This window comes from Leptospira fainei serovar Hurstbridge str. BUT 6 (assembly GCF_000306235.2).
Taxonomy (GTDB): domain Bacteria; phylum Spirochaetota; class Leptospiria; order Leptospirales; family Leptospiraceae; genus Leptospira_B; species Leptospira_B fainei.
This window is the reverse complement of sequence record NZ_AKWZ02000002.1, coordinates 1-57,671: the sequence shown is the minus strand read 5'-3', so window position 1 is coordinate 57,671 and position 57,671 is coordinate 1. Positions and strand designations below refer to the sequence as shown.

Annotated in this window: 38 protein-coding genes (1 of these 38 running past the window's edge); 19 read left to right on the top strand and 19 right to left on the bottom strand. The window is 42.0% G+C overall.

Going from position 1 to position 57,671, the window contains the following annotated elements; all coding sequences use genetic code 11:
• The 4 genes from LEP1GSC058_RS01670 to LEP1GSC058_RS01655 form a co-directional block, all read right to left on the bottom strand.
• Positions 1-2,133, bottom strand: partial view of a HAMP domain-containing protein gene (locus LEP1GSC058_RS01670; protein WP_016548274.1) — the start only. 2,853 nt of this gene lie to the left of the window's left edge; the window shows 2,133 of its 4,986 coding nt (coding positions 1-2,133); it begins with the start codon at positions 2,131-2,133; its stop codon lies beyond the left edge, outside the window.
• A 225-nt stretch (positions 2,134-2,358) separates the two neighbouring features.
• The gene (locus LEP1GSC058_RS01665; RefSeq protein WP_016548267.1) at positions 2,359-2,991 is read right to left on the bottom strand and encodes a response regulator; all 633 of its coding nucleotides are present in this window, start codon (positions 2,989-2,991) and stop codon (positions 2,359-2,361) included.
• Positions 2,988-4,724 carry a GAF domain-containing sensor histidine kinase gene (locus LEP1GSC058_RS01660; RefSeq protein ID WP_016548061.1) on the bottom strand — a complete coding sequence of 579 codons (1,737 nt, stop codon included), beginning with the start codon at positions 4,722-4,724 and terminating at the stop codon, positions 2,988-2,990. The genes LEP1GSC058_RS01665 and LEP1GSC058_RS01660 overlap by 4 nt, the downstream gene beginning before the upstream one ends.
• A gap of 82 nt (positions 4,725-4,806) precedes the next feature.
• Positions 4,807-5,139, bottom strand: a complete 333-nt coding sequence (locus LEP1GSC058_RS01655; RefSeq protein ID WP_016548129.1) for an SRPBCC family protein — start codon at positions 5,137-5,139, stop codon at positions 4,807-4,809.
• A gap of 292 nt (positions 5,140-5,431) precedes the next feature.
• Here LEP1GSC058_RS01655 and LEP1GSC058_RS01650 point away from each other — a divergent pair, with 292 nt between their 5' ends.
• The 4 genes from LEP1GSC058_RS01650 to LEP1GSC058_RS20115 all read left to right on the top strand — a co-directional run bounded on the left by LEP1GSC058_RS01650 (position 5,432) and on the right by LEP1GSC058_RS20115 (position 10,151).
• A complete protein-coding gene (locus tag LEP1GSC058_RS01650; protein ID WP_232224590.1) occupies positions 5,432-6,610 on the top strand; it encodes a YncE family protein in 1,179 nt (392 codons plus the stop codon).
• Between the two features lie 234 nt (positions 6,611-6,844).
• Positions 6,845-9,145, top strand: a complete 2,301-nt coding sequence (locus LEP1GSC058_RS01645) for a sensor histidine kinase (RefSeq protein ID WP_016547909.1) — start codon at positions 6,845-6,847, stop codon at positions 9,143-9,145.
• A gap of 92 nt (positions 9,146-9,237) precedes the next feature.
• Positions 9,238-9,873, top strand: coding sequence for a response regulator transcription factor (locus LEP1GSC058_RS01640; RefSeq protein WP_016548106.1), 636 nt, complete (start codon positions 9,238-9,240; stop codon positions 9,871-9,873).
• Positions 9,874-10,010: 137 nt separating this feature from the next.
• A complete protein-coding gene (locus LEP1GSC058_RS20115) occupies positions 10,011-10,151 on the top strand; it encodes a hypothetical protein (protein WP_016548051.1) in 141 nt (46 codons plus the stop codon).
• Between the two features lie 26 nt (positions 10,152-10,177).
• On the opposite strand, the gene LEP1GSC058_RS01635 is transcribed toward LEP1GSC058_RS20115, so the two are convergent.
• The 5 genes from LEP1GSC058_RS01635 to LEP1GSC058_RS01610 all read right to left on the bottom strand — a co-directional run bounded on the left by LEP1GSC058_RS01635 (position 10,178) and on the right by LEP1GSC058_RS01610 (position 15,647).
• Positions 10,178-11,011 (bottom strand): patatin-like phospholipase family protein, encoded by an 834-nt coding sequence (locus tag LEP1GSC058_RS01635; RefSeq protein WP_016548205.1) that lies wholly within the window; start codon positions 11,009-11,011, stop codon positions 10,178-10,180.
• 196 nt (positions 11,012-11,207) lie between these two features.
• A complete protein-coding gene (locus tag LEP1GSC058_RS01630) occupies positions 11,208-11,861 on the bottom strand; it encodes a hypothetical protein (RefSeq protein ID WP_016548166.1) in 654 nt (217 codons plus the stop codon).
• A 726-nt stretch (positions 11,862-12,587) separates the two neighbouring features.
• Entirely contained in the window at positions 12,588-13,352 is a 765-nt protein-coding gene (locus LEP1GSC058_RS01620) for an ABC transporter permease (RefSeq protein WP_016547905.1), read from the bottom strand.
• 6 nt (positions 13,353-13,358) lie between these two features.
• Entirely contained in the window at positions 13,359-14,159 is an 801-nt protein-coding gene (locus LEP1GSC058_RS01615) for an ABC transporter ATP-binding protein (RefSeq protein ID WP_016548076.1), read from the bottom strand.
• Positions 14,160-14,540: 381 nt separating this feature from the next.
• Positions 14,541-15,647 (bottom strand): AraC family transcriptional regulator, encoded by a 1,107-nt coding sequence (locus tag LEP1GSC058_RS01610; protein ID WP_016548148.1) that lies wholly within the window; start codon positions 15,645-15,647, stop codon positions 14,541-14,543.
• 233 nt (positions 15,648-15,880) lie between these two features.
• Here LEP1GSC058_RS01610 and LEP1GSC058_RS01600 point away from each other — a divergent pair, with 233 nt between their 5' ends.
• The gene (locus LEP1GSC058_RS01600) at positions 15,881-17,620 is read left to right on the top strand and encodes a C45 family peptidase (RefSeq protein WP_232224589.1); all 1,740 of its coding nucleotides are present in this window, start codon (positions 15,881-15,883) and stop codon (positions 17,618-17,620) included.
• A gap of 209 nt (positions 17,621-17,829) precedes the next feature.
• Complete coding sequence (locus LEP1GSC058_RS01595) at positions 17,830-18,684, top strand: SDR family NAD(P)-dependent oxidoreductase (RefSeq protein WP_016547835.1); 855 nt, start codon at positions 17,830-17,832, stop codon at positions 18,682-18,684.
• A 228-nt stretch (positions 18,685-18,912) separates the two neighbouring features.
• Here the strand turns inward: LEP1GSC058_RS01595 and LEP1GSC058_RS01590 are convergent, their stop codons facing one another.
• The 3 genes from LEP1GSC058_RS01590 to LEP1GSC058_RS01580 all read right to left on the bottom strand — a co-directional run bounded on the left by LEP1GSC058_RS01590 (position 18,913) and on the right by LEP1GSC058_RS01580 (position 22,454).
• Complete coding sequence (locus LEP1GSC058_RS01590) at positions 18,913-19,905, bottom strand: class I SAM-dependent methyltransferase (RefSeq protein ID WP_198014371.1); 993 nt, start codon at positions 19,903-19,905, stop codon at positions 18,913-18,915.
• Positions 19,906-20,399: 494 nt separating this feature from the next.
• A complete protein-coding gene (locus tag LEP1GSC058_RS01585; protein ID WP_016547964.1) occupies positions 20,400-21,770 on the bottom strand; it encodes a sensor histidine kinase in 1,371 nt (456 codons plus the stop codon).
• 3 nt (positions 21,771-21,773) lie between these two features.
• Positions 21,774-22,454, bottom strand: coding sequence for a response regulator transcription factor (locus LEP1GSC058_RS01580; protein ID WP_016547785.1), 681 nt, complete (start codon positions 22,452-22,454; stop codon positions 21,774-21,776).
• Between the two features lie 387 nt (positions 22,455-22,841).
• On the opposite strand from LEP1GSC058_RS01580, the gene LEP1GSC058_RS01575 reads away from it, so the two are divergent.
• Genes LEP1GSC058_RS01575 through LEP1GSC058_RS01560 form a run of 4 tightly spaced genes read left to right on the top strand, consistent with a single transcriptional unit; the run spans position 22,842 to position 29,621 of the window.
• Positions 22,842-24,077 carry a hypothetical protein gene (locus LEP1GSC058_RS01575; RefSeq protein WP_016547829.1) on the top strand — a complete coding sequence of 412 codons (1,236 nt, stop codon included), beginning with the start codon at positions 22,842-22,844 and terminating at the stop codon, positions 24,075-24,077.
• A gap of 12 nt (positions 24,078-24,089) precedes the next feature.
• On the top strand, positions 24,090-25,373 hold the full coding sequence (locus LEP1GSC058_RS01570) for a TolC family protein (RefSeq protein WP_016548113.1): 1,284 nt from the start codon (positions 24,090-24,092) through the stop codon (positions 25,371-25,373).
• Positions 25,370-26,491, top strand: coding sequence for an efflux RND transporter periplasmic adaptor subunit (locus LEP1GSC058_RS01565; RefSeq protein ID WP_016548210.1), 1,122 nt, complete (start codon positions 25,370-25,372; stop codon positions 26,489-26,491). Before LEP1GSC058_RS01570 ends, LEP1GSC058_RS01565 begins: the two co-directional genes overlap by 4 nt.
• A gap of 49 nt (positions 26,492-26,540) precedes the next feature.
• Entirely contained in the window at positions 26,541-29,621 is a 3,081-nt protein-coding gene (locus LEP1GSC058_RS01560) for an efflux RND transporter permease subunit (protein ID WP_016547982.1), read from the top strand.
• A gap of 188 nt (positions 29,622-29,809) precedes the next feature.
• Here the strand turns inward: LEP1GSC058_RS01560 and LEP1GSC058_RS01555 are convergent, their stop codons facing one another.
• The gene (locus LEP1GSC058_RS01555; protein ID WP_016548043.1) at positions 29,810-35,746 is read right to left on the bottom strand and encodes a trifunctional serine/threonine-protein kinase/ATP-binding protein/SpoIIE family protein phosphatase; all 5,937 of its coding nucleotides are present in this window, start codon (positions 35,744-35,746) and stop codon (positions 29,810-29,812) included.
• Between the two features lie 476 nt (positions 35,747-36,222).
• Entirely contained in the window at positions 36,223-36,756 is a 534-nt protein-coding gene (locus tag LEP1GSC058_RS20250) for a helix-turn-helix transcriptional regulator (protein ID WP_039947902.1), read from the bottom strand.
• A 271-nt stretch (positions 36,757-37,027) separates the two neighbouring features.
• Between LEP1GSC058_RS20250 and LEP1GSC058_RS01545 the strand changes: the two genes are divergently transcribed.
• The 5 genes from LEP1GSC058_RS01545 to LEP1GSC058_RS01525 all read left to right on the top strand — a co-directional run bounded on the left by LEP1GSC058_RS01545 (position 37,028) and on the right by LEP1GSC058_RS01525 (position 42,944).
• Positions 37,028-37,978, top strand: coding sequence for a spermine/spermidine synthase domain-containing protein (locus LEP1GSC058_RS01545; RefSeq protein WP_016547891.1), 951 nt, complete (start codon positions 37,028-37,030; stop codon positions 37,976-37,978).
• Positions 37,979-38,096: 118 nt separating this feature from the next.
• Positions 38,097-38,810, top strand: coding sequence for a hypothetical protein (locus tag LEP1GSC058_RS01540; RefSeq protein ID WP_016548063.1), 714 nt, complete (start codon positions 38,097-38,099; stop codon positions 38,808-38,810).
• A gap of 767 nt (positions 38,811-39,577) precedes the next feature.
• Positions 39,578-40,252, top strand: coding sequence for a hypothetical protein (locus tag LEP1GSC058_RS01535; RefSeq protein ID WP_016548187.1), 675 nt, complete (start codon positions 39,578-39,580; stop codon positions 40,250-40,252).
• A gap of 13 nt (positions 40,253-40,265) precedes the next feature.
• The gene (locus LEP1GSC058_RS01530) at positions 40,266-41,450 is read left to right on the top strand and encodes a hypothetical protein (protein WP_016548121.1); all 1,185 of its coding nucleotides are present in this window, start codon (positions 40,266-40,268) and stop codon (positions 41,448-41,450) included.
• Positions 41,451-41,705: 255 nt separating this feature from the next.
• Positions 41,706-42,944 carry an acyltransferase family protein gene (locus tag LEP1GSC058_RS01525; RefSeq protein ID WP_016547837.1) on the top strand — a complete coding sequence of 413 codons (1,239 nt, stop codon included), beginning with the start codon at positions 41,706-41,708 and terminating at the stop codon, positions 42,942-42,944.
• A 278-nt stretch (positions 42,945-43,222) separates the two neighbouring features.
• On the opposite strand, the gene LEP1GSC058_RS01520 is transcribed toward LEP1GSC058_RS01525, so the two are convergent.
• Both LEP1GSC058_RS01520 and LEP1GSC058_RS01515 read right to left on the bottom strand, forming a co-directional pair.
• Positions 43,223-43,546: a phasin-related domain-containing protein gene (locus tag LEP1GSC058_RS01520; RefSeq protein WP_039947900.1), complete on the bottom strand. Its 324-nt coding sequence runs from the start codon at positions 43,544-43,546 to the stop codon at positions 43,223-43,225.
• A gap of 615 nt (positions 43,547-44,161) precedes the next feature.
• Complete coding sequence (locus LEP1GSC058_RS01515; RefSeq protein WP_156860630.1) at positions 44,162-44,614, bottom strand: TIGR04388 family protein; 453 nt, start codon at positions 44,612-44,614, stop codon at positions 44,162-44,164.
• A 381-nt stretch (positions 44,615-44,995) separates the two neighbouring features.
• Between LEP1GSC058_RS01515 and LEP1GSC058_RS20245 the strand changes: the two genes are divergently transcribed.
• The 4 genes from LEP1GSC058_RS20245 to LEP1GSC058_RS01495 all read left to right on the top strand — a co-directional run bounded on the left by LEP1GSC058_RS20245 (position 44,996) and on the right by LEP1GSC058_RS01495 (position 47,273).
• Positions 44,996-45,154, top strand: a complete 159-nt coding sequence (locus LEP1GSC058_RS20245) for a hypothetical protein (RefSeq protein WP_016548216.1) — start codon at positions 44,996-44,998, stop codon at positions 45,152-45,154.
• Positions 45,151-45,360 carry a hypothetical protein gene (locus tag LEP1GSC058_RS01510; protein ID WP_016548275.1) on the top strand — a complete coding sequence of 70 codons (210 nt, stop codon included), beginning with the start codon at positions 45,151-45,153 and terminating at the stop codon, positions 45,358-45,360. Before LEP1GSC058_RS20245 ends, LEP1GSC058_RS01510 begins: the two co-directional genes overlap by 4 nt.
• Positions 45,350-45,679 carry a type II toxin-antitoxin system RelE/ParE family toxin gene (locus tag LEP1GSC058_RS01505; protein ID WP_016548184.1) on the top strand — a complete coding sequence of 110 codons (330 nt, stop codon included), beginning with the start codon at positions 45,350-45,352 and terminating at the stop codon, positions 45,677-45,679. The genes LEP1GSC058_RS01510 and LEP1GSC058_RS01505 overlap by 11 nt, the downstream gene beginning before the upstream one ends.
• A 532-nt stretch (positions 45,680-46,211) precedes the next feature.
• Positions 46,212-47,273: an integrase core domain-containing protein gene (locus tag LEP1GSC058_RS01495; protein WP_016548047.1), complete on the top strand. Its 1,062-nt coding sequence runs from the start codon at positions 46,212-46,214 to the stop codon at positions 47,271-47,273.
• Positions 47,274-47,508: 235 nt separating this feature from the next.
• On the opposite strand, the gene LEP1GSC058_RS01490 is transcribed toward LEP1GSC058_RS01495, so the two are convergent.
• From LEP1GSC058_RS01490 to LEP1GSC058_RS01480, 3 genes are all read right to left on the bottom strand, one after another.
• Positions 47,509-48,030 (bottom strand): hypothetical protein, encoded by a 522-nt coding sequence (locus LEP1GSC058_RS01490; RefSeq protein ID WP_016548149.1) that lies wholly within the window; start codon positions 48,028-48,030, stop codon positions 47,509-47,511.
• The gene (locus tag LEP1GSC058_RS01485; RefSeq protein ID WP_232224588.1) at positions 48,014-56,668 is read right to left on the bottom strand and encodes a TIGR04388 family protein; all 8,655 of its coding nucleotides are present in this window, start codon (positions 56,666-56,668) and stop codon (positions 48,014-48,016) included. The genes LEP1GSC058_RS01490 and LEP1GSC058_RS01485 overlap by 17 nt, the downstream gene beginning before the upstream one ends.
• Positions 56,669-57,118: 450 nt before the next feature.
• Positions 57,119-57,671: low molecular weight phosphatase family protein (locus LEP1GSC058_RS01480; protein ID WP_039947894.1), on the bottom strand; the 553-nt coding region annotated here is incomplete at its 5' end.

Sequence of the window (57,671 nt, the reverse complement as noted above, 5' to 3'; positions counted from 1 at the left end):
AGTAGTTTCTCTGAGATTTCGAATCATCTCGTTAATATTATCCGAAAGAGCTGCAACTTCTCCAGCGGCCTTCACCATCACTGTTCGGGATAAGTCGCCTTTCGTCACACCTGTGGCGACCTCGGCGATAGCTCGAACCTGTGTGGTAAGGTTACTTGCCAATTGATTCACGTTGTCCGTTAGATCTCTCCATAATCCCGCCGCTCCCGGAACACTTGCTTGGCCACCTAATTTACCTTCGATTCCCACTTCTCTTGCGACTGTCGTGACCTGATCTCCGAATAAACCTAAAGTATCGATCATATCGTTGATCGTATCGGAGAGTTCGGCAATTTCTCCCTTCGCTTCTAAATATAATTTTTTCTTTAAGTCTCCGTTAGCTACTGAGGTAACCACCTTGGCGATACCTCGGACTTGGGTCGTAAGATTATTCGCCATAAAATTCACGCTATCCGTGAGGTCCTTCCAGGTTCCGGCAACTCCTCGAACATCCGCTTGTCCTCCGAGCTTTCCTTCCGTTCCCACTTCTCTTGCCACCCGGGTCACCTCGGAGGCAAACGAATTCAATTGGTCCACCATCGTGTTGATGGTGTCTTTAAGTTCTAGAATCTCACCCTTTACATCCACTGTGATCTTCTTGGAAAGATCTCCTCGAGCCACTGCAGTCGTAACTTCCGCAATATTCCTTACTTGTCCGGTTAGGTTGGAAGCCATGGAGTTCACACTGTCGGTGAGGTCCTTCCAAGTTCCGGCGACTCCTCGAACGTCAGCCTGTCCTCCAAGCTTTCCTTCCGTTCCCACTTCTCGTGCCACCCGGGTCACCTCGGATGCAAACGAATTCAATTGGTCCACCATCGTGTTGATGGTGTCTTTGAGTTCTAGAATCTCACCCTTTACATCCACGGTGATCTTCTTGGATAAGTCACCGGTTGCCACTGCAGTCGTAACTTCCGCAATATTCCTTACTTGTCCGGTAAGGTTAGAAGCCATGGAGTTCACACTGTCGGTGAGGTCCTTCCAGGTTCCGGCGACTCCTCGAACGTCCGCTTGTCCTCCAAGCTTTCCTTCCGTTCCCACTTCTCGTGCCACCCGGGTCACCTCGGAGGCGAATGAGTTCAATTGATCCACCATCGTGTTGATGGTATCTTTAAGTTCTAGAATCTCACCCTTTACATCCACTGTGATCTTCTTAGAAAGATCTCCTCGAGCCACTGCAGTTGTAACTTCTGCAATATTCCTTACCTGTCCGGTAAGGTTGGAAGCCATGGAGTTCACGCTATCCGTGAGGTCCTTCCAAGTTCCGGCAACTCCTCGAACGTCAGCTTGTCCTCCAAGCTTTCCTTCCGTTCCCACTTCTCTTGCCACCCGGGTCACCTCGGATGCGAACGAATTCAATTGATCCACCATCGTGTTGATCGTGTTTTTGAGTTCTAGAATCTCACCTTTTACATCCACGGTGATCTTCTTGGATAAGTCACCTGTTGCAACTGCCTTGGTTACTTCAGCGATATCTCGAACTTGTCCGGTTAGATTGGAAGCCATGGAGTTCACACTATCGGTTAGGTCCTTCCAGGTTCCGGCTACTCCTCGAACATCCGCCTGCCCTCCAAGCTTTCCTTCCGTTCCCACTTCCCGAGCCACCCTGGTCACCTCGGATGCGAATGAATTCAATTGATCCACCATCGTGTTTACGATTTTAGCGGTGCGTAGAAATTCTCCTTTTAACGGGCGTCCTTCGATTTCTAAGGACATATTGCGGGAAAGGTCGCCGCCGGCGACCGCTCCGATTACGCGCATTACTTCAGTATTCGGTTGTACTAAATTGCCTATGAGAGAGTTAACGGAATTCATGCAGGCCGCCCAGGAACCGCCTGTAGCTACGGCGCTGATACGATGTGAAATTTTTCCTTCCTGGCCGACCTCGTTACTGATTCGCTCGAATTCCTTTACCATCCGATCATTTTGATCTATAATTTCATTAAGAATGTCTGATACTTTACCTGCGATACCGATTTGATCCAGAGGCATTCGTCGTGAAAGATCGCCCCTTTTTAAAGCCGACAAAACTTCTAATAATTGTTTTAAGTCGAGAGTGTCTCTAACGGGAATTTCAGTCGTTTTCGTGGAAACCATAGCCTTCACCCCGGTGCTAAAGATGCGAAAAATATTTCAGAAAGTAATAATTATGCAACGGAAATGGAAGAGTAACAACAAAAATTGATATTTAAATTCATCGTATTATTATAGTTAAACGGCGATAGTATTTGTCGCTAAAAATGTGACAACGTAAATGGAGTCTATATGACCCGATTTTCGAATCAAATCAGCATGGAATTTGAACGATTTTGAGAGGATTACCTATTCAAGTAGCTGCTGATCGAAAGCGTAGCGAACTAATTCCTGCGTAGATTTTAAATTCATTTTATATAAAATTCGAGATCGATATGTGTTGATTGTATTTACACTCAAACCTAAATCCTGCGAGATACTTCGAACGTTTCTACCTTTTGCCAATAGTAGAAGAATCTGAAATTCGCGCTCTGAAAGAATCTCGTGGGATAAGCGATCTGCAGGGTTGGATAGTTCTCTGACTAGTACCTCCGCGGCTTCCGGACTTACATAACGTTGGCCGGACGCAATTCTTCGAATTGCGTTGATTAATTCGTCTCCGGCGCTGCCTTTCGTTATATAGCCGGCCGCCCCGGATTTCAAGGCCCGAACTGCAAATCGCTCTTCGGGATACATGCTTAAGACTAGAATTTGCATATCCGGACAGGACTTATGAACGTATTTAACAGTCTCTAAACCGTTCATAAGCGGCATATTCAGGTCGAGTATAAGTATATCGGCGGAACGATCGGTGAGAAACTCAAGGACCTGCTTTCCGTTTTCGGCTTCGTATACTACGTTAATATCCTGTTCTCCGACCAGAATTTTTTTAAGGCCTTCTCTTATTAGTACGTGATCGTCAGCGAGTATTGTATCAATCATAACGGTACCGTATTCGATGTTTCTTCTCGGGGAATTCTTACTGCCACTTTAGTGCCTCTGGAATTATTATTTTCGATCGATAACTCTCCGCCTAAAATCGCGGCTCTTTCTCTCATTCCAATCAAACCTAAGGATTTAGAATTTGAAATCTCATCGGAAGGAATTCCGACCCCATTATCACTGACGGATAATAGTAAGTTAGATCCGTCTTCGCTTAAAGAAACGTCTACAATAGTTGCCTGAGAATGCCTGATCACATTGGTAAGCGTTTCTTGGAATATTCTGAAGATAGCCGTCGCACTCTCCGCACCGATGCTCAGCGGGGCATCAACATTAATGGAGATATTACAGATAATTCCCGATCGTTTTTGAAAGTCCTTCGCATACCATTCCAGTCCTTCCAATAAACCGAGATCGTCCAAGATTAAGGGTCGAAGTTCTGTGGCGATTCGTTGCACGGATTGAATGGCAGAATCCGCAATTTTGCTCATAGAATTTATTTCATTTATCAATTTTTCTTCGTCATGTACGATCTCCTTCTTCTTTTTACGCAATAAGGAAAGATCGATTTTCAAGACTGTTAAAAGTTGTCCTAACTCATCGTGAATTTCACGGGCGATCCGAACCCTTTCCTCCTCCCTTACTCGTTGCAAACGGGCTGCCAACGCCCGTAATTCTTCCCTAGAATTACGTAGGTAACTCTCCGCGTACGTTCTCTCAAACACTCGTCCGATTTGGGAACCGATATGCCTTAAGGCTTCCAAGAAGGAAGGCTCCGGGGCTTCCGGACCGGAAAAAAATTCCAAAACACCTACGATCGTTTCTCGAACAAATAGCGGGATAGAACAACAGAAGGAAATGCCCGCCTTTTGCGCCAATTCATACTGTAACACCGTGAATTCGGCTCGAATATCCTCCATCCATATCAGCTTTCTTTCTCGCATGACTCTCATTGCTACGCTCGACGCAGTAGAATGAACTTGCTTTTCCAATTCTAACTTCAATGTTTTGAGCGCTGTTTCTTCCTCTACATACCAGATCGATGCTAACTCAAGCAATTCCGTCTCGGAGGACCACAAATAGACTCGACCTAACTTCCAGCCTGATATAAGGCAAATTCTATCTAAAGCAAATTGAAGAAGCGATTCGACACCATCCGCTTCGTTTGCCGCGGTCGAGATTTGTTGAAGAAGGTTTAAAATAGATATCTTCCAGAGAAGTTGCTCCCTATTTTCCGAATCCGATTTTTCAGCTTCGTCTTCCGATGCTAAGGATAGAGTTCGGGAAATAATCGGGCCTAGCGGAAGATCCCGTTCCTGAAACGATTGACCGTAAGGCAATATCGCTCGCTTAGATAAAAAATTATTTTTGTAAATAGGTGAAGTAGCATCTTCAAAAATCGCAAAATAGAAATCGCAATCCGAAGAACTCTGCCAAATAGAAACGAGTCTGGAGGATAAATTCGTTTCCGCATTTTTTGAACGTATAACGGCAAGAAAAGTTAATGCCAAGAAATCATTCTGCCCGCTCCACCCCGGCAGAATTTGAACAAGAGTCTTGAATTCTGTCCCTTCTCCAAGATTTTGGAATATTCTTTCTGCCGATTTATTCCATTTAAGAATATTCCAAGAGCGATCTAAAAGCAATAGTGGGGCTTCGATGCTGTTTTCAAAAAGATTCCACTCTTCTAAAATTAAGCTTCGATCATATTCTATATTTAACTGGTTCGGCACGGCATTGATTATCTCTTTTAAATAGGATCTTTCAATTCGTTTTTCCCGCCAGACTATGCGTCATTGAAAAAAAGGTAATATTTTAAAAAGCATGGTGCATAAACTCAACCGGTTCTTTCCAGTTTGCATGGGTAAAAATTACGAAAGTTTGGTTTTCCTTATATTCGAACCGAAACTTAACTTCGGTGTCCAGCCATTTCCCCGGTCCTTGAATGCATTTCCATTTTACGGATTCGTAAGGTTGCAACTCGATTACTTTCATATTGGCAAATCCGAAGAGAATCGTAGAATTTGACTCTGCATCTCCCTTCGTATCTGTCACCCACCAGCGACGTAATCCATTTATGCTAGTAATGCCTTCGAAGACCTTTTGAATGGGAGAATCGATTCCTACTCGATGAAGAATGTCCGGCATGGTTTTGCCTTCCTGAATGAAAACGAATCCGCGAATCTAAAGGGCAATCGAGGTCAAATGAAATGCATAGTTCCTTTCGGTTGGATATGTTAGGTAAATAAAATCGATAACACTGAATATATTCTTGCCTGATCCGATCGGTTGCCGTACTTCTTGAGCGTTCGATTTTTGTCTTCTGGGGAGTTTTGTGAGGAGTTTTCTGGATATATCAATACGCTTAACAATTGTATTTATAGGACTATTCGCCTGGGAAATTTCTTCCCAATCTTTAAAAAAGCTCGAAAGCTACAAAGTGCAAAATCGAGCGGATTCCTTTTTGAAATTGGATGCAAATCGCTATGTTCTAGTAGGACAGAAAAATGAAAATTGGGAATCGTTAGAGAAACATACGGTGACGTTCCTTATATTCGATATGCTGGAAAGAAAAATCATGGATATGTCTCCGCCGATCGCTGAATTTGCGGCAAACAATTCGGATATTTTTATAGAATCTGCACCTATTAGAACTTTTTCCAATGGCAGATCGTTCGTTCAATTCAATACGAATCTCGCTTTTTTCGATGGAAAGAAAGGCGGCCTGCTTCTTAAAAATAGGAGCAAACCGGGACAATCGAAAACGATTGAAAGAACGATTTACTTGGATTGGGACGTAAGTTCGAATAAAATAAACTGGAGTAAAACCGTATCCGAGTTGGATCAGTTCGAAAATTTGGAAATCAAAGTCGGTCCGAATTCGGTCGAATCCAAATCCATACTCAGAAATCTCATGATTTCAATCGGAATAGACTCGAAGAATGGAATCTATTATTATCGAATCGAGAAGAATAAGGACAATATGGGTTGGCCGTCTTCGATCTCAATCATGAGTTTTTTGATCGATTCTAAAAAAATCGAAGAAGTTGCGTCCTTCTCTCTTGAAAAGATCGCCGGCGGCAATAATATCTATTTCGAACCGGTAGTTACGGCAAGTTCCGGTTTCAGCAAGTTAGCTATTTTAGAATATTCTGAATTAGTTTGGAAGAAACTCGTAAAGGGGCATGTATTGGACTTGAAAAGCGGAAAAATATCGGACTTCCCGATTCCGGTTTCTCCGTACGGCGTAGCGTTCGATCCGACGAATCAGAATCTTTTGATTTTAAGTAACGAAACGGGCAAGTTGGTAAAGACGAATTTATCTTCCCTAGAACAGGAAACGTACGATTCGATCAGAGGTGCCAGAAATTTAATTTTTTCAAATACCGGAAGATTCGTATTTGTTTTCGTTCACGGTGGATCGGTGGAAGTTCGGTCCTGGCCATCCCTAAAAAGCCTAAAAAAGATACCGGTTTCCTCATTACAAACAGGTCAGTCGGCGTGGGAGCCGGGCGGTTCCGTTTTCAGCACCGATGGAAACTTCGCTACGATTCCTGAAAGCGATGCGGTATCTCAGTTGGGAAAATCCGGTTTTTATCTCTTTTCCATCAACGAATGATCCGCATTCGTTGATTAAAACTGGAACCTCGGGGTTTGGGATACCGGTTGTGAAATAAAAATTTGACTTTAATCGGATAATTGTGTCACTCGTATGTTTTTAACGATTGCCTTGCAAGATACCCGTTCATATTGAATTTTTAACTTTTGTAACATGTGTATTCGCTTAATAAGCGGGTTGACTAAGAGTATATTCTTTCTAGGATGATTGCGGGCCGATCGATCCAAACCAACGATGCGCATTCTCTATATCTTTCTGCTACTATTCTCAATTTGTGTAGGATGTAAGGCGAGTTCTAATTCGTCGGTCGAATCAAAGGATTCGAAAATCGAATCCGGTATTTTGGATTTGCGAGCGGCAAATCCGGAATCATCCCCTCTACTTTTGAACGGCTCCTGGGAATTTTACTGGAAACAATTGATCCCCTCATTCTATCGAAATCCGATCCCTGCGGAATATTTTCCGATGCCGGGCTTCTGGAACGAGAAAAGCGTCGGTCAACAAACCTTAGACTCCAGTGGGTACGCAAGCTATCGTCTAAAACTAATTCTGCCGGAAGAGCGTTCATTATATGCGATTTCTGTAATAGATTTGGAGTCGGCATATACCCTCTACGTAAATGGAAAGATCGTCGGAAAAAATGGAATCGTAGGAACTTCTCGTGAAAAGGAACTTCCCGAATGGCGTCCTGCAGTCTACCCGTTCGAGACTTCCGGTGAAACGGAATTACTTCTTCACGTTTCCAATTTCCATCATCGTTTGGGAGGTGTCTGGCAAGGGTTATCGTTCGGAAAGGCCGACTCCCTCTTATCGGATCAACGCAACTCGATCGCTTTGGAGCTCTTCGTTGCCGGTTCGATCTTTATGATCGGAGTCTATCATTGTTTGATTTTTTTTGTTCGGCGACGGGAATTGACTTTTTTGCAATTGGGTCTTTTTTGTTTTATAATGGCCGTTCGAAGCCTAGTAACGGGACAGCGCTATATTTTGCAGCTTGTTCCCGATTTATCATGGGAATCGTTAGTGAGACTAGACTATTTAACGGTTTATGTCGGAGCTCCTGTCTTACACTGGTATTTGTTCACTCTTTTCAAAAAATATTATAATCGATATGTGTTCGGAGTTTTTGCCTCTATTTCGGGATTTTTCAGTGCACTTGTCTTATTTTCAGATCCGCTCATATTTACCAAATTCGCTTCTATTTATCATTTGGTACTTTTTAGCTGTTCGATCTATTTTCTTTACATTAATTTCATAGCTATTCTCCGGAAAGAAACGGGCGCCGCTGTTCTTTGGTTAGGTTGGATAGCTTCCACTCTTGCAAATTTAAACGATGTGCTCTATACATCGTCTATAATTCGTTCGGGATATTTTTCGGCTATAGGACTACATATTTTTTTACTGACTCACTCGTATTACCTCGCCGTTCGTTACGCTAATACTTTCAATTTAAGCGAAAGACTCGCGCTAAGAATGGAAAGTCTATTAATGATCACTCGAAATTTGAACCGATCAAATAGTAGAGAAACCGCAATATGGACGGCGTTCTCGGGAATTCTCGAAGCGTTCAACATAAAGAGCGGATATTGCGTATTTCTTTCCCAGCCGGATTCGGAGAAATTTATTCGATTACTTCCAGACTCGAATTCATTACCGGAGGCCGCTTTATCTGATTTCAACGAGGAACTCGGCTCATTATCCGAATTAGAACTTCTCGGAACTCGACTGCGTCTTCCTGTGCTTAGAGGTAATGAAATTCTTTGCGTTTTAGAATGTGAAGGAATTAAGGTCCAAGACCTTGAAAGGGAAAAGCTGTACATTACCGGCGTTTGCGAATCGCTAGGCGTTGTCTTGGAGAATATCGATAAGATTAGAGCGGAGGCTCTCGCAACCGTCGGCCAGGCCGCGTCGGAAATCGTTCACGACATCAATCATCATTGTCAGGTTATCGGAATCCAAGTCCGCACCGCTTTACAAGAACCCGAGTCCGCCGGAGTGATTCTAGAGCAGATCGAAAGAGAGGCCGCATACATGAGAAATATGGCCTTGGACATTCTGGATTTTGCGAGGGAGCGAATTATAGTTCGTTTGGAAACGCACGCCTTATCGGAGATAGCAAAACGCATCGAGACCGATCTTTCGGATCAATTGAAAGACATACCGATAGAATATAAAGTCGTCTTACGAGAACAAGGTTTCGTTCGTATGGACGTGGACAGATTTCGTAGAGTCGTCCTAAATCTGACTCGGAATGCCGCCGCCGCAATGCAATCTGGAGGATCCTTTCAAGTCGTCATAGATCGCGAAGATAATCGACTCTATTTTATTTTTCAGGATAATGGGCCGGGTATAAAACCCGAATTGCGAAGCAAATTGTTCCAACCTTTCGGACTTATCGGTGGAGATCAAAAAGGTTCCGGGTTAGGCTTGGCGGTGGTAAGACGGATCGTACTCGCTCATGGAGGAGAAATTCATTTTCATTCCGAATTGGGAAAAGGAAGTCGTTTTACGATCGAGTTACCCTCGCACGTTTGATTTCAATCGGAATATTTTCTGATAGTTTTAGTTCTATTAACAATTGACCGGTCGAATAGGACGAATACCTTTAGTGGAAGGAATTGTTGGGATTGAAGCGTAGTTTATTTTTTGTCGACGATCATCCGCTTGTGCTTGCCGGCCTCGAGAATGCGCTGATCGGAGTCGATGATCTTAGAATTGACGGAGTAGCTCGTTCTAGAAACCAAGCGAAACATAGATTGCGTATAGACCCTCTTCCGGATTTGACTCTTCTCGATATTCAACTTCCGGACGGATCCGTATTTGCTCTGTTAGAGGAACTTCAAACGGAGCGTAGAAGTTTTCCATTCGCAATCCTAACTTCTTCTCGTGACTGGGATCATTTACGCCGCGCCGGACAATTGGGCGCTCGCGGCTATTTATTAAAAGATTCCGAGCCGCTGGAAATATTATCAGCGGTCAGAAAAATGATTTCCGGGGAAAGATTATTTCCGGATTTCCCGGTGGGTGTCCAGGTCTTACCGGAAGAACTCATCCTCTCTTTCCATAAATTGACGGAAAGGGAAAAGGAACTCCTACGATATATATCTAAAGGTTTTATGAATCGTGAGATCGCGGAGATGCTAGGAATCAGCTTACGAACCGTTGAAGCACATCGTGCGAACGCCGCTGAAAAACTAGGAGTCAAAGGAAGCATGCAATTCTCGACAATTCTCGTGCAACTTAGAGATCTTCTAGATTCGTAAAAAATGGGAAGTTCTATAAATTTTTGATTAATTGTAAGTAAATCACGTAAGAGTATTTGCATCGATGTGGTTTCTACGAATTGTCAATCTTATCGCTTGAGTCTATTCTAAATGGCATCAACTCACTGGAGAACAGTATGTCTTTTAAGAATAAAGTATCGCTCATTCTAATCGCTTTAGGATTCACTTTATTATTCGGCGGTTGTTCTAAGAGTAAAAGCGACGATAATGGCACCCTTCTACTCGATAAAATCGTCAACCAAAGCCGGAACGTTTAAGAGCGGATACGCATTGACGAAGCTATTTAGGAAGATTGAAAGAGGGTCTTTGCTCTATCGTAACCTAAGCCGATTAACTTCTGAAGAGACTCTTGCCGAGTATCTAATATAGAGAAAAATCCGGATCCTTTATCAGGTTCAATCAATATCGTATCCGGCTCAAGCTTATCCAATCCGCTTCTCTCTCGATCGTTCAGAAGTATATCGATCGTTCTGATTAAATATCTAAAATAATTGGCGTTTGCCGGTAAAACCGGATCTAAAACTTTGCTACAGCTTATGACCACAAACAAATCGGCGTTTGAATTGCTGATATCCTTCTTAGCTAACTCTAAAGGAACGTTCTCGGTTAATCCGCCATCTCCATAGAGATAATCGTTAATCTGAACCGGCGGAAAAATACTTTGAACCGCCGACGAAGCTTCGAGAGCTTTTCTAAATTCGGATAAATTTTCTTTCGATAAAATATAGGATTCCTTAGTGCCGAGAGACATGTTAGTCATAATCGCGCCGAAGCGGATCCCGCTTCTTAATATTTTGGATGGATCCGTATATTTTTCGATTAATTTATAGAGTGGAGCCGGGTTCAAAGCCGCACGTTTCCAATAAGATTGAAATATTCCTAGCGGCCATTGCTTAAAAAAGGTTTTTTTTTCGGTGAAAGATCCCCATAACGCTTCGAGGCCCTTATAATCATCCTGGGCTAATAACGCTGAATTCAACGCTCCCGCCGACGTCCCATAACTGCCGACAATATGCGCATTGTTCTCCTTTAGCCACCGAATAACCCCGACTTCGAAAGCCGCTAATGCACCTCCACCGCCTAGAACAAGCGAGATTTTCTTTCCCTTGATATTCATAATTTCCTTCCTTAGTAGAACATTTTCGTAATCTACGATTTTTATAAATCCTGATCGACCGGCCGATCATAGTTCATGCCAAAGTCTTTAGCAAGATAAGCAAAATTCTAATAATTTAATGGTGGATCGAAATCGTTCGCGTTGTGAGGAAGCTTATCGGGCCGACGCTACGATTTCTTAGTATATTATAATTTTATTATACTAAACCGTCTACGGTTGCCTGGTCTAATACGCAATAGTAGTAAAACGATTGTGTGGCTTTTACGGATTGGATGAAACCGAAAAATTCTTTCCACGGCGCACCGTCCCAAGTGCTATCCACTACGCTGCATCCGGCGCTTGCTGCATTCACTTCTTCAGATGGCGTAGACTTAGCGTGAATATCGATACCAAACCAACCCGTTTGGAATATGCTGGGCTTCTCTTCCTTCCAGGAAACCCAAGGCGCCTGATCCTGATGTTCCTTGTATCGTTGGACCGTGACCTGCGAATCTTGATTCAGGGCAGGATGTCCCCGGTGAATACCGATTTTATATTTATAGAGCCCCTCTTTTAACCGAGCGGTTCCTAACGGATTCATTGCCATTCGTAACCAAGTCAACCCCGGATCTAATGTGGCATTGTACGAGTGATATTCCAGCTGACTCGTTTTTCTGACCAGAATCAATGAGTCGTTGTAAACGTTAATTTTATCGTCGTTCTTTGTTAAAACGTTATTCGGGAGCGTATAACCTCGAATTCCAAAAATAGCGAATTTATTTTCGAGATCCACGATCGGTTTACCGGCTTGGTCATGATAGGTGCGGCTCTCATAGTCGATTAATTTGGTAGCTAAATCCGCCAAGTTCATCTTATTCTCGTCTCCATTTAATTGGTAAAGATCGAATAGCCTTAATAGAGTTCCCGGCTCAGTAAAAATAAGAAATCGTTAGGATAGCGTTTTAACTGGCACGTGAAATTGGAAATGGTTTCTAATAGCTATCCGATAGCAAACATATATCCGCATTTGACCCCGGATCGCCCGACTTTTCCAGTTTGTAGCGGAAAGACCACATTTTTTTATTATTTTCTAAGAATTTAAACTTATAGAAATTCCGCCGAAAGATTGGAAAACGCAAAAGAAAAAATTTCAAGGCAAAAGAATTTCTTCCATCGAATCTACGTTTATAAGCGTAGCGGCGACATTGCTGTAAGAATTTAGACTTCAAGCGCGCATTAATTGAATGCTGCTCTGCACAAGGAGCAGCGCCCGTCGGTAATGAAAAACTTGAATTGATTATTCTTGCATAGATGGAGAAAGTTCCGGAATCAAAACCGATTTATCAATCCCGAACTCGTAATCAAGCCGACTATAAAATCGAGATTCCGCTCTTTGAAGAGTTTATAGTAAAAATCGGATGTAAGCAGAATTCATTTAACAAACGTACCGTTCTCTTGGATCCTTATCCGGACTTTTTAAGTACGAATGGCGGATTTGAAATTGAACGTTTGCGAAACCGGCTCGATTTCGGAATAAATTCTACTCGAATCTTAATTTATTAAGAACGGAAGCGAAAAATATAAACCGTATTTTCCGTTATACGGCAACTCTTTTGTATAGAACCCCTCCGATAAGAACTACCGAAAAGGAAGCGATAAATAAGACTCCGAAATCGAAAACCACTCCGAAATTCGAGGGGAAGTCCAGCATTAGCGAACGAAGCGCGTCAATCACGTATGTAAGAGGATTTACATGAGAGATCATCTTAAGCCAATCGGGCATGATTTCGATCGGATAGATTGCGTTGCTCGCGAAGAATAAAGGCATAGTCAGTAATTGACCTATTCCCATGAACCTTTCTCTAGTCTTAACCAAACAGGCTATAATTAAAGAAAAAGTGGAAAAGAATATGGAACCTAAAAACACGAATAATAAGACACCCAGGATCTTAAAAACGTCCCAATGAATCGATACGCCTAAGATAAGCGCTAAAAGATAAATAATGATAACGATCGGGAGAGTACGAAATCCTGCCGAGATCGCTTTTCCCAAAACCATGGCTGTTCTTGGAGTCGGAGTACTTAGCATCTTCTGAATTAACCCGAGATCTCTTTCCCAGATTATGGCGATACCGGAGAAAATTGAAACGAATAATACGCTTTGGGCAAGAATCCCCGGAGTCATAAACGAAAGATAATCTGTTCGATTCGCTAAAAACGGCATCTTTGCAAAAACTTGTCCGAAAATCAGCAACCAAAGAGCAGGTTGAACGGACCTTGTAATGATTTCCGAAGGATCATGTATAATCTTTCGAATTTCCAGTTCACTAATAATTAACGTTTTTTTAATAAAATTAATCATTACGAATCAACCTAACCTTTTCGCGGTTTTCCGCTCCAAATTAACCGAATGAAAATTTCCGTTGGATTCGTTTAGGTCTTCTTGAGCATAGTGTATAAAGACTTCCTCCAGCGATTTATTGGAACCTCCGATGGATTCTTTTAGTTGAGCCGGAGAACCGACTGCCGCTAGCTTTCCCTTCGACATTAGAGCTATTCTCGTGCAAAGTTTTTCGGCCTCGTCCATCAAATGCGTTGTCATTACGATAGTAGTGGCGTATTCCTTCCGGAGCGCCAATATATGTTCCCAAACAACGTTTCTCCCGATCGGATCCAATCCGACCGTCGGCTCGTCAAGAAACAGCAATTTAGGTCGATGAATTGTCGCTTGCGCAATTTCCAATCTTCGAACCATTCCACCCGAATACTTTTGAATTAGCACTTCTCCAAAAGAATCCAAACCCATAAAATGAAGCGCATCCTTAACTCTTTCTTTTTGCTCTTTCCGAGGAAGATCATAAAGTTTAGCAAATAGCATTAAATTCTCGTAACCGGTTAAATTTCCATCCACTGAAACCATCTGAGGTACGTAACCGATCATTCGACGGATTTGATCGGTTTGGGTTTTAAGATTAAACCCTCCTATATAAGCTTCGCCCGAACTAGGAGGAAGAAGCGTGGTCAACATCTTAATTGTCGTGGTTTTACCTGCCCCGTTCGGGCCAATAAGAGCGAAAATCTCCCCTTCTTCGACTATTAGATTAAGAGAGTCGACAACCGCTAATTTACCGAACGATTTGCTTAGGTTATGGACTTCTAAAATATTCATAAATTGACACCCGCTACCAAAGAGCCGTTTTCATATGCTGATTTAGAATTGAAATTAATCGATTCATAATTCGCAAAATTTTTCTGATAATTATCACTCCACCTATTTCGCGTAAACAGGATCCCCAAAAAGAATCGAGTATCAATTGATCATGGAGCTATAATTATAGCGCAAGCAAATGGCGCAAATTGCACCGCAAAAAATTTCAATATTTAATATTGTTTCAAAAAATGTGAATCACATATTTATAATATCATCGAATGAAACCGCAAGAAGCGAAAGAAAGCCGAGATTACGGCAAGTAATTTTGATCTCGACTATCAAACTTATTTTGAAGTTGTTTATCTGATCGAAAAATTAAAACTTATTCCTCGTCCTTCCTTATTCTCTTCCTAAGAAATTTTTTCTGTACAATGCGGGAGACATTCCGGTGACCTTTACGAATTGCGAGTTGAAGGTCGACTTAGAATTAAACCCTACTTCGAAACCGATCTCTAATACCGATGTTGTAGGATTGGCGATTAAAAGCCTGCAGGCTTCCCGGACCCTATAATGGTTTATCAATTCGTAGAAACTCATTCTATGAATTTCGTTCAAATAGCGAGAAGTTTGATGGACGGTTAAACCTAAACCGGCGGCTAAATCGGTCAGGCGAAGTTCGTTATCGCGATAGAATTTCTGTCGTTCCAATATTTCCTTAATCTTTTCGTCGGCTTGCTGAATTTCTTTCGGGAGGAGGCTCGTATTTTGGTATTTGGCGGTATGAATGACAAGATTCATTTCCTTGAAAAAGCCAGGATATCTTTCTTTCAAAACGAACATCATGAAAACGATGAGGCTTATACAAGAGGCTCCGATTTCGAATAGGAGAAAATTCTTTAAAAAGAAAGCAGGCCCGATCATGCTATTCGCAATCACCGGTAATAGAAGAATGATCCACACCAATTTCAGCTCGTAAATCTCGTATTTACGGCTGATCTTATGATAGATATGCAGGCAGAATAAGGAGTAGATAGAGACTTGAATACAGGCGATAAGTGTTCCGAAATGTATTAAATCCCAGTCGAATTGAATCGCACTCCGTTGAACAAGATTTCGTAATTCTACCGCATCCTGCTGAAAGTAGAAAATTTCGAAAACTGCGAAGAAGAAGGAAAGCAGAAAATGAGGTCCGTATTTGGTTATTGAATTCCGGAAACTGACGATTTCATCCAGGGATTCGTATAGACGGGAACTCCCGTAAAGATAAAGCAACGGACCGACGAGAGTTATGCTAGTATGAAGAAATAGGAATAAATACGGATTTTCGATCTGCCAGGAATCGGAATACCAACCGTAACGAATAAGAATCGAGCCGGTGAGTAACATCACTAACACTAATAATTTACTCGAAGGGCTCGGCTTTATGACCTCAAGAAAGGCATAGAGAAAGGAAACCCCCGCTCCGAAATAAATCATTATTTTTAAGCTATGATGAACAAATTCCATATCGTTGTTCTTTTCAATGAATCCTTAGGAATCATTCCTCTTCTTTATCTTTTTCACGGCGCCGAAAAGGATATAAACCGAAAATCCATCTCAAACTTGGTATTCGGAATCAAATACCTGAATCTAAAAAATAAAAAGGAAATAGAGCGAAAAAATGTCCTATCCGATAGGATAGAACGCCCCAACCGATAAGTGCGGTCGATGTTTTTTTTTTCGATGATATTCTATGAAATATGAATCAGCGACAGACTCACCCACTAGCAATTTTACAACTGAAAGGAACCCAGGAGGAAATGGGCCGACAATTCGGCGAAATCATGAACGTCATAGGTCAGTTCGAACCGATCTTCGATTTCTATCCTGCAATGGCTCAAAATTTGCTATTAGGCAGCTTGCCCAGAGGAAGCCGGAATTCTTTGGCTAAGGGAGTTACTTCTCTTTTTGTAAAAGCCCTGCAAGGCAAAATGAAGAAGCATAGGCCGGCGGAATTTTCTAAGCGGACTCTTGCAGCACTAGCGGTGGCTGGGCAATCTTCCAAAATTGAAAGAGAGTTATTTACCATGGATGCATTTCAAAATGCAGTAGGTCTCTTGGGAAAAATTCAAATTCTTCCCGAGCTAGGTCATATAACCGGCTGGGGAAATGCGCAATTGGTTCCTGCATGTACGAGCGTAGCGGTTTGGGGAGACCAAAGTCAGGACGGGAATTTATACCATGCACGAAACTTTGATTTTCCTGGAGTCGATGTTTGGGATTTACGGCCGATTATCGTATTTTGTACTCCGACTAGCGGTTTGCGATACGGTTATATTGCATGTCGCGGTGCGGATGTTCCCGGTATAACCGCGTTCAATGAAGCGGGTTTAACGATAGCGTTTCATACGAGATTCCATCGACAAGTCGGCTTTGGGGGATTAGGTGTCATTGACTTCGGACATAAAATTATTTCCGAAGCCAAATCGATAGATGATGCCGCAAGAATAGCCAGGTCTAATAAAATTAATTCCACTTGGGGAGCGATCGTTACGAATTATACGGAAAAAGGGCCGAAAGCCGCCGTGATAGAAACCAACTACGGAGACGTGGATATCACATATTCCAATCAGGGCGCCGAGAGTTTCGTAAATACGAATCATTACCTAAGCTCGCGATTACAGCAGGGAGAATTGCTAGCGGCTCCGGTTTTTTCCCACCATAGTCAAAGTAGATATGATCGTGCGCAACAGCTCTTGGACGAACAAAAGCCAAAAGGAACGAGTGTATTAGATCTACAAAATTTGTTAAACGACTCAATCGATCCGACAAGCGGCGGCCAAAGGGTCATGGGTTCGACCATCAGACAAATTACTTCGGTAAAATCGGTAGTAATGAGTCCGGAGGCCCAAAAGATCTATATTTCAGTGGGCACAGCGCCGACCGGCGGCGGCCCTTACATTGAAATTCCTATGAGTTGGGAGTCCCCGGGTCATAAAATTATCGATTTTCCTAAAAAGGAAAAATCTAAAAACGGCAAAGCCGATAATTCGGGACAAACGATAGCCGTAAAACATTATAAAAATGCAATGTTATTGAATGATACGGCGACCTCCGCAAATTTGGATGAAGTAATCGAACAACTTCAGCTCGCCGGTCGATACGCGGAAAATGATCCGTCCCTTCTGTTTTTGGAGGCTATGCTGCATTTGGAAAAAGATCGATTTAGACAAGGTGGAGAACTTTTGGAGAAAGCGGTTGCCTACGAATCGTCTCCTTTTCGCAAACGACAGGCGGAGCTCTGGCTTGCACGGACTTATTCGGCTTCCGGAAAAAGATCTGGATCCGAACATTTTTATAAAAAAGTTCGGAAATCGGATGATTCTTCTCAGAACTTTGTCTGGAAGAAAAAGGCCTTCAGTGATAATGGAAGCTATTCGGCGCGAAAACTAAGAAAAGTTTCTCCGAATTTCCTATTGGTGGACGCAAACGAACTATAATATGGATAAAAACGAGAAAGAATATTCGATTAGACTGAATCGATATTGGACTTCTTATCGAAAGATAGTATGAGTTACGAGACAAGTTCTTAGCGATAAGTATTAAAATATTATGGAATTTACATTTGACTGTAAGAGCGAATAGTGGGTATGTTTCGGTATCTTGTCTACATCCATAGCGCAACTACGATTAAAGGAAGAAAGGATCGATGAATCAAACTCCGTTTGAGGGTAAGAAAGTCTTTATCGCCGGCGGATCCGCCGGAATCGGAAAAGGTCTCGCAATGTCGTTTGCGAAGAAAGGAGCAAGCGTGATGATCGCCGCCAGAGGAGAATCCGCTCTATTGGAAACGGTCGCCGAATTGAAAAAAGCGGCCAATTCGTCGGCAATTTTCGGACATGTGGCGGTAGATGTTTCCGATTCGGCTCAGGTTCGAATCGCCGCTAAGAAGGTTCTCGATACTCTTGGTGGTCTCGACCTTTTAATCTGCAACAGCGGATACGCTCAAGCGGGAACCGTTGAAAATCTGGATGAAACGACATTTCGGACGTTAATGGATGTTAATTACTTCGGCCATGTGAACTTGGCAAAAGCGTTTCAAGCGCATTTCGCGGCTCAGCATTCGGGAGATATAATATTCGTTTCTTCGATGTTGGCTATCTTATCCGTTTACGGATATTCCGCGTACTCTGCCAGCAAATTTGCGATCGTCGGTTTTTCACAAGCCTTTAGACAAGAAATGCTATTGCATAATGTTCGAGTAAAACTTTTCCTCCCGCCGACTACGGATACGCCTGGCCTTCTAAAGGAGAACGAAGATAAGCCTTTATTGTGTAAGGAAATCGAAATGGGTTCCGCATTGAATGCGACTCATTCTGTGGAAACCGTAGTCAAGGCATTCATTGATTGGCTGCCGTCCCGTAAATTTTTCGGATATGCGACCTGGGATTCTTGGCTTCAATACTTTCTCGCGAGACATTTTCCGGAATTGACCCTTAAAATTGCCGATGGGGAGTTGCGATCCGCCCAATTGCGTCTTTTGAAAAAAAATAATCGAACATAAACGAAATTTTCGTACCTAATTACCCCACACCAAGGATCTTCAAGCTCGGCTAATTCTATGACGAAGTAAGCGTTAATAATAAGTAGCAATCGATTAAATTACAATTGGATATTTCCGAAATTGCTAATTATGATATTGCGGAAGCAGCTTATTATAAAAGCTGCATCGATCAACTTCTGCTATAGATTCGCTTACTTAAAAATACCTGTTAAAAACGGTTTCTTCTTTTCAATGCGTATTTTTCAGAACAGCCTGGATTTTATATCCGAGGTAATTTTCGTGAAGCAATTTTTCATCGATAAGATTCAATACTTTACCGCCATGGGGAATATCGCCTAAATACGCATCTTCATAATTAACATAATTATTAACTATGGGGATTTCGGAAATGACAGTGTTCATAGACGCTAATTCGAAGGAATTCTTTTCGGCGATTGCCTTCAGAGTTACTGGCGAATAAAGATTTACATGCTCCAATCCGTCAAACATCTTGCATTTTTCCTGGAGCACTCTTGCAGCTAACGAGTGGAAGTTCGGAACCTGAATGAAAATCACACCGTCCGGCTGGAGTAGACTTTTCATTAACTTCAAATATTTATGTCCATCTTTGATGTGTTCAAACACATCCCACAACGTAATCGCATTAAACTTAATTGGAAATTCGATACTTTCAAGCATCTGATTAAATGCCTTATGACCTTTCTTTTTGGCATATGCAATCTCGGCTTCGTTCAGTTCAACTCCCCATGTATCCCAACCGTTAGCTTTTGCAAGGTCTAGAAAGCCACCTGCAGAACATCCTACGTCTAGAATAGCTCCTTTTTTCGTGTGTGGAGTTAACGCTTCTAGTCCTTTCATGTATATTTTTTTATAAAAATCGCTTTCATTTTCGACGACTTCGGATTGAACCGTGTTATTGCCGGTATAAAATTTCGTAAGAGAGTCATCCGTAAAGACGGGGTTTAAGTATCCCATACCGCATTCGTTGCATTTAACGTAAACTCCTCCATCCGCGTTAAAAATCACCCTCTCATTATTTTTAAAACAAACAGGGCAGCTTCGTTTTTCGAGATATTCTGATTTAAAAAAACCGGTTTTAGGATCCTTAAAGGAATCATGATATCGCTTTGCAGCGTCGTACATAAACTGCCGACCCTCGTGGAGTTTTTTTGCCCCTATCGCCAAAGCCATATCCTCTGGCCTACTCGTACTATTGCTCACAATCACTCCTTTCCATCAGTAAGTTAATCTTTTCAAAGAGAATAATATCGTAAATCATCTACGCAAGCAAAAAAGCAATTGTCGGTAGTGATTAAGCGGGTCGGACAACCTTATTCTGAGGAGGTAAAAATCCGTCGATTGCCTGATTAATAAATTTGTCCAATAAGTCTTTTGATCGTGACTTTTCGCTCTTTCATTCCGTCCGAATAACATCCGATTCGCGTCTTCGAAAAGCTCCCGCACCAAGGATCTTCAAGCTCGGCTAATTCTATGACGAAGTAATCAATCTAGACTAAATCAGAATCAATCAAGAATTGAACAAAGTTACTTCAGATTCGCGAATGATCGGCGGAGGTAACTACTCTCCGGTAATAAACCATTCTTGCGGGTTCTTTCTAAAATATCGTATTCAAGGACTCGGTTCAGGGTTACTTCAACTAAAGCAACTGGAAGCAATTATTAAGCAAAAAGAAATGCTCCGAAATCGCCCCCTGCTAGGATAAATCGAACTCAAGCCTCACGGATGTCCCTTCATTAGGCTTCGACCGAATACTTATCGAACCCTTGTGAAGTAAGACGATGTTTTGCGTCAAGGATAGGCCGATTCCGTTTCCTTCCGCAAATTTCCCATTGTCCCCTCGAAAAAAGAAATTAAAAACGTTGGGCAGGTCTTCCTTTCCGATTCCAATTCCGCAATCCTTAAATTCAAGAATCATTGAATTACCTTTGCTCATTCCGATAAAGACCTGAGATCGGTTGTCGTTTGAAAACTTGCACCCGTTTTCGATAATATTCAGGAAAGCTAATTTTACCAGGTATTCATTCCCGCTCATAGTGAGCGCTTCGGATTGTTCGAAATCTTCGCTAAAGACTAAATCGACATTATAGTGCTTATTTTTAGCGACCAATTCGGATCTCGCATCCAGCAACACTTCATCGATTCTAATGCGTCTAAAACTGATTGCAGACGGATCGTAACTTGTTTTGGCGAGATCAAGTAAATCGCTTATCAGTCGGACCAATTTTTTTGCATCGGACAAAGTTAATCCGATGATATTTCTGTATTCTTCGACAGTCCTTCTTTTGTTTTGTGATAATTCAAGTTCGGCAACGATAGCCGATAGCGGAGTACGCAATTCATGCGATATATTGGATACAAATTCTTTTTGGGCCTTAAACGATTTCTCCAATCGATCCAACATTTCGTTAAAGGTTAGACCTAACTCTGTTATTTCATCTTTACCTTTTCCGACGACGATTCTAGAATCGAGACTGGTGGCGGTAATCTCCGCGACTTTACTGATGAGCTTCGATACCGGGTCTAAAGATTGCTTTGCGAATAAACGGCCTAAAACCAAGGTCAGTCCGACCATAATGATATAACCGGCAATCAATCTATATCTGAGTTTCTGCAGAATCGCAAAACCGTATCCATCCCTGGCGGCGGCAGTTATGATATATTTCTTTCCCCCATGGATATGCAATAATCCGACGGCCTGTAAATTGTTCGTGTAAAATTTGATTTCACCTTTTTCAAGGATATCTTGGAACATCGAGCGAGTTTCTTTTACTTTATCCAATTCCACAGAATCATGATATAATAGATTCAAATTCTCGTCGTAGATGGCGATTTCCTCCTCGAAAAGTGTGTTCGGCGAGCTTTTATAGATCAGTTGCAGTACTTCGGGTGGAACTTTTGCCTCTAACAATAATTCCGCTTTCGTTACCGCCTGGCCTTTTAACCTCTTATAATACTCTTCTTCCCGATTATTGCTGAATGAAGCGTAGACTATTAATGCGAACATCAACAGTAAGATGGAAAAAAGTGCGGTGAATAAAAGGGTTAATTTAAGTCGAATTTTCACGTTTCAAGAACCCTCTTTCAAGATAAAACCCATTCCTGATTTCGTGTGAATCAATTTAGTCGGAAAGTCCTTGTCTATTTTCTTTCGTAAATAGTTTATATATACGTCTATAAAATTCGTTCCTGTGTCGAAATTCGTTTCCCAAACCTTTTCCGCAATTTCTCGCCTCGATAGAACTCGACCGTTATTTCTCACTAAGTATTCCAAAAACTTAAACTCTTTCGGAGTTAATTCGATCTCGACTCCGGCACGAGCGACCGTTTTGGTTTGCATATTCATTACTAAATCGGAGAATTTAAGCAAAAATCCGGAATTGCCGCTAGCGTTAGTTCTTTTTAATAAAGTTCTGATTCTTACATGAAGTTCCCTGAAATCGAAAGGTTTAACTAAATAATCATCGGCCCCCGAATCGAAGGCTTCGATCTTATCGTCCGTAGCCCCAAGTGCAGTCAGCATGATGATTGGAATATTCGGCTTTACGGTTCTGATCTCTTTGCATAATTCCAAGCCGTTAAAAACGGGAAGGACTATATCCGTGATAATTAAATCGAATTCGTAATTTAACGCCAGCTTCCTGCCCATATTACCGTCATACGCGACTGAAACTTCGAAACCTTCCTCTTCCAATCCTCTTTTAATTAGATCGGCCATTCGGACATCGTCTTCGATGATGAGGAATTTCATACGATACTCCTTTTTTTCTCCTTCTCGCTAATTTGAAAATCAAAATCTTGAGATGCAGTAACTCACGACGATCATCTACAGCCTTTCGCGAAAGAAGCGGTTGTAGGAGAGACAAAAAAATCTGAGTTCCGAATCTCCCTAATATCGACATTCGGTGAACGTTCGGATTTTTATTCGCTTCATTTCTACCTTTCCCGCTGGAAAGAAACGTTCATTTTTCTTCCGGAAATTTGACAAATTATCCGGAATTAATCCTAATGAATTTCTAATAAAATTCTAATACTATGTTAAGGTTTCAATCCTGAAAATCTATTGTTAAAGTTATCATGATCGAAGTTTCGTGTAAATAGGAATCGAGAAAGAAATAACTTTCCGTTCTTAAATGAAATGAATGCTTTATCCCTAATTAAGATTTTTCTTCGGGCTTATAGTAAGGTCGTTTTCGACCTTCCACTTTGGAGAATTCCGAAAAGAATAGCGAGCGATAAAGCTTTAGCGCAATCGATGAATCGATGGCGGGACAGATTTGTAGAGATTCGGTTACATGTATTCTCATTAAAAATTGGCGGACTCGCTTTTTTATTTTTCCTTACTTATCCTCTATATTCTCAGGAGAAGGACCGTTGGGGAGAACTTATCAAGGAGAACACAGCCGTCAGTCTGGAGGAAAAGCAAAGACAAGAGGATTTAGAAAAGGAGAAGTACGGGACCAAATATTTTTCTTTAAATCCGGGGATTAGCATTTCACACACGGAAGCGGCGATTCGCAGAGGAGATTACGTCGGATTGATGACGCAATCGCATTATGTGAAGCCAAACCTGTTTCTTGAAATTAAATCTAGAGATTTTAAAATTTCGGATTGGTTTGGATTCCAATTCTTGAATAGCACCTCGACCTTCGAAATGGATAATCAGGAAGTGGATTCTCTTCCGGATAATATCACCTTCAATAACTTTGGATTGGTGAATTTTATAAACACTCGACTACAGAATAGAACGAAGCGGGAGGATCTTGGCACGGATATAAAAGGATTCTATTCCTTGCTCTTACCGGTAATCTATCTCGGAAAATCCAATTCGGACGGTTTTCGATTAGGTGTCGGTGGAGGAATCGGATATTTAGAGGCGAACGGAGATCTGTATATCAAAAATAGAAACCAACCTTTCCTGGCTTTAAGCAGCGTGGATTCTTCCGGAAATTTTAATACTCAAGAATATGTACAAAACTTGGGACTCTATAATTATTCGGCCGGCTTAAAGGACCCTTTAATGCTTATGAATTCGCTTAACAATTCCACCGGTTATAACCAGCAGACATTTGCAGCTATCGTCCTAGCTGACGGATATACGAGTAGAAAGTTAGATCTACTAACTTTCAATCAATTGGTCTTTAATTTAGGAGTGGATCCTTATTCGGCTGCATTCCTAAGTTATAAACCTAAAACAAAAGAGCATATTTCGAATCGGGATGCGCTTGCCCTTAACGCTTTTTTGGAATTTCCGACGATATACGGAATTAAATCAAAATTATCTTATACGGTAATCTCGGCGCATATTCAGAATCAATTTCACGCGAGCCTTACCAACGTCACAATCTCGGCTTTTTATCCGATACAATTTTGAGCGAGCAGTGATATGAAATATCGAATCCTTTACTTACTGGCACTTTTTCCGATAACGAGCGCATTTTCTCAATCGGATTTAATGAAAGAAGCTCCGGTTAGAGAAATCGATTTTCAAACCTATCTCAATGAAGTACTGGATAATAATTACGAACTAGCGTCTAGAAAATACAACGTCGATATAACGAAATCCGAAATAGACGTCGCTCGTAAATTTCCCAATCCTAATTTCGTATTGGGAAATCAATCCGCGGATATATCCTCTAAGCATTTACCTCAGCAATGGTACGCCGGTTTTCAAGGGACAATCGAATTAGGAGGAAAAAGAGGCGCTCGCATCGATTATCAAACGGCCGTCGCAGATCAATCTCGGGCTCAATTTGCGGACTTTCTCCTCCAACTTAGGGCGGACGCGACGATTACATACGTAAATACACTCGCGATCATGCTGCTTACAAAAAGAAAAGAGGAGTCATATAAATCCCTTTTTCAATTGGCCGAATCGAATGCCATAAAACTGAAATTCGGCGACATCACCGAACTCGATGTGACGCAATCCCAAGTCGAAGCGAATCTAATGAAGAACGATCTGATCTCCTCCGAATCGGATTTGAGAGCGGCCGCTTTGAATATGATTCTCTTTATGTGCAAGAAGGATAGAAGCAGATTATTCTATCCTCAAGGAGATCTGAATATTCAGCCAAAGGAGTATGATCTTGAAAAGTTGATCAGTTTCGCTCTCGAAAACAGACCGGATATGATCGCGGCAAGATACGACAAAGTTTCCTCCAAATATAATTTAAGACTAACCGAAGCGAACCGGGTCCCGAATTTCAATTTCGAAGTGGCCAACAATTTTTATACAAGGTCCACTAATGCGACCGGACCGAGTCCCTCCTACTATGCCTTGACATACTTTTTCGGAGTTACTATGCCTCTTTCGAACATGTACACTGGAGATTTGGAAATGGCCAAATATAGGATAAGTAAGTCCGAGGTCGATCTTGAAGCCGCCAAATTGAAAGTTGAAGTGCAGGTAAAAACGGCTTACTTACAATACCAACTAGCTAAGGAACAGTTGAAAATCTATAAAAGCAGTATCTTGGCCGACGCCGAGAAGGTTTTTCAGGGAAGAATGTATAACTACAGACGAGGAAACACCACCCTGACGGACGTATTAGCGGCCCAACGAACCTTAAATAGCGTTTACTTCGCTTATTACCATGATCTTAGAAATTACGTTACTAAAGTAGTCGAATTGCAGAGAGCGGCCGGTATATGGGAGATTAGTATATGAGAAAACTGTTAACTTTGATACTACTTTCGTTTTTATTTAACTCTCTAAACTGCAAAAAAAAGAACATCGATTTCGAGCCGATCGAAGACTTTAAAATTGAGGGTGATTATTTCATCATTCCCGAAAATTCACCGCTTCGAGGTAAAATCCGCACTGGAGAAGTTCATCTAAAGGATTTCGTAAAGGAGATCCAGGCACCGGCCTCAGTGGAGGCAAATTCCACAAAGATGGTCAAAGTAACTCCTCCTTTGGTCGGAAGAATTGTTAAACTTTATGTAAAGCTAGGGGAGCCCGTCTCGCCGGGTAAGATTCTATTCAGCATCGACACGCCGGAATTGGCTCAAGCGCAAAAGGATTATTTAAGCGCCAAAGCTCAGCTACTACAGGCGGAAATCGACTTGACTAGGCAAAGCGATCTACTAGCGCACGGAGTCGGAATGCAAAAGGAAGTGCAACAGGCAAAAACCAATTATGACGTGATCAAGAGCCAATTAAACCAATCCTCAATACGATTAAAAATGTATAAAATAGATCCCGAAAATACCGCCTTGGGAGAACCCTTAAAAGTATATTCTCCCATAAAAGGAAGAATCGTATCCATGAATATCGCACCGGGTGAATTTCATAACGACGCTAACGAAACGTTAATCACGATAGCCGATCTTTCCAGCGTCTGGATAACGGCAAACGTTCAGGAAAAAGACATCAGGTTCGTGAACGCAGGAGATCCCTGCTCTGCGAGAGTTTCCGCTTACCCGGAAGAGAATTTCAACGGAAAGGTCCTGTTCATGGACGATATTTTGGACTCGGAAAGCAGAACGGTGAAAGTCCGTGTGGAATTCCGGAATCCGGAAAGAAAGCTAAAGCCGGGGATGTTTGCCACCGTTATCTTCCAATCAAAACCGAAGAAAAGCATATTAATTCCTTCTAAAGCATTGATACAGGAAGGCGATAAAAAATTCGTGTTTGTCAAAAAGTCCGAGAAAAGCTATGAAAAGCGGGAGGTCAGAACTGACGACACCGAATCCTTAGCCGAAGACGTAGTGATAATAGACGGTCTGATCGTCGGCGATCACATTATTACGGACGGAAGTTTCTATTTATTGAAAGTAAAATAGATATGCTTCCGATCTTCTCCTCGCATATGAATCACAAAATTAGAGTAAAATGATCCATAAATATATTTTAAAGTCGATAGAAAGACGAGTTTTGATATTCGTACTATTCATACTTTTATGCGTATTTGGATATTATTCCTGGACGCAATTATCGATCGAAGCCTATCCCGATATAGCCGACGTCACCTCCCAAGTGATAACGCAATTTCCCGGAAGAGCGGCGGAAGAGATAGAAGAACAGATCACCATTCCCCTTGAGCGAGCCCTCAACGGAATACCCGGCTTGTCCATCATTAGAAGCAAAAGTACCTTCGGACTGTCCATTATTACCTTGGTGTTTCAGGAAGGAGTCGAAGATTATTGGTCTCGTCAGAGAATTAAGGAAAGAATTGAAGGAGTGCAGCTTCCCGGTGACACGAAACCCGAGCTGGATCCGTTGACTTCTCCGATAGGGGAAATTTTCCGGTATACCTTGGAATCTTCCAGCAAAGATTCCAGAGAGCTAAGGGAATTGCAGCGATGGGTAGTGATTCCTAAGTTGAAGCAGGTGATCGGCGTTGCCGATGTTTCAAATTTCGGCGGCATTACTACCCAATTTCAGTTGGAAATTGATCCGAATAAATTGAATCAGTTCAATATATCTTTGGCTCAGGTCATCGACACCATTCAAAAGAATAATACGAATTCCGGCGGAAGTATCCTAAGAATGGGAGACCTTGCCTACGTAGTAAGAGGGATCGGATTGATTCGCTCGCTAGAAGATCTTGGACGGATCGTCGTCGATACTCGAAAAGGGATTCCGATTTTTTTGAAAGACTTGGGAGACTTAAAGTTAGGCGAACTCGGAAGAAAGGGAATCTTAGGGCGGGATTTTAAGACCGACGAGGTTTCCGGAATCGTTTTACTGCTGAGATACCAAAATCCGAGTGCGGTCCTTAAAGGAGTTCACTCGAAAGTGGACGAGCTGAATAACGGACTCCTCCCTTCGGGAGTGAAAGTCGTTCCATATATGGATCGGATCGATCTCGTGAACACTACCCTCAGGACCGTCTCAAAAACGCTTCTAGAAGGAATCGGATTGGTGATAGTAGTTCTCATCCTTTTTTTGGGGAATGTCAGAGGCGCTTTACTAGTCGCTCTAACTATTCCGATCTCGTTATTGATCGCATTCATCTTGATGAATTTCACGAATATTCCCGCGAATTTGCTTTCGTTAGGAGCCATTGATTTCGGCATTATCGTCGACGGTTCCATTGTCATGATGGAAAGCATTCTTAAATTGAAAGAGGAGAAAGAGACTGACACATTACAGATTCCTGACGTAGCAAAAGTTGCCGCAGCAGTGGCCTCCCCTATCTTCTTCGCCACCCTAATCATAATAACCGCCTATCTTCCTCTTTTTGCATTCGAAAGAATCGAACGAAAATTATTTACACCGATGGCCTATACGGTCGGGTACGCTTTGGCTGGTGCATTATTCATAGCTTTAACTTTGATTCCGGCTATTTCTTATATAGCCTATAGAAAGCCTCAAAGACTCTATCACAATAAGTGGTTGGAAAAAATTACGCTTCTTTATCAAAAAAGAATCACTATTCTGATAGAACATCCGGTCAGGATTTTACAGTTCGCAGGCGGAGCCTTATTGCTATGCTTTGCCCTTTTTGTCGTTATCGGAAAGGATTTTTTACCGGAGTTGGACGAAGGATCTATATGGCTTCAAGTGCAGCTTCCTCCGGGAATTTCTCTAGCGAAAGGCTCGGAAATGGCCGACGAATTGCGAAAAGAAACGCTGAAGTTCGAGGAAGTCTCGCATGTCATTACCCAAACCGGGCGAAATGACGACGGCACGGATTCCTGGACTCCATCGCATATCGAATGCTCGATAGGATTGAAACCGTATGATACTTGGAAAAGCGGTCGAACCAAGAGGGAGCTTGTAGGAGTACTCAGGAATCACTATTTAAAAATGCCCGGATACACTATCAGCTTTTCCCAACCGATGATCGATAACGTAAACGATAAAATTTCCGGTGCTCATAGCGAGTTGGTGATTAAGGTTTTTGGAGACGATTTTAAGGAGACTCGAGAGCTTACGAAAAAAATTGCGGATGTGCTAAAATCGACTCCCGGTTCCTCCGATGTCGGAATCGACCAGGAACCGCCCCTGCCTCAAATACAGGTAAAAATAGATCGAGGAACCGCGGCAAGATATAGTTTAAACGTATCCGATATCTCCGATTTGATAGAAGCGGCCATCGGGGGACAAGCGATTTCAAATCTGTTTCTCGGCGAGAAAAAGTACGATATAACGGTTCGATATGGGGAAGCGTTTAGAAATACCCCCGAAGCCATTAGCAATTTAATGCTCACATCTCCGAATGGCGCAAAAATCCCCGTTTCTCAAGTCGCGAACGTAAAATTAACGACCGGTGAAAGCACGATTACCAGGGAATCCAATCAAAGGCACTTAACCGTTAAAGTTAATCTTCATGGGCGAGATCTATCCTCGTTCGTTTCCGAAGCGAAGGATAATATTTCTCGCAAAATAAAATTCGATTCTAAGAAATATAGAATAGTCTGGGGAGGTCAACTCGAGAATCAAGAACGGGCGAATCGAAGACTATCCATAATTCTTCCCCTTATATTAAGCGTGATGTTTACGCTTCTCTACGTAGCCTTCGGAAATTTACGACATGCCTTTTTATTATTGTGTATCGTGCCCGCGGCTCTTCTCGGAGGACTTATTGCATTAATAGCACGAGGAATGACCTTAAACGTATCTAGCTCTGTAGGTTTTATCGCGCTCTTCGGAGTCGCAATTCAAAATGGAGTGATTATGGTATCTCATCTAAACGGATTGATAGAAAATAAAGTACCGTTGAAGCTCGCGGTTATATCGGGTGCTACGGATCGGTTAAGGCCGATTTTGATGACCGCTACGGTTGCAGCTCTCGGGCTTTTTCCGGCATCTATCGCGACAGGAATCGGAAGCGACGTTCAAAGACCGCTCGCAACGGTAATCGTTTACGGACTTATCACGGGTACCGGTATCACTCTTTTTGCGTTACCCGTGCTTTATTACATACTGGAAACTAAATTCACTCACAGAAAAACGAATAAAAAATAATCTCGCAAGCGGCTATCGATTCTTTTTATGTTCTGATAACGAAGTAAATAGATGCTTGGAATTTTATTCAAAGAACGACTTATAACAGAAAACCGGGTCAATACGCGACGAGAATGCAATAGATTACATCGACGTAATAAGTATGCATATATAGGACTTGGATATATTCTAAAATTAGAATATATATTTTAACGGGAACCGGCAATCATCGGGAACCGAAAATCATTGCGTGTATGTCTAGCGAGATTTACTTTCTCATTTATTTTCTTTCGCAGCTTCGAGATGGACGGAAGATTCGGATCCGACAATTCGGCTCTTTGTAGAATTGATTCGGCTGTCTTATCGCCCGTCGTAGCTAATATATTCGCATAATGGACCAGATAACCTGCGTGTTCCCTTTTTCTCAAAACTAGACATTCGGCGGTTTCCAAAGCGCGGGAAATTCGGCCGATTTGAAAAAGGGAGAGCGATAATAAAAATAGATTACTGTTATCCGCAGGTTCCAATAGAAAATATCGATGTGCGAACAGACTTGCTGCACGGAATTTTTTTAGTTTATAATATAGACGTGCCATCGTCCTCAAAAGAGAAGGATGCTTGTATCCGAGCTTGTACGATTTTTTGAGTTCGACAATTGCTCCCTCCCAATCGTTAGCAATTTGCTTCTGTCGGAATATATCAAGAGTCTGGATAATATTTCGAGTTATTACGGTTTTGCTCTTTCCAAATTTACGAAAGGCGAGTCGCATAAGTGATAGATCGTCGGTAAGCTCGCCTTTCTCCCGTATCGATTCGTATAGTTTTTCCAAATCTCCGTTCGATTCCTCTATAAGACGAAGAATCATATTTTCATCCTGGTTTTTTTCAAGAAATCCGTCTTCGCCGGAATGCAGATTAATATCATCCTTTCCGTCCGAACCTGTGATTAGTATATCCCCATCCCGAAGCGTGAATATGTCCACGGAAAGGTAATGCGCGATTTTTTGGGCTTTGCTCTTATTGTTTTCGTTAATTATAAAAGGATTTACTCCTAATTTCAGAAAGAAATTCGACGGAGGAAGATGTTGAGCCTTGCCTTTTCTAAATAGAATCGGCGCCGGGTAATCCGAATTGATCGTATATACCGTGCCCGTTAATTCATCGACTGCTCCTATTAGGATCGAAATCAGCATTGTTCCTTCAAGATTTTCAAAGACTTTTTGAAGTTCGGTAAAACTATTTCGAATCCATTGCTCGGGAAGAAAATTTTGCCAATATTCGGATAGCTTCGTACGTTGAATGATCGACTCGAAAACCGAACCGGTTATTAACGCTCCCGCGGCTCCTTGAATGGATTTCCCCATCGCATCCGCGTTCATAAAGACGGTGTACTTTCTATTTTTCAGAAAAATATTATGAGCGCCGCAGAGATCCCCGCCGATCGAGTATTCCTTATTCTTATAAGTGAAATGTTTTTTTTGTCTTAAGAAGAAGTCGATTTTTACATTTTCACCTCCGGTTTTGTTTTCGCCGAGAGGTTCGAGCAGCAAGGAAGTCAAAAAGTAATCAGCATCTTGTTGATGCTTGAGTTCCTGTATTTCAAGAAGTAGTCTGGATAATTCCTCCGTACGTTCCCGCACTTTCTGTTCAAGATTTTCGTATAAAAGCGAATTTTCAAGCGATATAGCCGCCTGAGATGAGAGTATATTAACGACTTGAAGGCGATCCGGCGTAAAGGCATCGGCCGTCAGACGATTTTCAAGATAAACCGCTCCGCTCAATCTCCCTTGATTCATAATCGGTGCACACAGAATCGATTGCGGCTTCACTTCTATAATATACGGGTCGTTTTGAAACTGAATATCTAACCAAGCTCGACTTAAGACGATGGGTTGCTTGCTTCTCAGAACATAGTTGATAATCGTTCTGGGAATCTTTTTACTTTGGAGTAATAATTCGGAACTTAGAACATCTATCGTACCGTTCGCGCTACCTTCGGCTCGAATAACCCAGTTCCTATTTTCTTCCAGAACTAAAAGTCCTTTTTCTGCACCCGTATTTTGAATTAAGTTTTGCATTAATTCGGAAAGAAGTTTATCGAGCCGGATTTCGCCGGAAACTGCTTGCGATGCTTTTAATATCGTGGTTAAGTCCAGTGTATTCGATCGATTATTGTCAGTGGACGAATGTGTTTCGCGCAAACTTATAGAATCCATCTTTTTAGCGGAATTGGATTTTCGAATATAGTGTCCGTAATTCTCTTCAAGCTGTTTTACCTTTGCCGTAGCTCCCCAACTAGAATATAAATAAACCGCCTCGGTCATGTATGCAGTCGCGGCTTTTTCGATATCGTTAGCGATATAGAATTTTGCAGTGTATTCGTTCACTAACGCTTCATTGATTGAAAAGCCGGCTAGATGCGATTCTTTTACCGCCTTCTCGAAATAAGCCCCAGCTTGGTTTTGTCTACCCTCCAACTGAGCCTCTAAAGCGGAAACCAACAAGTCGTGGGCTAAGAAATTCACCGGGTTTTTTTTACTGTAATATCGCAACAAAAAACGATTCAATTTATAAGCTAACCTAAACTTCAGGCTTAGGGATTTCTTGGTCGAAATTTGATACGAAAGACAAGATAGCACAAAATAATAACGAAGTTGAAAATCGAGCATATTTCCCAAAACTTCCAATACGATCCGGAATCCTTTCCAACCGTGCGAGAGCGCGGCCTCCCAATTTTCGTGCATGAAGCTCTGAATCATTTTTAAGGTATGATAATAAGTGCGAATCGTAAAATTCCCGGGAGTTAGCATTTCCCTTTCGTAATCCTCCTCGTTAAAAGAATATGGATCGGCGGAATTATTATCATTAATCGTTAAATTATTTAAAAAATTCAGGATAAAGTAATGATTCAGAATCACCTCTCTATCTTTGTGTTTTAAATACATTTCGTAGATCTTTTCGTTCTCCTCCAAAATGGATTCCAGATTCTTATCCGTGAAGAAGATGCTTTGGATTCTCGAAAAAGTCATCGAATAATCGGCCCAATTAATTGTACCTGCCTCGAGAGCAGTTTTTAAAGCGGTGTCGACGTACCACTTATGCTCACGCATGGGCAGCACCCAATGTATATTAAAATTTCCGATTGCAAAGTGAACTTTCGCTTTTACGCCTATATCGTAATATTTTTCCGAAAGTGTCTCGGCTAGTTCTGCGAATTTAAAGGCTCCTTCCAATTCTTTCGTCACTCCCGACATTATTACCGCAGTCATTGCGTAAGCGAATCCCGAGTAAATCGAATTCCCGTATTTTAAACAATGCAGGGCCATTAGTAGACTGATATAGCCCATTAAATCCGGAAAAACTTGGTATGAGGAAGGGACTAAATCGTAAATGATTGCACATACGTTAAAAACGCGCTTGTCGGTGATTTCGGGTAATTCCACCAAATCTCTGGCTTTTTTAGCTCCCAATCGAATTCTAAATCGAGCGTAAAGAAGCGCTATATGAGCTTTCTTAACGTTTTTCGGTATCGTGATACCTAGATATTTAAGAGCTTCAATTCCGATCTCGATTCCTTCCCGATGTCGATTCAATTGATAGAGTAAATTAAGATAAATTTGATATATTGCGGTTTTATGGTCCTGTCCGATCGCATTTTCCAATACTATTTTTACGTCCCGCTCGCAGTCCTCAAGGAGGGCTGCGCTATATTCGCAGGCGGCTTTTTCGGAATACAATTCGAAAGAAATTTCATACTGGTTCTTCCAGTGGGTTTCGTTTAAAAGGGAGATTCCTTGCTTAAAAAAGTTGATAGCGCTATTATACGCACTCGAATGTTTCGCTTTTTTACCGGCGAATAGATTAAGTTCGGTTAATTTATTCTTCTCTGAATCTTCGACTAATAGTCCGGAGCCCAGGTTAAATTGGTTTACGATGGAGAATATCCGTTCTGGCAATTGGCTCGATTCGGTCCGATCAAGCAATAATCGCCCTATGGTCAAATGAACTTTTTTTTTGTGTTCCTCGCCGATACCCGAATAGGCCGCCTCCTGGACCTTGTCATGTAGGAATTGAAAATTCGTATCGAGCATAATATCGATTTCGAATTTTTGCCGATCGGGATCCGCTTTGTTCTCCGGAGACGTTCTTTGGAGTAGTTTATAGTTATTGTCCAACGGAAGAATTAATCCTTCTTCAACCGATTTCCACAAGTCGATTAACGTATCTTGTTCGTTCTTTTCATAGACGATGGAAATGATTTTAAGGGAAAATTGGCTACCTACACAACTACCCAATTGTAGAATTCTTCTAGTTTCCTCCGGCAATCTCCCTATCTTCTGAGACATTAGGTCGACTACGTTACTCGTAACGTTTTTAGATTCGATACTTCGAATGTCCCAAATCCATTTTCTTTTTGCAAAATCAAAGTAAATCAAATTATCTTCATATAGATTTTTCAGAAATTCGTTAACGAAAAATGCGTTTCCCCCCGTTTTCGAGTAAATGAGGTCGGACAAAGGAGTTAAAAGTTCTCGGTCCGTTGACGCAAGTGATTCCATGGTTAGATCTCTTACGTGTTCACTCTTTAGCGGATTTAATGCGATCGATCTAACGGAACTTCCTGATTTTCGAATTTCATCTATAGTCAACGAAAAAGCGTGAGTTCCATCCACTTCGTTTTCTCTAAAAGCCCCGATCAGGAGAAAATATTTCTCCTCCGCTCCGGTGAGTAAAATTTTGATGAGATTAAGCGAACCGGAATCCGCCCATTGAAGATCATCGACAAAAATTACCAACGGATGTTCCCGGTTCGAGATAGCCCGAATAAAACTCTGGAAAACCTGATTTAACCGATTAATCGATTCTTGAGCGCCCAATTCCGGCACGGCTGGTTGCTTTCCTATAATCAGTTCGAGTTCGGGAACTATATCGATTAAGACGCTTGCATTCGGTTGCAAAGCGTTCAATATTATTGTTTTCCAATTCTCCAATACATCTTCGCTTTCGGTCGCTAGGTATTCGCATAAATCCTTTAGTGCAAAACGAATCGCATAGTAAGGAATATCTCTTTGGAACTGGTCGAACTTTCCGGAGATAAAAAGCCCTTTTTTTTCCGTAATCGGTTTGTGAACTTCATGGACCAAAGCCGATTTTCCAACGCCGGAATATCCTCGAACCAACAAAAGTTCACTGGCTCCTTGACTAACTCTTTCGAAAGCGCCCAGTAAAATTTCTATCTCTTCGGAGCGTCCGTAGAGCTTTTGAGGAATTTGGAGGCTACCGGATGAATCTTCGAGTCCTAAGGGGAATTCCGAAATTTCTCCCCCCTGGTTAAGATTCCGAAGACAGCGTTCTAAATCGGCAGCGAGTCCCAAGGCGGATTGATATCTATCTTCGGCGGCCTTTGAAATCAGCTTCATAACGATATTAGAAAGTTGATGTTCGACGGAAGAATCCAATTCGTGAGGGCTTGGCGGGACTTTCGCTATATGGCTATGGATGAGATCGATAGCGTCGTCCGATTTAAATGGAGGAGCTCCCGTCAGCATCTCGTAAAATGTAATGCCCAAGGAATAGAGGTCGGATCTGTTATCGGTACTTCGATTCATTCGTCCGGTTTGTTCCGGCGCTATATAGGCGAGTGTTCCTTCCATGGTGGCAGTAGCGGAATAGCGCGCTTTTTCTCTACTTAATCGGGTCGATAATCCGAAATCAGTTATATAAACGCTTCGGTCATCGTTTACGATAATATTAGCGGGCTTGATGTCCTTATGAATGACACCCTGTAAATGTATCTCACCCAATATTTTGCTTAATGGTATCGCTATTTCAAGAAATGATAATGAACTCGATTTCCCTTTTCTAATTATATTTTGCAGGGAAATCCCGTTTAGGTTGATCAAAATAAGAGCATATCCGTTCCCATGCCGACGCAATTCTAGAGGTTTGACGACTCCTTCAATGGTTAGCTCCTTACTTAATTCGTATTCGTGCCGAATCCGAGCTATATCCCTAGTATCCGGATATTCCGCAGCTAAAACTTTGATGATGAAGGAGAGCGACCTATCCGTTTTAGAAACCGCTCGATACACGTTCGTGCTGGAATTCTCTTGAATTGTCTCGATGATGTCAAAATCGTCCAACACGTTCCCGTATCCCCTAAATCTTTCCTAAGTGTACAATATTCTATTTTAGAATTTATGAGACATGAATCAGGCCGGTATTTTTTTCCGTTTTGAGTTAAAGGAAAGCACCATATCGAATTCCGATCAGCCTTTTTGGTAGCGTTTAAGTAGACGCAAGACTTTAATTAAACTCCTAAAAATAATCAATCATTTTAGAAGATTTTTGAGTCGTTATATGACCGAAGCCGTATGCAAAAGGGGAATATCGGGAATAATAAGCTATGAAATCGTTCGTACGTAAAGTATTCGGATAAAAGTTATTGACTACTGAGGAAGAATTTGGTCAATCAGGGATCGGTTCTTACGCGAAAATCGTGAAACCGAACGATCGTGATGCCTTTAAGGCATACTTTCGCCAAACCTGCATAGCGCATTAAGCGTTTCAATCCGAACTTTGCATTCGACTATCGATCTTTGACTTGAGAAAAGAGCGGCTTTCAATCGTCCTCCTCCTCCGGCAATAACGGTTCTATAAAATAGGCAATGAATTCCAGCTTCCCGGTCATACCGGTCTTTCGGTAAATTGAGAGAGTTTGATTCTCTATAGTTCTCAGACTTTTTTTCCGGATAGCGGCAATTTGCGGATTCGAAAACCCTCTTAACAAATACTTGGCGAGTTCTTGTTCCGACGGAGTTAATTCCCACCTGCCGAATTGAAGCTTTACCGATCTCCAAAATTCCTCTCCAAGTTGAGTTCCTCTCGGAAAGTTCAATTTCATAGTCTGCCTGCTCAGACTTATCTCCGCTTCCTTGACTAATTTTCTCGCATTCGACAGTTCCAAATATAAATTAAAAAAAATGACTATACTGGATATCCCCAGGAGGACCTCGATGAAATTAACTTGAACGGAAAATCCGGTTTTATAGAAGGAGATTTGTTCAATGGAAAGAACTTCCATTACTATCCAGACGACGACGAACGCGATATATAATAAATATAAACTGGATATTATCCTGAAGTTATTTTTCATAAATCAAACTCAATCGATATAAATCCGCAAATTAAAGTCGGCGTTGATAAATGAATAAGTAATTCCCGCAATTGCGGATAGTACCTATATACAATCGCCTTGGACATGTTAAACTCCCTTTCGCACGCTTCACTCCGCTGACTTCACAGTATTGCGTCTGCTGATAAGAATAGTAGTTTGTAGCGGCATTCAGATATTTTCAAACGAAAATAATAGTACGAATCGACTTTAAGGTAAATTTTTATATCATTCTTTCCGGAGGAAAGTGCATTTGGAAATCAATACAAAATCCTGGATAATGGATTATTACGACGAAAACGAGATTCATTTCTACAGAAAGCGAAAGACCTATTTTTCAGGAAAGACTCAATTTCAAAAAGTGGAATTTGTTGAACTGCCTTCTATCGGTGAGACCCTAATCATCGACGGGGAATTACAATCCGCAGCGCAAGATGAATATATTTATCATGAATCATTGGTCCATCCCGCATGCTTGCTGAATAAGAAAACCGAACATGTTTTGATAATCGGCGGCGGAGAGGGTGCCACGCTAAGAGAAGTACTGAAATATAATACGATTAAATCGGTGACGATGGTCGACATCGACAAGGAGTTGGTTCAACTTTTTTCCCGGAAAATGCAAAATTGGCATAAAGGAGCTTTTCAAGATCGCAGAGTTAATTTGATCTTTGAAGACGGTCGTAAATATTTGGAAGCTACGAACGAACGCTTCGACGTAATCATCTTGGATTTAACGTCTAGCTTTGGCGAACGGGTCGAGGAGAAATTCGATCCGATTCTCAATCTATATTCAAAACAATTCTATTCTATCTGCTCCTCGAAGCTGAAGAAAGACGGAATTATCGCGATTCAGGCCTTAGAACTCACTCCTGCCGACTGGTCTGAGCACGCAGTGATCCGAAGATCTTTAGCCACCGCGTTCAAACATGTCTTGAGCTACACGGTTTTTATTCCCTCATTTTACACTACCTGGGGATTTCTTCTCGGCTCCCAGAGTCATAGCTTTGAGACTCTTTCTCCCAAGAAAATCAATAGCATAATCGCCGAAAAAAAATTGGAGTCGAAATTATGCTCATTCGACGGCAATGCTTTTATCGGGACAACCAATCTGCCGAAAGACCTACGGAAGAATATTATGAGTAAAGGCAGTATTATCGAAGATGATAAGCCGCTTACAATTTATCCGAAAGAAATGGAGTGAAAGCGATCTCCGAACAATTCGATTGTTGTAGTTTGAATTAACCGATTAAAGGAACGGTACCTTTTAGAAAATCTAATATGTTTGAAAATACTTGGATAGATTGAAATTCTGGAAATACATGAAAGTAATTTCAATTCTAGTCCCCCTCCTCTTATTTCTCCTTAATTGTTCAGCGAGCACAATCCAGGAAAAACCGGAAAATAAGAACGGTCGGACCATAGTCGTTCTCAAAGACCCTTTCATTTCGATAAAAATCGATAGCTTACGTACTTTAACGGAAGCTGCTAAAGGAGAGGAAAAGAACGTCGAAAAAATTGAGAAAGAGAAGTTGAAGTTTGCAAAATGGATTAAATTAAACTTAAATAATAAACTTTTTCAATCTAACCTGCGTTCGGAGCCGATTGACAATCCGGACTACACTGTCGGTATCGAAATAAAGGATATGGGTGAAATCCGAGGATCCGTCGTCGCATGGAGCATCTTTACCGGGATAACGACCGGATTACTTGTTGCAGTCATCACGGGCCATTCCGAATTAGGAGCCGGCGTTTTCCTGTACGAGGTTGTAGAAGAGAGTTTATTTCCCATCGTAGCGCTGACTTTGTTATACGAATATACGTGCATAGTCACTGCGCAATACATCGTCGAAGATTCCCAAGGAAATATCGTCTTTAACGAGACCTATAACGCATTCAGAAATAAAGGATTCTATAGAAAGATACGAAAGGAAGATCATCATTTGCGGGAGATGGTAGTGAAAGCGAGCTTGGATGATGTAAATTCGGATTTTACTAAGGAATTCCGGGAATTCCTTAGTAAGCCTAAGCCTTGACTCAACTAAAATCGCGAAATTCCGACTTCCAAATATAAATATGCCAAGAATAAGCTATCGACAGAGAATGGAGTGAGATTAATGGCTTCTACTATGGTTCGCCGAGACTATACTGCAATTCTGAAGTAATATTCTTGTAAAGAGTTTTTATTTCAGTCGATTATATTGAAATGTGCAATCTTTCCATTAAGAAGATGCCGTAGAGAATCGGGCTTAGTCGAAAAGAATTTATGGGCTTCGAATAGCATTATGTTTTTATAATAGAGTGCATTCTAATTTCATAGGATTGGAATGCTTTCTTTTTTTGTCGCTCGAACGCATTTCTATCGATACTGCCTATCCGACTTTATTCGAATCCATTGATTTAAGATATTCTCTTGAATCTTTAGTTCACAATATTTTCTTACGTGCCTAACCAAGATATGGCCAATCTACTATGAACCCGATTAAAATACGATCCGGGCGGTCGATCTCGTTTTTCAGCGACTATTCATTTAACTGACAATCAGCCAAATTCATTGCAAATCTTTCAAATGTCTTCAGCCTATTATTTACGCTCAACTTGCGTATTCCAGGGAAACCTATGCTATTATAAAAGGATATCGTTCAATGAAAGGTATCAATAAATTTCCGAAACGAGCGATAAAGAATTCGGAAACTTTAATCTCCTGCTTATTGTCAATTAGCCGTTGACAATATTATCCGATTAATAAATATTTTCTTGATAAAATTGGCTTCTTAAGATTATTTCATCGCGGAGTACAATTATGGAAAAAATGCACGAGGAATATGCGGCTTACTATAACGCTCGGATGCGACGATTCGAAGGGAATCCCCTCTACTCTCGTTCGTTTATAGCGGAAAAAAGGATGTCCGACGCGATTGCAGGTTGTTCGAAGCTCGAAGATTTTCGCCTAATAGTCGAGAAAGAGCATCCTGAAGTTCAATGCGCTATCGCACTTGTAAAAGACCAAGAGACGGCAAGACTCGCTCATTTTAAAAGAACGGAAGAGCCGATTCGAGCAATCTCTTCCGAGCGAATTTTGAAAGAGATCGACGAGGCAAAATCGGCGATGGATGTGCCGACAATAATCTCGAAAATCGACCAGGAAGTCTCCATTCTTATAACGGTCGATAATTTTATAAGCGGATTTTATTTCGATTTTACGGCGATAGAGAATCTTATCGTTGCCGAAGCCATTAAGGACGAGGTTCCTAAAGAGTGGTATCAGGAAGTAACGGACAGCATCGCAGAGCAAATCAAAGACCATGCGGAATTATTTCGAAAAACGACGTTGCCGAATAATCGAAATTATAAGCCGGATTGGAATTACGATTACGGCCTGATTTGGGAAATTCGTCACAGAAGAAATATTCCGTTTCCGGATGATGTTGTTAAACGAAGAATTGAAGATCATAAACGATTGATCGGAATTTCCTGAAAGGAAAAATAATATGCCTATTGATAAGATGATGTCCGATCCGATGTTAGGAACTTTCCGAAACATGGTTCAGGAATGTAAGGATAAAAATTTGTCCGGCCCGGCTTTCGACAGCATGCTTGCCGAAATGAATAAAATGGAAAAATACGCCGCCGATATGGACGACTTTGGTGCGTTTAGTGCCAAACTTATGACCGAGGGATGCTTTGCGAATTTTAGCGCCGCATATTCGCAAGTTCTCGCCGGGTCAGCAAAAAGCGCATCGCAATCTTCCGGCTCCGATATCGATGAAGATGAGGGTTTTCTAAAGCAAACGCTTTCAGCCTATCAAAGCGCTCTGGACCGTTATGAGGATGACGTAAAAAAAGGGATCATGAAACCGAAAACGGCCGCATTGCTACGTGTGGGAGTTCAGGCGGTAATCGATCTGGGTAAATCTGGAATAACCTATCCGGTGTTTCTCCGCCTGCTGATCGAAAAAGGTCTGGACAAAGTTATGGAAGGATCCGCTGTCCTTCGAGACGGGCTCGTTACGGATATTGATTGGGCTAAATTTTATAATCTTCCTCTCTATATTCAAAGGGGAGAAGAAATTTTATCAAAATTCGACGAACTAGCCGCGAAAGCTACATTTAAAGTTCCCGATAGTTTCGAATTCGGATTAGCTAGGCGTGAAATAGAATGGAAGCATGAGCCGGCGATTATTAAGTGGAAAGCCATTACCGAGCGTTGGGAAAAGTTGATCGATATAGTTAACGATTGGCTTGATTCGTATACTAATTTTGCCCCGAAAGATGAACGATGGGTGGATCCGACAAACCCTTCGGCAACTCCTAAAAATATTCGCAGAACGAAGGAACTCAGTCCTTTTAGGCTTAGGGAGCGGGAGAGAATACTCAGCGAATCCTTTAATCTATCTTGGAACGATATCTTCACTCACGAAACGTATCTTCTCGCTTGGACAAACGTGGATGTTTCTATTTCTGCGTCTAAGATTGAACTTCTTAAAAAAGCTTATCCACTTTGCAAACCGGGTGGAGCTCCTACAGAAGAACTAATCAAGGAAGCGGAAGGACTACATGCGACTAAATCGGATTGGCGAATTGCCGAAAGAATCGCGGTCGGAGAAAAAATGAAGGCGAAGTATGACGAACTTTACGGTGCAGGAGCTTATGATAAGGAGTTCGGAAGCAAATAGTGTTGTACTCTACGATTGATATCGGAAGCCTCTTTTCCTACTGCAAGAAATAGGTTCTAAGTAAACTCGAGTAGCGAAATAAAATTCGAAATCCAATCGTTTCGATCGTAGCGTATTGCGCCTAACACTGAAACGGCCGATTCTCCCCACACTTTTTCATTGACGTATCCTTTGCGTACTCCATATTAATGCGTCTTTAGACGGGAATTGCAGGGTCTTACCGGATCCGCCTTGAATAAACGGAGTCGGCTAATAGTGCATTACACTTTCTCGAAACACCAAATCTACCGAATAGCATTCACAATTCTAATAAGCCCTTTAAAGAGCATTTTTCGTAGAAAGGAAGAAGAGCGGCAAAGTTTAAACGGTTTTCGTTTCTTTGCGATAACGTTTGTATTATTCTATCATTTTTGGTTAGTCGGAAAGAACTACGTAGCATTTCCTCAATGGCTGGATAGAATTTTCTTAAATCTTTCCTCCGGTGTGGATCTGTTTTTTATTTTAAGCGGATTTTTGATTTATGGCGAACTTCTAAAGAGTTGGAAGATTCAGAAAGAGCTGAATCTTCCGACGTTTTACAAAAACCGAGTGTTCAGAATTTTTCCTGCGTATTATTTATTTATAGCCATCACATTACCAGTTACCTATTCGACTCTTAAGAATTTACTGGATAATCCCTTTTTTCCTGTAGCGGATAAAGAAAAGTTCCAGCTACAGTTATCGAATTGGTTTTATGACTTAATTTATTTTTCTAATTATAAATACGGAATAAACGGACATACCTGGTCCTTGGCGTCAGAATGGCAATTCTACTTGATACTTCCCTTACTCTGTTTGACGATCTTATTCAAACTACGCAAGAGATTAAGAATTGCATTTCTTGTTCTATTATACTTTATTCCGTTGGGATTTCGAATATTCCTCCATCAGGAAGTTCTCGAGGAAGGTGAATATTTCACACGAATTTATTACCCTCTGCATACTCGATTTGACGCATTTATAATCGGAATGCTTTTGGCAGAATGGTTGGCCGAAAATCAAAGCAAGCGTTTCAATGAGGCGTTTCAGGTTCTGTTAATAATCATTAGCCTATCGGCCTTGGTTTTCGCGCATTATCTTATATTCGAACCTAAAGACATCCTTTTTCTATCTTTTAGATTCAACATATTGAATGTAGGATACGGGATACTGATTGCACTTTCATTGATTTCAAATTCTTTGCTGAGCAATTTTTTTTCGTTCGGTTGGTTCATTCCCATAACCCGAGTCAGCTACGGAATGTATCTATGGCATCCGTACGTTGCATTTAAATACGCCGGAGAATTGAGTAAGGAGGCTTTTTTTAATAATAATAGTATCGAATGGAGCGGCTTTCTGCTTTTATTCTTTAAAGTTTACTTAAATACATTCTTAATCGCCGTACTTTCATATTGCGCGTTCGAATACTGGTTTCTTAGGATGAAAAAATCCTTATCCGGAAAATCCGCCGGATAAAAAGGCAAACAATTCAAGAATCCTAGCGCCTTTGTAACTAAGGAAAATCGAAATATACGCTCGCAAACCATTTCGAGTTCGAGAGTTTGTCGGCAAGCTAAACGCACAAAGAAAGTGTAAAATTTTAGTACTAGCTCCCAGGATATCGATCGACTGCCGTAAAAAGCGACGACAAACAAAACCTTTTACCAATAGGAATTTTTCACGGATGCGTTTAAGTTTTTGGGGATGTTGATCTTCGAAATAACATCGAGTAAGACCGACATCCCCAATTCGATCTACGCTGACGCGGGCTTCGCGACTCCTTTTTTAATCGGAGCTTCCGCCGGTTTTGGCGAAAAACCGTTTACAGTATTCGATAATTTTGAACGAACTTCGTTCCAATTTTTTTCGATCGTCGCATTGGTTTCCTTAACGCTATCCACGACTTTGACGGTTAGATCGCGAAGACGAACGGACGACTCGCTTTTATCGGCTGCCCCTTTAGCCGCCAAATCGTCGAAGCCTTTCTTAATCGTCATTTTGGTGTTTTCGATCCTTGCCTGCCCCGCCCTTATAATACCTATACCAGCATTCACGATATTCATCATTTCCAGGTTCATTGAATTCCTCCGATGTAAAAACTCTGAGTTTATACATTCCGAAAAAGAAAGAGTCAACAAAAATCGGCTTCTTAGAGAGTAATTAAAAGTATTTCGAATGTAATAAATCGATTATATTGGTCTATTTCCCAACTGTAACTAATTTATGAATGAACGATTTATAAATGTTACATATTGTTTTGATTTATAAAAGAATCCATGTAGCGTTTTCAGCTACTTTTTCATGCTCGATAAATTTCCAACTGCGTTCGTTCCGCAGTTGGAATCGACGGAGAAATGATTAGAGATATGGTCTTTGAAACTAAGGGACAAAGATTCTGGGACTCGAAAGCTCCATTCACCCGGTACTAATCGGATAACAGTTCTCAATATCCGGCTTTAGTAACGGTAAATTTTATAGAAAGTTCGGGATTCGAAGTCTGGAAAGTACCCCAACTTACTCTCCCGAAAGCAACGGCATAGCAGAGGCATTTGTAAAAACATCCAAGAGGGATTCAGTTGTGTAAACAGCTTAGACAGATACGGAGGAAGTTTTTCAGAAACTTCACAGTTGGATGGACAGCTACAACAATTTTGCTCCTAATAAAGGACTTAAGATTATGTCGCCAAAGGGTTTTATCGAATACAAGAGCTCTCTTGTTGCTTCCCATACAGCTGCACTGCATCCTTCGAAATTGCGACCACATCCGCCTGCCAACTCTTAATCGCATTTTTATCATACACAAGCTTGATTTCGTCTATTACATATCTCAGATCCTTCTCGAATTTCCTCTCTTGTCTTTCCGACACCAATCCCACAGATTGTAGATCATGAGCTATATTTTTGAAGATGCCGCCTTCCACTTCCGCAACCGCTCCGCTCAGCGATGCCGTCAATGCATGGATCATTCCTTCCATTCTAGGCAAGGAAAGCATGGCTCCTCGCATGCCTAGTTTAAGTATTTTGGGCGCCTCCTGCTTTGCAGGACCGGGCTGCTTCGGGTTCGCGTAGTCACGCTCATCCAACACATCTTGTGTTGTCAGCCTGACCTGCATTTCAATCGGGTGTTGGACTGAAGCCCTACGCATCCCTGGCGCGCTACTTAGTCCGCGATCTTGTCTTCTTTTAAGTTTAACCAGACTTCTTCAAAGAAACGTTGTCAATGTTCAATATCCTATTTTAGGATTCTTCGCACTGCCGGTGCAGTGAACGTTAACTCTTAAGCCATAATCGAATTTAATACATATTTCTGAGATATTCTGAATACATCCTCTTTAGTTCTCGCAAGCCTCAGGTTTACAATCTCCTCTATTCAACTTAACAGAAAAATCATCTGCTTCTTTAGTTTTTGTACGCATAAAAGACAAAGAAAAAATCCTCGAATTTCTCGACGCATTCTTGATGAAACGGAAAATGTGGTAAACGGGGGACCTGCCATCTTTAACGGGTAGCAACCGGCAAAGAATACTATGAAATCAATCAACCCACAATTCAGCACCTACGATAAAAGAAAGAAATTCGCAACTGAAGAGTCGGAAGATGTTCGTCTCTACGACAAAGTAAAAGCTAAGAACGAGAAATCTATTTCATTGGAAGACTACTTAAAAAATCGTCAGTTAAAACCATGAAAATAATAGTCGACGTCAAAGACGAAAAAGCCCTTTTCCTTATGGAAGTCTTGAAAGGATTCTCTTTTGTCAAAAAAACTGAAGCGCTGACCGAGCCAAAAGCGAAGGCCCTCAAAGAGTTTAAAGAAGCCGTAAAGCAAGTGAACTTGGACAAACAAGGTAAGATCAAGCTCAAATCAATTCGTTCCCTGTTAGATGAAATTTGAAATCCTATACACCGATCTTTTCAGTCGGGAATTAAAAGCCTTATGTAAAAAGTATCGTTCCATTAAAAACGATCTTAAAAAACTCGTCGATTCTATGGAGAAAAATCCAGTCCAAGGAGTCTCACTCGGAAAAGATTGTTACAAAATCCGACTCGCAATCTCTTCCAAAGGAAAGGGTAAATCCGGAGGAGCAAGAGTCATCACTTACCTCTATCTCTCTGGGAATAAGGTCTACTTTCTTTCCGTTTACGATAAGTCCGAAAAAGAAAATATCTCCGACAAAGAACGAGAGGATTTATTAAAGCTCATTCAATCCTAAGAATATCACCATGATTTCATCCACAATTTCCGCAAAAGATCTCGTCTCGCAATGGGGCATCTAGGTGGGGCAATTCCCCACTAGCAAAGAGCGTCGAAACGCCTTATCATTCAAGTAGGACAGCCGGATGTCTTTTTTTAGCAGCGGTAGAAGTAAAAAACGGTAAAATTCGGTAAAAAAAGGGACGGAAATCGGGCTTTTTTAATGGTCGGACTAAATTGGCTTTTCGTTCCAATCGGTTGAGAAACTCAAAGGGGCAAATCCCCTCTATTGAGGACCACCACTCACCGTCCGGCGGAGGAGCAAGGCTCATCTCTTGTGTGGTGCTCGCAAAAGAGGTCGTCTTTCATCTCTTCATTTATAATAAATCAGAAAAAGCGAATATTGCAGATTCTGAACTCAGAGACTTTCTGAAGGAAGTGCAATAAGGATTCGTTTTAAAGACTTGTGGACAAGCCAGAGTAAAAATGCCTGGCTTCCTGGGGCGAATTATTTCTATACTTTTATACGATTTAAATAAAAGTGATCGAGAATGTATTATAAATTATCGATTCTAGCAAATATCGCCTTTCTATTTTACTTCATATATAGTATTAAGACGGAAACCCAGACGGAGTTTAAAATCTTATTCTTAAAAACACAAATCTTAGCCCAGAAACGAAGAAAGAAAAAATTCCATACCAAACCATTCCAACGACTAACCCTTCTTCTTCTTTCCTACGTTCTTCCTGATTGGAAAGCGAATCTGGCTATCGTTTCTCCGGACACCCTTCTCAAATGGCGGAAAGAAAAGTTCAAAATCTTCTGGGCAATGATTTCCGGAAGAAAAAAACCGGGTAGGCCAAATACCCCCTGGACCCTAATCAAGCTAATCAGAAAAGTCGCTAAAGAAAATGGGATCTGGGGAGCAACCAAGCTTCACGGTCTACTTAGAAAACTCGGATACGATATCTCCGAACGGACTGTCTCTAAATACATCCCTAAACGACCTCCAGATCCGAAGAAAAGACTTTTATGGAAGCAATTCTATTCTCTGCACGCCGATGCTATGCTTGCTTCAGATACTTTTACCGTTTATTCCGCTAATTTTAGTAAAATCTTTCGGGTAGTTTTCTTCCTTCATGTCGGATCAAGGCAGATTTTGCACTTCGATATCCACACCAATCCGACCACTAGATGGATGAGGAGGGTTCTGAAATGCGCGATTCGAAAACAAGAGAAAAGGATCAGCTACTTCCTTTCCGATAACGATCCACTATTCGGAAAACGATTTACTAGGTATTTGGAAAGAATCGGAATTAAGCATAAAAAGACCGCAAGAAAGTCTCCATGGCAAAATTGCTATGCGGAACGGTGGATTAAAACTTGCAGGAACGAATTCTTGGATTTCTTTATTCCGATCAACGAATACCATCTTAGAAAAAATTTAGATGAGTTTATTCATTTTTACAATCACCATAGAACCCATTTGGCCCTGCACAAGGACACTCCTATCCCGTCCTGTATTCTGGAAAGGCCACCCGATGCCAAACTCGTTTCTACCCCGATTCTCGGTGGACTATATCATACTTATTCTTACAAAAAAACCGCGTAAGAAATATTTAACAACCGATATTAAATAGCATTCGAAATTCCGAATACGAAAAAGCCATGCCCTGAGCGAAACAGAATGCTCCTCTAACTAACCTCTTTTTTAAAACTAAAAAGAAATTCTTTCATTTATTCCACCAATATTACCGGGAATGGAACATTTAATTTTCGTTATATTTTAAATTAATTCCGTTATTTTAGTTTTTGCGAGGCACAGGTTTCCGTCTTCTCAAATCTCATCAATCCGTAGGACCCCGTGGAACACTATAGTTCCCTTCTACATCCAGGGCATCTTCGTACGATTCTTTGCATTCTTGCAGAGTTTTGGTGGCGGGAGCACCCATTCCCAAGCGCCTTCCTGAATTGATATCGAATATTTTAAAAGCATATCCTTGAGGTTTGTCTAACTTTATCTCTATGACTTCTTTTTGGTCATTTGCGATATAAAGATTATCATCTATATAATTAATAATCTTAAGGTTAAATGTACCAGGAATTTTAGCGAAAGAAAAAGTTAATATTTTTTTATAAGGATCTATATATAAACAACTCTGCAAATAAGTTTGCTTAAACTTGCCCGATTGGTGAGCGTAGGAAATTATATTTCCCCCGCCAGTGAAAGCAAAAGCAGTATTCAATTCTTTTGCGTCCGAAATGATAAAGTTATCGCTATAATATTTTTCGTAAGGAGTTTTCTCTTTACATGAAATGTTAATACAAGCAAGTAAAAGAAGTACTATTGGTTTAATAATAAATCCCATATATCGAATTTTCCAAAAAGTCAAATTCATTAGCCTTGCCAGTATACTCATTCCTTTCCCCATTATTGTTATAATCATACATGACTCCACCTTTCTTATACAATATCCAGAAGTGATTTGGACCTAACGTACTGTCCGTATTCCCCCAGACCTGGATCGCGGCTCCTTCCGGTAAACTTTTTACAAATTTGTTCCAGGCGTCTATATTAATCGGGTTTGTTACACCTACGATTTTTCCGTCCTTGAACGATAGATCTGGGAAGTTATTTTGCAGAGTAATTCCAGTCGGGTCAAAGGATTTTGAAAGTCTATCTTCAAATCCTCGCATCTTACCCATATCAAAAACAGGCGCTCCACCACTCATTCTTACGTCACCATTCTGCATTTTGTTGATCATATATTCACCAAAGCTAAGGTTCGTTTTATGAGTAAAGATCGCTTGCGTATAGTTCGATAACACTCGGCATATTGCTCCTGACATCTTCCCGGCCAATTCTCGGCTCGAAACCAATTTTCCGGATTTATCCCTCTGAAACACAAATTCTTTCACGGATTGCGCATCTCGTAGCGCGATCACGTCCGAGTTTCCGTCTCTCGTCCGAAGTACTGACGATTTCTGAACTTCAAACTCCCCTTTGGTAAGTTCCCCGTTCTCATATTTCGTCGTAAGTGTCCGTATCTTATCTTTCGTTTCCTCGAAGACTGCCGATGCACGTTTCACTAACTCAGGGTTCGGACCGAATTTATCCGCTCCCATCTGCCGGACCATTTCCAAGAGGGTCGATGACTGAGCCGTCATTCCTTTACCGCTTCCTTGTCCGTTTATTACTGGATCCGTGTATCTGAGTAACGCTTCACCTCTAGCACGAACCGATTCTTCCGTTGGCTGTCCGAAAATATTCGTCTCTATCTTCGGTATATTCGGTTTTTCAGTTACACGACGAATCGCTTCTTCAAACTGAGATTCGCTCATTAGTGGCTTTCGTAGATTTTGCGAAATGGGTGCCCCTTTACTTAACTCCAATTCCATTGCAGTACGGATTTCACTTTCTCCCGGCATCCCGGTAGAACCGAATCTCAAAATGTGATCCTTGTTTTCTGGATCGAAGTAGTTCGGTTTCTTCTCGATTGCTTTGATGTTTTCTTCCGCTGGATTTTTCGTATTCAAATACGAAAACCTACCCGTAAATTCTCCGTTCGGATTCTTAGGTAATACCGAAATCACTTCCTTGATTTTGTTTCGGATTTCTATATCCATCCCGGATAATCTCTGTGCCGATTTCTCAGAAGCTCTTACGTCTATTCCCCTATCACTCGACTTTAACAATTCCAAATAGCGACCACCCGCATTACCGCTTAATTTTGAAATACTAGCTGATATGTCTGCGATTTGATTCCGTAAGCTTACGTCTTTCGGGTTCAGTCTTGACGCGCTTTCCAAAGATTCTTTCTGCAATTGAAGTCTTCTCAACTCCTTGTTCAGCTTGCTTGCCTTTTCGTCTAGGTTCGAACGAACTTCGAAAAAGGAGGATGAAGCCAAGGATTGTATCTTCGTTTGATTTTTCTGTGCTTGCTCTCTAAGAGTCTTACTCGTTGTTTTTTCCGCTACTGCCAAGTCTTGTTTCGCACTGAAAAGCTTATCGCTTACATATTTCGAAAGTGCCTTCAGTCCCTTGATTTCCTCCGGTAAAAGAGTCTTATCCTTTAATCTTAGGCTCGTATCATCTAAGAGTTTCGTTAAATCCGATACCCTCTGCTTGGCTACCTCTTCCGTTTTCAGTAGCTCTACGAATTTCTCCGATCTCTTCGCAGCAGAGATACTTTCCGTCGCTCCCACGGATTCCGCAAACTTGTCTCTCTGGCTCATTAGGATTTTTAACTCTTGCAGCTTCGATTTCACTTCCTCATTCACGTCCGACTTTCCGAACCCGAAGAGTTTCTCAAAAAAAGTAGGGTTCTCTATCGCACCCTTTAACTCGGACGCCATTTTCTCGTTTTGTTCCGTTAAGCGAATCCCTTTATCTAGTTCGTAAGCGGACGAGTTCGGGTAATTATGAACTACAACTAGCTCATCCCCTACTTTAATAAAATAGTTATGATTCCCTTCGACTTCGATATTATACACTTTTTTGGACCGAATAACTTCTTCCACTTTGCGGATTCCGAGTGTTCCTTCTCTTTCAGTCTCCCAGTTCGTTTGATACTCTCTGCTATACGCATTCTCTCCGATCATCAAAGAGGCTGCCGATAATACCGAGCTTTTCGCTAAACGAGTCTTCAGTTTGGCTCGTCGGATACTCCGTTTCGTAATGCTTCTGTCTCCGGTTTTTAAGTCTTCCGCTTTCACCCAAGTGTTTCCTTCTACTCCTGAGTTTCGGTTCCGTTCTCCTGCGTTCAAGACTGCAAACGGGTGGTTCCACGTGGTCGTCACTGTAATATTGTTTTCATATCCAATCGTATGAACTGACTTCACATCGTGGACATACGTTTCCGTGATTCTTTTGACTTCTATCTCTCCTGTCTCTTCGTTAAGCGTATTGACTTCCTCTCCTACTTTCACCGAGTCGATTCTACGATTTCCCTTAGGAGTCGAGATCTCTTGAGAACCGTCAAAGCACGTAGATACTTTCCAATTTCCATCCTCGTCCATCGACATCAAACCACTGTCTGCAATCCCGAACGCTCTCTTGAAATCTCCGCCCAACCGCCTGAAAAACTTATCAAACGGATTTTTCGCTGAATCATTCACCAACTCTAATCGCTTACCCGATAATTCTGCGATTTCATATAGGTCCCCTCGGATTCTCTCTCCTGCCGGTCCGTTCAAGAGTTCTGTCTTATGTTCATCAAATAAGTCCAAGATCCTTTGAGCTCCGCCTTCCTGTTGCATGATGCTCACCCGATCCGATTCGCTGAGAATACCTCCGGTTACTAATGCCTTACCCGTAGGCTCTGCGAATTTCTCCCCTGTCCGATTAAAGAGTGCGTTCGAACTCTCCTGAACTCTCGAAAGCAGCATCTCATTCTGCCAGTTCTCATTCCCTCTTACTTTCTCGAATCTATGACTGTTTGTGTTGTACGATACCGATGCAGCACTTCCCCCTAAGATCTGACCCGACGCGGTGAATCTTCCATCATTCGAATACGTAAACGTTCCCCCATGGCCCCTCATGTTCGGAGGTGTGCTACCCTTACCGTAGTTATAATATCCTCCTACGCTAGCGCTTCCGTCCTTACTTGCGGATACAGAGAATCCTCCGTGATGAAGTCCGCTCTTATCTCCCCAGACATCCATTCCTCCGTTCGCTGTGTAGTTCCCACTCGCAAAATTATAATCGATTCCAAGATACCCTCCTCGAAGATTATAATTCAGATTCACGTCTAGTCCGCTTCCGGGAGTAAATGTCAGTCCTGCGTTAATCGGGAGCCTCCCTTCTCCGGGTAATGCAAAGACAACTCCTCCTCCCCAACCTCCCTTTTGGTTATCTGTTCCGTAAAGTATATCCGAGTTTTGATGAGGCGTCCAAGACACAAAGCCTGTAATCGGGATCTCTTTGTAAAGAGTCATTACGCTCAAGAGTCCGTTTACGAATCCGGCTACCGCTCCGTTCTTCCCTCCGTCTTTGCTACCCACGTATGTTTGTGCCGCTACATCCGCGACCACTGCAGTCGCTCTGATTAGGCTCGACGCATCTCCGGAAAGTGTTATCAGGTTCTTAAGGTCCTTGCCTATCGTCATCAAGGTTTCCACAAGTGTTTGACTTCCCGCTCCCGCAGAAAATACCGTAAGCGCCACGCTCGCAGCGATCTCTACAGCCTCTGCTGCTTCGTGGACTCTTTCTTCTCTTGCTCTCTTCTTCGCTTCTCTTTGATCGAATACACTCTGCAATAGCTGTCCGATTAGATGTTGTTCCGCTGGATCTCCGTTCGGGTCCAACGCTTTGCCGATCAAATCGAATACGAGAGCTCTCTCTTGTTGCTTCCACCAGTGTTTGTCCAGATCTCCCTGGTGAGATTGCGCCAACAGTGCGGAGCCTGTTATATTACTCGACCAGTCTTTCGTTTGTTTATAAAAATCCTTCGCTTGCCCGTTTGTAAATAGTCCGAGTGACCTCCCTATATCCGCCTGAGACGTGAGAAATCCTCGAACAAGTTGCATACTCAAGCTAGTCAATCCTCCCTTAAACAACGCCCGATCGAGGGCGCTCCCTCCTACACTGAGTATATCTTCCGTTAAATATAGTTTTCGTAGCTCTGATCTCGCCTGCTCTCTCGATACCATCTTACCGATCATATCCGCTACTTGGTTCACGTATCCTGGATCCAGTCCTTGTTGCTTCCCGTAGAGCTGTACCGCATCCTTCGAAATTGCGACCACATCCGCCTGCCAACCCTTGATCGCATTCTTATCATATACTAATTTGATATCGTCTATTACATATCTCAGATCTTTCTCGAACTTCCTCTCTTGTCTCTCCGATACCAATCCCACAGATTGTAAATCATGAGCTATGTTTTTGAAAAAACCTCCTTCCACTTCCGCTACCGCTCCGCCTAAAGAAGCTGTCATGGCATGGATCATTCCTTCCATTCTAGGCAAGGAAAGCATGGCTCCTCTCATTCCTAGTTCCATTTTCGCGTCTTTCATTCGGTAATATTCCGTTACCACCTGCATCACAAGTGCGATCTGGTCTGCCGGCATGTTTTGGACTCTCATCGCTTCCGCTACGATTTGACCGTAGGCCGCGTATTTATCATCTTTCCATTGTTGGATCGCTCTCAAGTCGTCCGCGTGGCTCAGTTTCATTTCGAGGCCCATAGCTCCGTTTAGAGTGCCTCCATCCAGAACCATATATTTCAGCATATTGTCGATCGGCTTCAAAATCCCTAAATGACGTTCCGCTGCCTTATACGCCTCGTGATCTAGATACGCACCCGCAAGAAAGGCCGCCGCTTCAGGAGTCAAATGGAAAGTGTTCGCAATCGATGTAGCGATAAAGCTTTGGACTATATTATGAGTTTCTTGTTTAATAAAATCCTGAACGCTGCCCTGTTGAAAAACCACCGTCTGGATATAGTCTGCGATCAAGTTCGCTGTATGTGCCTGAGCGGACGCGCTATTACTTGCCGCTTGGGAATTATAATTATTCACCGAATCCAGATGGTTCACAGAAGCCAAGATCGAACCCGTATAATTTCCGTTCGCAAAGAAATTATTCAAATTCTCGAACGTCCGACCCACGAACGAGGACATGATCTTATCCTCCCCGTGATCCCGATTTCCGTCGAAAATATTTCCTAAGCTGTTCGCACCCTGACCTAACGCAAACGTTGGACCATGGATCGTCAAATGCTGGGTCGAAGCTTCGAAGCAATACGTACTCGCGTCTTGGGAATTCCCGCAATCGTTCGCTTTTCCGCTATAAACCGACTGATCCAAGCTGATCGTACCCGACTGTTTATCGAATTGAACGTTGGAATATTTAAGTCTAGTGTATTGGTTGCAGGAGTCCAATTTTTCCCCGCATACGTTTTTCAAGAATGCGCCTATATCTGTTGCCTTGGAACCTGCACAATCGTTAACGTCGGTCCCGCAGGAAGTGCAATTCCCGCTGGAATTACAATGAACAAAATAGCCCCGGTTATCCACTAGATACGTAGTGTCCCCCACTTCCTTGGTGGAAAGATTCCCGTGATCTTTCAAAAGATTGCTTTCACCGTTCTGGGTAAAGGTTCTCTCGGTCTTCATGGAATCCGCGAGTTGCTGCATATAATTCGAACGAGCGTTCACAAGCGCGTTATTCGTGGAGGATAATAGACTGAGGTTTCCGACTCCTGTGCTGGCGTTCGAAAAAGAATCCGAAATCCCTTGGAGGACGGAAAAGCTAGGAAGATTCGCTCTCGCATCGACCCCTTCCAAAAACGAAAGAGCGGAATTGAAAAGATTCGAATGAGTTTTGGGATTTAGATCGAAACCGCTAGGGTTATCCGAAAAACTCGACCCCGTTTGGAAATTCTTAGGATTTAAGACACCGAATAGTTCCCGTGCGAGTAGTTCGCTATCCGACTGGTTTTTGGAATCCCTAAGTTTATTATTGGCCGCGGAAAAATCGCTATTCGCTTTCGATTGGAGAGCACTCATATTCGTGAGCCATAGCATTTCACTTTTTTGTAAACCGCTTAACGCATTCGAATAATCGCTTTGGGCCTGGGAAAGAAGACTCTGTTCCGTCTTCTGCCAATTCAAATACTGCGTCTGGTACGTGCTCACCTGAGAAGTCCAGTTGCTGATCGCCGGAAAAATGTTCCCGTTCCAATTATAAGCGAAACTTTGGAGTTGGGCGCTCACCGCCTGCCAAGTAAGAGCGTTAGCATGAGCATTCGTATCGGTCGTCGTATAATTCAATACGATGCCGATGGAATCCTCCGTCATAATGGTATTTCGAAGAAGACCGCCCCCGCCGGCCTGATCTTCCGTATAATTATAAAAGTTATTCCCTGATCCGCTGTTTGTCGTTTGATTCTGCTGGAACCATTGATTAGCGTCTCCGATTGCCGGCGTGTGACTAAAGGGGTTAAAAAAACAACCCACCCAGTCATGACAATACGCAGGGTCCTGATTCCAGTTATTCGGACCTCCTTCTATAATCATAAAACTGTTACCGATATAGTTCCGATCATTAAATGCGATAAGATCCGTTTGCCCTAGCGCACGACTGATAGCGGTCACGATCAACCCTGGAGTCAAACCCCGTAAAGACTGACCCAAACAACCCGCATCGAAATCGTTGGAGTTAGAAGTATCTCCGGAAATCGTAGGACTACCGCTGCCGGGACTGGACCCCGGACAAACCGAAGAATTCCCCGCCGAGGCAGCGTTCATAATCCAGTTGGCAAAATCGGTTTCGGAGATACCTCCCCCGATATAATTCACGATTTCCCAGGCCAAACCCACGAGCCCGGTTCGCTTAGACAAATCGAATTGACCGCTTAAAAAATCCTGGGTCGTAATGTACAGAGTGTTAGGACCATGGGACGGTCTCAAGGAATGATTAAACGGATCGAAACCCCCTAAATCGATGGACTGAGTGCCTCCACCGCCGATACCGCTTAAAATATTCGTCAATTGAGAATTGACCATCCCCTGCTCGCGAGCCAGAAACGAAGACATAGTCGCAGCGGCATACATGAGAGAGGCTTCAAACGACTGGATCTGACAGGAATCCTGAGAGCCTCCGGTAGAAGGACAGACGATGCAATTCGCATCGCCTTGAGGACAAGAATTCGCGTAATAAAGGCCGGCGATAGCCGAAGGGTTCGTGGAATCCACAACCGCGTTATAGCAGATGTCTCCTGTAGGACAAACGGAAGACGTAAAGAACTTGGATTGGGAAAGATCGAACTGACCCGCGCTACAAACCGCGCCGTTATTTAAGCAAGTCTGAGGATAACTCAAAAGCTTCCCCGTAGTGGAATCGAAGATACCGTACGAAGTCATACCTTGAGTGATAGCAGTCTCGATAGAATTAATCACGTTCTGAAGAGCGACCCCATCCCCGTTCAGAGAGGTGTGGATCGAAATATTCTTGGACGGGTTCGAAGAACAATCTCCGCCGCTCGGACAAGTCGGACTCAAATAACTTTGCGTGGAAGTATCATAACGTAAAGTGATACAAACATCGCCGTGCCTGCAGGAACTCGTAAATTGGCCAGAGGTCACGTCGTACAAATAATCCGCACAGATATCGTTCCCCGTACAAGCCGGAGCCGAAACGTAACCGCCTGCACCCCCGTTCGCTTTGGAATCATAGAGAGCCGACGCGGTATTCCAAAAAAGATCCGTGCTATTCAAGAATTGTTGGTAGCCGTCCATGGTCTGCTTGATCTGATCCTTCACACTCGCTTCATAGGATTGAATCTGTTGCAGATAAGCTTGGTACTGAGCCTCGGTGGAATTGATCTGATTCAGAAGTTTGGCATAATCCCCGTTCAAAGATTGCAAAGCTTGCTGATAATTAAATAAACCGTTTTGAATATTAGAGTTGAATTGACTGTACCATTGCTGCTCCAACTGCTGCAAAGAAATCTGGGAGTTCGCCAAAAGATTCCCGTTACCCGCAAAAACACCGCTTAACGACGGAGATTTACCGGAGATAAAACTCTGAAATTCCGAATCGAAATGATTCTTTAAGGAGGTAACCTGCGCCTCATTACCGGAATAGAACGTATCGATGAATTGATTTCTCTCCAGTTGAATGGAACGTTCCGCATCCACCTGCCATTGAGTCAATAAGGACGAAGCCTGGCTTTCCAGCGCGTCGTATACGTAATTCTTATAATCCTGAACGCTCATAAAGCTGTCTTGCGAATTGATTTTACTCACCGAGGAAGAAATCTGCATCTGGATTTCAGCCTGCCACTCCGATTGCAAAACAGCATAGCTTTGCAACATAACGGCATCCCAATTGGAAATATTATGGGAACCGTTTGCAACCGAATACGATTGCTGCAATTGCGAACTCCAATTCTGCCAATTATAGACCTGAGGATTCAATTGGGGAACTCCCGCAGGCTGGGGAAAGACGGAGTCCAATGAAACGAAAAAACAAAGTAAAAAGAAAACTACCTGAGATCTCATTGAAACTCCTATGGAAGAGAAATTTTTATTCCATTTTAGGATATTTTGAATAATTTTCAAGATCGAATTCATTCGTTCTAAACTCCCCGGCACAAAAACCCTTAAACCGCAACCAAAGGGCTTAAAAATACTGTTGGACGCCAAAGACCGCCAAAGCAAAATATATTGCAAGAGCATGAACATATAGCGAAACTGTGTCAAGGCTCACCATTCTTATCAAATAGGCAATTAAAAATTAAATTTTTATCAAAATGCTAAAACTAAAAATAACGGGCCGCCTGAGATAACTTGTGCGCGATAAGCTCCGGCATTTGCGTAATCGGTTTCTAGAGATGAGATGGAATTCGAGGTTTTGTTAAAGAATATGGACGCTGAACACCGGTACTCGGGAGTTTCAGAGGACGGATAATATGAATTCGCTCCAAATTCGTTAGCAAGGAAGTTTTTCCTTCAAGCCGCAATATTCTTCATTGCGAAAAGAAGTTCTCTCGCAATCGTTTTACAAGTTTCTAAATATGTCTCAAGAACTTTAGGCATGCCATCGGAGGATTTAGGATCAGGATAAGGGAGGCTAATCCTAGCTTTGGCTCCTATGACAAAAGGACAAGCCTCATCAGCCGAAGAACAGACCATTACTGCTATAAACTTTTTACTAGGATTTACGACGTTGGAATATAATTTTGAAAAAGCAAGGATAGGGATGCTATTTTCTTTATAAGAAACCCAGTACCTTGGGTTATCGTTCGAATTCTTTTCCTTCTCCACTTTAAACCCTATTTCCAATAGAGCTTCGACAGAGTTTGGATGGAAAGCGGTGACTTCCGTACCTCCCGAATAGGATCCTATACCCGAAATCCCAAGATATTCAGCACAGACTAAAGCGAACATTTGGGCAATTTGGCTACGGCGCGAATTGTGAGAACAAACAAAGATCGTCTCCGAATAATCTTGCTCGTTCTTTATTTCTCTTATCGATTTTGAAAATTGAAGTAATATTTCCTTT

Excerpts from the sequence above, each read along its gene's own strand:
- LEP1GSC058_RS01665 (WP_016548267.1), bottom strand. The coding sequence starts at position 2,991 with ATGATTGATACAATACTCGCTGACGATCACGTACTAATAAGAGAAGGC.
- LEP1GSC058_RS01655 (WP_016548129.1), bottom strand. The coding sequence starts at position 5,139 with ATGCCGGACATTCTTCATCGAGTAGGAATCGATTCTCCCATTCAAAAG.
- LEP1GSC058_RS01645 (WP_016547909.1), top strand. The coding sequence starts at position 6,845 with ATGCGCATTCTCTATATCTTTCTGCTACTATTCTCAATTTGTGTAGGA.
- LEP1GSC058_RS20115 (WP_016548051.1), top strand. The coding sequence starts at position 10,011 with ATGTCTTTTAAGAATAAAGTATCGCTCATTCTAATCGCTTTAGGATTC.
- LEP1GSC058_RS01635 (WP_016548205.1), bottom strand. The coding sequence starts at position 11,011 with ATGAATATCAAGGGAAAGAAAATCTCGCTTGTTCTAGGCGGTGGAGGT.
- LEP1GSC058_RS01630 (WP_016548166.1), bottom strand. The coding sequence starts at position 11,861 with ATGAACTTGGCGGATTTAGCTACCAAATTAATCGACTATGAGAGCCGC.
- LEP1GSC058_RS01620 (WP_016547905.1), bottom strand. The coding sequence starts at position 13,352 with ATGATTAATTTTATTAAAAAAACGTTAATTATTAGTGAACTGGAAATT.
- LEP1GSC058_RS01615 (WP_016548076.1), bottom strand. The coding sequence starts at position 14,159 with ATGAATATTTTAGAAGTCCATAACCTAAGCAAATCGTTCGGTAAATTA.
- LEP1GSC058_RS01610 (WP_016548148.1), bottom strand. The coding sequence starts at position 15,647 with ATGGAATTTGTTCATCATAGCTTAAAAATAATGATTTATTTCGGAGCG.
- LEP1GSC058_RS01600 (WP_232224589.1), top strand. The coding sequence starts at position 15,881 with ATGAATCAGCGACAGACTCACCCACTAGCAATTTTACAACTGAAAGGA.
- LEP1GSC058_RS01595 (WP_016547835.1), top strand. The coding sequence starts at position 17,830 with ATGAATCAAACTCCGTTTGAGGGTAAGAAAGTCTTTATCGCCGGCGGA.
- LEP1GSC058_RS01580 (WP_016547785.1), bottom strand. The coding sequence starts at position 22,454 with ATGAAATTCCTCATCATCGAAGACGATGTCCGAATGGCCGATCTAATT.
- LEP1GSC058_RS01575 (WP_016547829.1), top strand. The coding sequence starts at position 22,842 with ATGAATGCTTTATCCCTAATTAAGATTTTTCTTCGGGCTTATAGTAAG.
- LEP1GSC058_RS01570 (WP_016548113.1), top strand. The coding sequence starts at position 24,090 with ATGAAATATCGAATCCTTTACTTACTGGCACTTTTTCCGATAACGAGC.
- LEP1GSC058_RS01565 (WP_016548210.1), top strand. The coding sequence starts at position 25,370 with ATGAGAAAACTGTTAACTTTGATACTACTTTCGTTTTTATTTAACTCT.
- LEP1GSC058_RS01560 (WP_016547982.1), top strand. The coding sequence starts at position 26,541 with ATGATCCATAAATATATTTTAAAGTCGATAGAAAGACGAGTTTTGATA.
- LEP1GSC058_RS20250 (WP_039947902.1), bottom strand. The coding sequence starts at position 36,756 with ATGAAAAATAACTTCAGGATAATATCCAGTTTATATTTATTATATATC.
- LEP1GSC058_RS01540 (WP_016548063.1), top strand. The coding sequence starts at position 38,097 with ATGAAAGTAATTTCAATTCTAGTCCCCCTCCTCTTATTTCTCCTTAAT.
- LEP1GSC058_RS01535 (WP_016548187.1), top strand. The coding sequence starts at position 39,578 with ATGGAAAAAATGCACGAGGAATATGCGGCTTACTATAACGCTCGGATG.
- LEP1GSC058_RS01530 (WP_016548121.1), top strand. The coding sequence starts at position 40,266 with ATGCCTATTGATAAGATGATGTCCGATCCGATGTTAGGAACTTTCCGA.
- LEP1GSC058_RS01520 (WP_039947900.1), bottom strand. The coding sequence starts at position 43,546 with ATGAACCTGGAAATGATGAATATCGTGAATGCTGGTATAGGTATTATA.
- LEP1GSC058_RS01515 (WP_156860630.1), bottom strand. The coding sequence starts at position 44,614 with ATGCGTAGGGCTTCAGTCCAACACCCGATTGAAATGCAGGTCAGGCTG.
- LEP1GSC058_RS20245 (WP_016548216.1), top strand. The coding sequence starts at position 44,996 with ATGAAATCAATCAACCCACAATTCAGCACCTACGATAAAAGAAAGAAA.
- LEP1GSC058_RS01510 (WP_016548275.1), top strand. The coding sequence starts at position 45,151 with ATGAAAATAATAGTCGACGTCAAAGACGAAAAAGCCCTTTTCCTTATG.
- LEP1GSC058_RS01505 (WP_016548184.1), top strand. The coding sequence starts at position 45,350 with ATGAAATTTGAAATCCTATACACCGATCTTTTCAGTCGGGAATTAAAA.
- LEP1GSC058_RS01495 (WP_016548047.1), top strand. The coding sequence starts at position 46,212 with ATGTATTATAAATTATCGATTCTAGCAAATATCGCCTTTCTATTTTAC.
- LEP1GSC058_RS01490 (WP_016548149.1), bottom strand. The coding sequence starts at position 48,030 with ATGGGATTTATTATTAAACCAATAGTACTTCTTTTACTTGCTTGTATT.
- LEP1GSC058_RS01485 (WP_232224588.1), bottom strand. The coding sequence starts at position 56,668 with ATGAGATCTCAGGTAGTTTTCTTTTTACTTTGTTTTTTCGTTTCATTG.